General features: G+C 63.4%; 53 protein-coding genes and 2 pseudogenes (1 of these 55 running past the window's edge). 31 read left to right on the top strand and 24 right to left on the bottom strand.

Going from position 1 to position 55,631, the window contains the following annotated elements; genetic code table 11:
• Positions 1-156: the beginning of a hypothetical protein gene (locus ACV1FX_RS35140; RefSeq protein ID WP_473122120.1), read on the bottom strand. The gene continues 276 nt to the left of window position 1, outside the view; the window shows 156 of its 432 coding nt (coding positions 1-156); its start codon is at positions 154-156; its stop codon lies off the left edge, out of view.
• A gap of 160 nt (positions 157-316) precedes the next feature.
• Between ACV1FX_RS35140 and ACV1FX_RS35135 the strand changes: the two genes are divergently transcribed.
• Complete coding sequence (locus ACV1FX_RS35135; protein WP_473122119.1) at positions 317-496, top strand: RNA polymerase sigma factor region1.1 domain-containing protein; 180 nt, start codon at positions 317-319, stop codon at positions 494-496.
• 61 nt (positions 497-557) lie between these two features.
• Here the strand turns inward: ACV1FX_RS35135 and ACV1FX_RS35130 are convergent, their stop codons facing one another.
• Positions 558-791 carry a hypothetical protein gene (locus tag ACV1FX_RS35130; protein ID WP_473122118.1) on the bottom strand — a complete coding sequence of 78 codons (234 nt, stop codon included), beginning with the start codon at positions 789-791 and terminating at the stop codon, positions 558-560.
• A gap of 215 nt (positions 792-1,006) precedes the next feature.
• Here ACV1FX_RS35130 and ACV1FX_RS35125 point away from each other — a divergent pair, with 215 nt between their 5' ends.
• From ACV1FX_RS35125 to ACV1FX_RS35115, 3 genes are all read left to right on the top strand, one after another.
• Complete coding sequence (locus tag ACV1FX_RS35125) at positions 1,007-3,532, top strand: glycogen/starch/alpha-glucan phosphorylase (protein ID WP_473122117.1); 2,526 nt, start codon at positions 1,007-1,009, stop codon at positions 3,530-3,532.
• 229 nt (positions 3,533-3,761) lie between these two features.
• Positions 3,762-3,929 (top strand): hypothetical protein, encoded by a 168-nt coding sequence (locus tag ACV1FX_RS35120; protein WP_473122116.1) that lies wholly within the window; start codon positions 3,762-3,764, stop codon positions 3,927-3,929.
• 2 nt (positions 3,930-3,931) lie between these two features.
• Entirely contained in the window at positions 3,932-4,747 is an 816-nt protein-coding gene (locus tag ACV1FX_RS35115; protein WP_473122115.1) for an acyl-CoA thioesterase, read from the top strand.
• Positions 4,748-4,952: 205 nt separating this feature from the next.
• Here ACV1FX_RS35115 and ACV1FX_RS35110 read toward each other — a convergent pair whose 3' ends face one another.
• The 3 genes from ACV1FX_RS35110 to ACV1FX_RS35100 form a co-directional block, all read right to left on the bottom strand.
• Complete coding sequence (locus ACV1FX_RS35110) at positions 4,953-6,569, bottom strand: phosphoenolpyruvate carboxykinase (RefSeq protein WP_473122114.1); 1,617 nt, start codon at positions 6,567-6,569, stop codon at positions 4,953-4,955.
• 298 nt (positions 6,570-6,867) lie between these two features.
• Entirely contained in the window at positions 6,868-9,453 is a 2,586-nt protein-coding gene (locus ACV1FX_RS35105; protein WP_473122113.1) for a CHAT domain-containing tetratricopeptide repeat protein, read from the bottom strand.
• A 95-nt stretch (positions 9,454-9,548) separates the two neighbouring features.
• Positions 9,549-10,286, bottom strand: coding sequence for a HugZ family pyridoxamine 5'-phosphate oxidase (locus ACV1FX_RS35100; RefSeq protein WP_473122112.1), 738 nt, complete (start codon positions 10,284-10,286; stop codon positions 9,549-9,551).
• 243 nt (positions 10,287-10,529) lie between these two features.
• Between ACV1FX_RS35100 and ACV1FX_RS35095 the strand changes: the two genes are divergently transcribed.
• From ACV1FX_RS35095 to ACV1FX_RS35075, 5 genes are all read left to right on the top strand, one after another.
• Positions 10,530-11,231, top strand: a complete 702-nt coding sequence (locus ACV1FX_RS35095) for a response regulator transcription factor (protein WP_027520846.1) — start codon at positions 10,530-10,532, stop codon at positions 11,229-11,231.
• 104 nt (positions 11,232-11,335) lie between these two features.
• Positions 11,336-13,138, top strand: a complete 1,803-nt coding sequence (locus ACV1FX_RS35090) for a stimulus-sensing domain-containing protein (RefSeq protein ID WP_473122111.1) — start codon at positions 11,336-11,338, stop codon at positions 13,136-13,138.
• On the top strand, positions 13,135-13,584 hold the full coding sequence (locus ACV1FX_RS35085) for an HPr kinase/phosphorylase (RefSeq protein ID WP_473122110.1): 450 nt from the start codon (positions 13,135-13,137) through the stop codon (positions 13,582-13,584). The genes ACV1FX_RS35090 and ACV1FX_RS35085 overlap by 4 nt, the downstream gene beginning before the upstream one ends.
• A gap of 208 nt (positions 13,585-13,792) precedes the next feature.
• The gene (locus tag ACV1FX_RS35080) at positions 13,793-14,194 is read left to right on the top strand and encodes a PTS sugar transporter subunit IIA (protein WP_011090868.1); all 402 of its coding nucleotides are present in this window, start codon (positions 13,793-13,795) and stop codon (positions 14,192-14,194) included.
• Positions 14,191-14,529 (top strand): HPr family phosphocarrier protein, encoded by a 339-nt coding sequence (locus ACV1FX_RS35075; protein ID WP_473122109.1) that lies wholly within the window; start codon positions 14,191-14,193, stop codon positions 14,527-14,529. Before ACV1FX_RS35080 ends, ACV1FX_RS35075 begins: the two co-directional genes overlap by 4 nt.
• Positions 14,530-14,657: 128 nt before the next feature.
• On the opposite strand, the gene ACV1FX_RS35070 is transcribed toward ACV1FX_RS35075, so the two are convergent.
• Complete coding sequence (locus ACV1FX_RS35070) at positions 14,658-16,283, bottom strand: glycosyltransferase family 39 protein (protein WP_473122108.1); 1,626 nt, start codon at positions 16,281-16,283, stop codon at positions 14,658-14,660.
• A 115-nt stretch (positions 16,284-16,398) separates the two neighbouring features.
• Here ACV1FX_RS35070 and lepA point away from each other — a divergent pair, with 115 nt between their 5' ends.
• The 3 genes from lepA to ACV1FX_RS35055 all read left to right on the top strand — a co-directional run bounded on the left by lepA (position 16,399) and on the right by ACV1FX_RS35055 (position 20,217).
• Positions 16,399-18,210: a translation elongation factor 4 gene (gene lepA / locus ACV1FX_RS35065; RefSeq protein WP_473122107.1), complete on the top strand. Its 1,812-nt coding sequence runs from the start codon at positions 16,399-16,401 to the stop codon at positions 18,208-18,210.
• Positions 18,211-18,360: 150 nt separating this feature from the next.
• Positions 18,361-18,882, top strand: coding sequence for a hypothetical protein (locus tag ACV1FX_RS35060; protein WP_473122106.1), 522 nt, complete (start codon positions 18,361-18,363; stop codon positions 18,880-18,882).
• Positions 18,883-19,107: 225 nt separating this feature from the next.
• Positions 19,108-20,217: a hypothetical protein gene (locus ACV1FX_RS35055; protein ID WP_473122105.1), complete on the top strand. Its 1,110-nt coding sequence runs from the start codon at positions 19,108-19,110 to the stop codon at positions 20,215-20,217.
• A 109-nt stretch (positions 20,218-20,326) separates the two neighbouring features.
• Here the strand turns inward: ACV1FX_RS35055 and ACV1FX_RS35050 are convergent, their stop codons facing one another.
• Complete coding sequence (locus ACV1FX_RS35050; RefSeq protein ID WP_473122104.1) at positions 20,327-21,274, bottom strand: alpha/beta hydrolase family protein; 948 nt, start codon at positions 21,272-21,274, stop codon at positions 20,327-20,329.
• Positions 21,275-21,377: 103 nt separating this feature from the next.
• Here ACV1FX_RS35050 and ACV1FX_RS35045 point away from each other — a divergent pair, with 103 nt between their 5' ends.
• From ACV1FX_RS35045 to ACV1FX_RS35035, 3 genes are all read left to right on the top strand, one after another.
• The gene (locus tag ACV1FX_RS35045; RefSeq protein WP_473122103.1) at positions 21,378-22,487 is read left to right on the top strand and encodes a serine hydrolase domain-containing protein; all 1,110 of its coding nucleotides are present in this window, start codon (positions 21,378-21,380) and stop codon (positions 22,485-22,487) included.
• Positions 22,488-22,708: 221 nt separating this feature from the next.
• Positions 22,709-22,918, top strand: coding sequence for a hypothetical protein (locus tag ACV1FX_RS35040; protein WP_473122102.1), 210 nt, complete (start codon positions 22,709-22,711; stop codon positions 22,916-22,918).
• A 235-nt stretch (positions 22,919-23,153) separates the two neighbouring features.
• Positions 23,154-24,311 carry an acyl-CoA dehydrogenase family protein gene (locus ACV1FX_RS35035; RefSeq protein WP_473122101.1) on the top strand — a complete coding sequence of 386 codons (1,158 nt, stop codon included), beginning with the start codon at positions 23,154-23,156 and terminating at the stop codon, positions 24,309-24,311.
• 122 nt (positions 24,312-24,433) lie between these two features.
• Here the strand turns inward: ACV1FX_RS35035 and ACV1FX_RS35030 are convergent, their stop codons facing one another.
• Together ACV1FX_RS35030 and ACV1FX_RS35025 are read right to left on the bottom strand one after the other, a co-directional pair.
• Entirely contained in the window at positions 24,434-26,503 is a 2,070-nt protein-coding gene (locus ACV1FX_RS35030) for a putative bifunctional diguanylate cyclase/phosphodiesterase (RefSeq protein ID WP_473122100.1), read from the bottom strand.
• A gap of 493 nt (positions 26,504-26,996) precedes the next feature.
• A complete protein-coding gene (locus tag ACV1FX_RS35025) occupies positions 26,997-27,719 on the bottom strand; it encodes a hypothetical protein (RefSeq protein WP_473122099.1) in 723 nt (240 codons plus the stop codon).
• Positions 27,720-28,067: 348 nt separating this feature from the next.
• Here ACV1FX_RS35025 and mepA point away from each other — a divergent pair, with 348 nt between their 5' ends.
• The 5 genes from mepA (at position 28,068) to modC (ending at position 32,203) form a co-directional block, all read left to right on the top strand.
• Complete coding sequence (mepA, locus tag ACV1FX_RS35020) at positions 28,068-29,012, top strand: penicillin-insensitive murein endopeptidase (RefSeq protein WP_473122098.1); 945 nt, start codon at positions 28,068-28,070, stop codon at positions 29,010-29,012.
• A 318-nt stretch (positions 29,013-29,330) separates the two neighbouring features.
• A complete protein-coding gene (locus ACV1FX_RS35015) occupies positions 29,331-29,837 on the top strand; it encodes a hypothetical protein (protein ID WP_473122097.1) in 507 nt (168 codons plus the stop codon).
• Between the two features lie 192 nt (positions 29,838-30,029).
• Positions 30,030-30,815, top strand: a complete 786-nt coding sequence (gene modA / locus ACV1FX_RS35010) for a molybdate ABC transporter substrate-binding protein (RefSeq protein ID WP_473122096.1) — start codon at positions 30,030-30,032, stop codon at positions 30,813-30,815.
• A 27-nt stretch (positions 30,816-30,842) separates the two neighbouring features.
• Positions 30,843-31,538 (top strand): molybdate ABC transporter permease subunit, encoded by a 696-nt coding sequence (gene modB, locus ACV1FX_RS35005; RefSeq protein ID WP_473122095.1) that lies wholly within the window; start codon positions 30,843-30,845, stop codon positions 31,536-31,538.
• A 2-nt stretch (positions 31,539-31,540) separates the two neighbouring features.
• Entirely contained in the window at positions 31,541-32,203 is a 663-nt protein-coding gene (gene modC, locus ACV1FX_RS35000; protein WP_473122094.1) for a molybdenum ABC transporter ATP-binding protein, read from the top strand.
• A gap of 227 nt (positions 32,204-32,430) precedes the next feature.
• Here modC and ACV1FX_RS34995 read toward each other — a convergent pair whose 3' ends face one another.
• Positions 32,431-32,691 (bottom strand): PepSY domain-containing protein, encoded by a 261-nt coding sequence (locus ACV1FX_RS34995; protein ID WP_473122093.1) that lies wholly within the window; start codon positions 32,689-32,691, stop codon positions 32,431-32,433.
• A 203-nt stretch (positions 32,692-32,894) separates the two neighbouring features.
• Positions 32,895-34,688: a potassium/proton antiporter gene (locus ACV1FX_RS34990; RefSeq protein WP_473122092.1), complete on the bottom strand. Its 1,794-nt coding sequence runs from the start codon at positions 34,686-34,688 to the stop codon at positions 32,895-32,897.
• 241 nt (positions 34,689-34,929) lie between these two features.
• Here ACV1FX_RS34990 and ACV1FX_RS34985 point away from each other — a divergent pair, with 241 nt between their 5' ends.
• Both ACV1FX_RS34985 and map read left to right on the top strand, forming a co-directional pair.
• Positions 34,930-36,240 carry a mechanosensitive ion channel family protein gene (locus tag ACV1FX_RS34985; RefSeq protein ID WP_473122091.1) on the top strand — a complete coding sequence of 437 codons (1,311 nt, stop codon included), beginning with the start codon at positions 34,930-34,932 and terminating at the stop codon, positions 36,238-36,240.
• Positions 36,241-36,344: 104 nt separating this feature from the next.
• The gene (gene map / locus ACV1FX_RS34980) at positions 36,345-37,163 is read left to right on the top strand and encodes a type I methionyl aminopeptidase (protein WP_473122090.1); all 819 of its coding nucleotides are present in this window, start codon (positions 36,345-36,347) and stop codon (positions 37,161-37,163) included.
• Between the two features lie 73 nt (positions 37,164-37,236).
• Here the strand turns inward: map and ACV1FX_RS34975 are convergent, their stop codons facing one another.
• Complete coding sequence (locus ACV1FX_RS34975) at positions 37,237-38,370, bottom strand: helix-turn-helix transcriptional regulator (protein WP_473122089.1); 1,134 nt, start codon at positions 38,368-38,370, stop codon at positions 37,237-37,239.
• Between the two features lie 108 nt (positions 38,371-38,478).
• Positions 38,479-38,610: a hypothetical protein gene (locus ACV1FX_RS34970; RefSeq protein ID WP_473122088.1), complete on the bottom strand. Its 132-nt coding sequence runs from the start codon at positions 38,608-38,610 to the stop codon at positions 38,479-38,481.
• 69 nt (positions 38,611-38,679) lie between these two features.
• Here ACV1FX_RS34970 and ACV1FX_RS34965 point away from each other — a divergent pair, with 69 nt between their 5' ends.
• From ACV1FX_RS34965 to ACV1FX_RS34955, 3 genes are read left to right on the top strand one after another with little or no spacing between them, the layout of a single operon-like run.
• On the top strand, positions 38,680-39,534 hold the full coding sequence (locus tag ACV1FX_RS34965) for an intradiol ring-cleavage dioxygenase (RefSeq protein ID WP_473122087.1): 855 nt from the start codon (positions 38,680-38,682) through the stop codon (positions 39,532-39,534).
• Positions 39,535-39,590: 56 nt separating this feature from the next.
• Positions 39,591-40,319 carry a RadC family protein gene (gene radC / locus ACV1FX_RS34960; protein WP_473122086.1) on the top strand — a complete coding sequence of 243 codons (729 nt, stop codon included), beginning with the start codon at positions 39,591-39,593 and terminating at the stop codon, positions 40,317-40,319.
• Positions 40,320-40,347: 28 nt separating this feature from the next.
• On the top strand, positions 40,348-41,139 hold the full coding sequence (locus ACV1FX_RS34955; protein ID WP_473122085.1) for a bestrophin-like domain: 792 nt from the start codon (positions 40,348-40,350) through the stop codon (positions 41,137-41,139).
• A gap of 10 nt (positions 41,140-41,149) precedes the next feature.
• Here the strand turns inward: ACV1FX_RS34955 and ACV1FX_RS34950 are convergent, their stop codons facing one another.
• The 7 genes from ACV1FX_RS34950 to ACV1FX_RS34920 form a co-directional block, all read right to left on the bottom strand.
• The gene (locus ACV1FX_RS34950; protein WP_473122084.1) at positions 41,150-41,701 is read right to left on the bottom strand and encodes an inositol monophosphatase family protein; all 552 of its coding nucleotides are present in this window, start codon (positions 41,699-41,701) and stop codon (positions 41,150-41,152) included.
• A gap of 32 nt (positions 41,702-41,733) precedes the next feature.
• On the bottom strand, positions 41,734-42,309 hold the full coding sequence (locus ACV1FX_RS34945) for a TetR/AcrR family transcriptional regulator (RefSeq protein WP_473122083.1): 576 nt from the start codon (positions 42,307-42,309) through the stop codon (positions 41,734-41,736).
• A gap of 416 nt (positions 42,310-42,725) precedes the next feature.
• Complete coding sequence (locus tag ACV1FX_RS34940) at positions 42,726-43,805, bottom strand: M14 family metallopeptidase (protein ID WP_473122082.1); 1,080 nt, start codon at positions 43,803-43,805, stop codon at positions 42,726-42,728.
• Between the two features lie 4 nt (positions 43,806-43,809).
• Positions 43,810-43,989, bottom strand: coding sequence for a hypothetical protein (locus tag ACV1FX_RS34935; protein WP_473122081.1), 180 nt, complete (start codon positions 43,987-43,989; stop codon positions 43,810-43,812).
• Between the two features lie 16 nt (positions 43,990-44,005).
• Positions 44,006-44,875 carry an MBL fold metallo-hydrolase gene (locus tag ACV1FX_RS34930; protein ID WP_473122080.1) on the bottom strand — a complete coding sequence of 290 codons (870 nt, stop codon included), beginning with the start codon at positions 44,873-44,875 and terminating at the stop codon, positions 44,006-44,008.
• Between the two features lie 84 nt (positions 44,876-44,959).
• Positions 44,960-46,288: an MATE family efflux transporter gene (locus tag ACV1FX_RS34925; protein ID WP_473122079.1), complete on the bottom strand. Its 1,329-nt coding sequence runs from the start codon at positions 46,286-46,288 to the stop codon at positions 44,960-44,962.
• A gap of 392 nt (positions 46,289-46,680) precedes the next feature.
• Entirely contained in the window at positions 46,681-47,484 is an 804-nt protein-coding gene (locus tag ACV1FX_RS34920) for an SDR family NAD(P)-dependent oxidoreductase (protein WP_473122078.1), read from the bottom strand.
• 664 nt (positions 47,485-48,148) lie between these two features.
• Here ACV1FX_RS34920 and ACV1FX_RS34915 point away from each other — a divergent pair.
• Together ACV1FX_RS34915 and ACV1FX_RS34910 are read left to right on the top strand one after the other, a co-directional pair.
• Positions 48,149-48,417 (top strand): annotated as a pseudogene (locus ACV1FX_RS34915) (helix-turn-helix domain-containing protein).
• Positions 48,418-48,453: 36 nt separating this feature from the next.
• Positions 48,454-48,645, top strand: a pseudogene (locus ACV1FX_RS34910) (bestrophin-like domain); the annotation flags it as partial.
• A gap of 10 nt (positions 48,646-48,655) precedes the next feature.
• On the opposite strand, the gene ACV1FX_RS34905 reads toward ACV1FX_RS34910, so the two are convergent.
• Together ACV1FX_RS34905 and ACV1FX_RS34900 are read right to left on the bottom strand one after the other, a co-directional pair.
• Positions 48,656-49,438, bottom strand: coding sequence for an inositol monophosphatase family protein (locus ACV1FX_RS34905; RefSeq protein WP_473122077.1), 783 nt, complete (start codon positions 49,436-49,438; stop codon positions 48,656-48,658).
• Positions 49,435-49,590 carry a hypothetical protein gene (locus tag ACV1FX_RS34900; protein ID WP_473122076.1) on the bottom strand — a complete coding sequence of 52 codons (156 nt, stop codon included), beginning with the start codon at positions 49,588-49,590 and terminating at the stop codon, positions 49,435-49,437. Before ACV1FX_RS34900 ends, ACV1FX_RS34905 begins: the two co-directional genes overlap by 4 nt.
• 92 nt (positions 49,591-49,682) lie before the next feature.
• Here ACV1FX_RS34900 and ACV1FX_RS34895 point away from each other — a divergent pair, with 92 nt between their 5' ends.
• From ACV1FX_RS34895 to ACV1FX_RS34880, 4 genes are read left to right on the top strand one after another with little or no spacing between them, the layout of a single operon-like run.
• Positions 49,683-50,792, top strand: a complete 1,110-nt coding sequence (locus tag ACV1FX_RS34895; protein ID WP_473122075.1) for an ABC transporter ATP-binding protein — start codon at positions 49,683-49,685, stop codon at positions 50,790-50,792.
• 15 nt (positions 50,793-50,807) lie between these two features.
• Positions 50,808-51,938 carry an ABC transporter substrate-binding protein gene (locus tag ACV1FX_RS34890; protein ID WP_473122074.1) on the top strand — a complete coding sequence of 377 codons (1,131 nt, stop codon included), beginning with the start codon at positions 50,808-50,810 and terminating at the stop codon, positions 51,936-51,938.
• A gap of 48 nt (positions 51,939-51,986) precedes the next feature.
• Positions 51,987-52,817 (top strand): ABC transporter permease, encoded by an 831-nt coding sequence (locus ACV1FX_RS34885; RefSeq protein WP_473122136.1) that lies wholly within the window; start codon positions 51,987-51,989, stop codon positions 52,815-52,817.
• A complete protein-coding gene (locus ACV1FX_RS34880; RefSeq protein WP_473122073.1) occupies positions 52,814-53,629 on the top strand; it encodes an ABC transporter permease in 816 nt (271 codons plus the stop codon). Before ACV1FX_RS34885 ends, ACV1FX_RS34880 begins: the two co-directional genes overlap by 4 nt.
• Positions 53,630-53,706: 77 nt before the next feature.
• On the opposite strand, the gene ACV1FX_RS34875 is transcribed toward ACV1FX_RS34880, so the two are convergent.
• Together ACV1FX_RS34875 and ACV1FX_RS34870 are read right to left on the bottom strand one after the other, a co-directional pair.
• Positions 53,707-54,024 (bottom strand): glycine zipper domain-containing protein, encoded by a 318-nt coding sequence (locus ACV1FX_RS34875; protein ID WP_473122072.1) that lies wholly within the window; start codon positions 54,022-54,024, stop codon positions 53,707-53,709.
• A 207-nt stretch (positions 54,025-54,231) separates the two neighbouring features.
• Positions 54,232-55,170 carry a hypothetical protein gene (locus ACV1FX_RS34870; RefSeq protein ID WP_473122071.1) on the bottom strand — a complete coding sequence of 313 codons (939 nt, stop codon included), beginning with the start codon at positions 55,168-55,170 and terminating at the stop codon, positions 54,232-54,234.
• Positions 55,171-55,631 lie beyond the last annotated feature (461 nt).

The following is a 55,631-nucleotide window of genomic DNA, read 5'->3' as shown; positions in this document are numbered from 1 at the left end:
GTAGCCCCAGATCGACTGGCACACCGCGTTGAACTCGCGATCAATCTGATCGTCATCGACCGCATAGCGCCGCGCCGCCTGATGCAGCCGCGACAGCGAGCGTGCGAAGTCGCCAATTCGGGTGAGGGCGAATTGATCAAAGGCAATAGTGGACATGTAGTCCTCGCGAAATCGGACAGACGCTAGATATTGTGCCGGCGACACGCCGAATCACAATGATATATCAAAGACTTGCTAAAGTGTTCTTAATTTGTTCCGGCGAGCTGCATGGACTCCATCCATGGGTAGAGGCCCGAATTGCGAAGGATTGGACACGATGAGGCAACAGGAAATGATTCAGAAGGCCATCGAGCTTGGTCGTCGGACAGGATCGGTTACCTTCGGCCAACTCAATGAGCTCTTGCCCGCGTCGACTATTGAGCCGAAGGATGTTGAAGCCGTCATGCAGGCCTTGAGCGATGAAGGAATAAACGTCGTCGAAGACGACCAAGCTTAATTCGAAGGTGGCTTTCGCTAGGACGACCAAATTGAGAGAGCCCCCTCTCTTGGCTTCGCAGTCAATTCGCCGCCGACAGCATCCTGTCGCCGCAATAGTTCGCGTAGAACTTGCCGCCGCATTGGCGCTTGATGGCGGCGCAGCGCGCGGCTGGTGTGGCGTTTTGCGGCAGGGAGAACGCGCAGCTCAGGCCGTCGGCGCTACGGCCGCTTCTGGTGGCGGCAAAGGCCGCGCTGGAGGCGGTGATGCAGATGACGAGCAGGGCGGCGGTGGCGATTTCGATCAGCAGCCTCACAAGTGCCTCCTCTCCACACCAGGGGCGAAATCTGCCGCCAATCTAGCACGAAATCGGCGTCTCCCCGTGCCCAACCGGGTTCCCAAAGCGGCCCATTCCTTGCATAAATTTACGCCAGCGCAGTGCACGGTCGCGCTCGCGATGGTTCCGCTCTCGCGCCCATCCGCGTAAGATTGGTGCACAAGCTTTGTTCCCGAGACCAAGAAGAGACTGTTTTGCAAGAGCAATCGTTCCAGCCGAATTTTCCCGCACCCGGTCAGCCCACCGACGAATTGGCGCTGACGGAGATCAAGGGCGCGATCCTTGCAAAGCTGCGCCTTGCCATCGGCAAGGACGCCGGCATGGCGACGAAGCACGACTGGTACCAGGCCGCAGCTCTCGCGCTGCGCGACCGCATCGTGCACCGCTGGCTCAGCGCGGAGAAGCGCAGCTACGATGCCGGGCGCAAGCGCGTCTACTATCTCTCGCTCGAATTTTTGATCGGCCGTCTCTTCACCGACGCGCTGAACAACATGGGGCTGCTGAATATCTTCGAGGTCGCACTCGGCGATCTCGGCGTCTCGCTCCCTGAGCTGCGCAAGTGCGAGCCGGATGCCGCGCTCGGCAATGGCGGCCTGGGGCGGCTCGCGGCCTGTTTCATGGAGAGCATGGCGACGCTGTCGATTCCCGCGATCGGCTACGGCATCCGCTACGACTACGGCCTGTTCCGCCAGATCATCAATCAGGGCTGGCAGCAGGAATATCCGGACGAATGGCTAAGCTTCGGCAACCCCTGGGAGTTGCAGCGACCGGAAGTCGTCTATCACGTCCATTTCGGCGGCGCCGTCGAACATATCGACGACAAGGGCCGCGACCGCTCGATCTGGCATCCGGCCGAGACCGTGCAGGCGATCGCCTATGACACGCCGATCGTCGGCTGGCGCGGCCAACACGTCAACGCGCTGCGGCTGTGGTCGGCGCGCTCGCCCGATCCGCTGAAGCTCGACGTGTTCAATTCAGGCGATTATGTCAGCGCCTCGTCCGAGCAGGCGCGCGCGGAAGCGATCTGCAAGTTCCTCTATCCGAATGACGAGAGCCCGGCGGGCCGCGAGCTGCGCCTTCGCCAGGAGTATTTCTTCGTCTCGGCCTCGCTCCAGGATCTCGTCAAGCGGCATCTGTCCGCCGACGGACAGTTGCGCAGCCTGTCGATGAAGGTCGCGGTGCAGCTCAACGACACGCATCCGTCTCTTGCCGTCACCGAGCTGATGCGGATCCTGATCGACCTGCATAACTTCCGCTGGGACGAGGCGTGGAAGATCACGGTCGCCACGCTCTCCTACACCAACCACACGCTGCTTCCGGAAGCGCTGGAAACCTGGCCTGTCGAGCTGTTCGAGCGGCTGTTGCCGCGCCACCTCGAGATCATCTACCGCATCAACGTCCAGCATCTGGCGCTGGCCGAAGCGCGCTGCCCGGGCGACATCGATTTCCGCGCCTCGGTCTCGCTGATCGACGAGAAGAGCGGCCGCCGCGTGCGCATGGGCCAGCTCGCCTTCGTCGGCTCGCACCGCATCAACGGTGTGTCGGCGATGCATTCCGACCTGATGCGCGAGACCGTGTTCCACGATCTCAATCATCTCTATCCCGGCCGCATCACCAACAAGACCAACGGCATCACCTTCCGCCGCTGGCTGATGCTGGCGAACCCGAAGCTCACCGACCTTCTGCGCGAGGCTTGCGGCGAGGCCGTGCTCGACGATCCCACGCAGCTCTCCCTGCTGGAGGCGCGCGCCAGCGACGTCGCGTTCCAGCAAAAATTCCGCGCCGTCAAGCATCACAATAAGACGGCGCTCGCCCGCGTGATCGGCGAGCGGCTCGGCATCAAGGTTGACCCGAGCGCGCTGTTCGACGTGCAAATCAAGCGTATCCACGAATACAAGCGCCAGCTCCTCAACATCATCGAGACGGTGGCGCTCTATCAGGCCATCAAGGACAACCCCGACGGCAACTGGGTGCCGCGGGTGAAGATTTTTGCCGGCAAGGCGGCGGCGAGCTATCGCTACGCAAAGCTGATCATCAAGCTGATCAATGACGTCGCCGAGGTCGTCAACAACGATCCCGCGATCGGCGGCAAGCTCAAGGTGGCTTTCCTGCCGGACTACAATGTCAGCCTCGCCGAGGTTATCATTCCGGCGGCCGATCTCTCCGAGCAGATCTCGACCGCCGGCATGGAGGCCTCCGGCACCGGCAACATGAAGCTGGCGCTGAACGGCGCCATCACCATCGGAACCCTCGACGGCGCCAATATCGAGATCCGCGATCATGTCGGCGCCGAGAACATCGCGATCTTCGGCATGGAAGCCGGCGACGTGATGATCCGGCGCAAGCAGGGCCTGGATGCCGCCGACGTGATCCGCAGATCGCCGCAGCTCTCGCGCGCCATCAATTCGATCGCCGTCGGCGAGTTCTCGCCCGGCGATCCCGGCCGCTTCGAATCCATCGCGCATGCATTGCGCTATCTCGACCACTATATGGTCAGCGCCGACTTCGATTCCTATTACGAGGCGCAGCGCGGCATCGACGCGCGCTGGCAAGTGGCGCCGGCCTGGACACGAGCCTCGATCCTCAATGTCGCGCGCATGGCCTGGTTCTCCTCCGACCGCACGATCCGCGAATATGCCGAGGAGATCTGGGACGTGCCGGTGCACCCGACCACGCCCGCGTTTCAGGAAGCAGAGGACCAGCGCGGCGCGGCAGGCTGATATTTCCGTGCACCGGAATCCGTCAAGCGTGCACACTGCCGCCCACTCTCAGATGTCGTCCCGACGAAGGCCATAACCCCAGGGAGCGGTTATGGCGACAGGCGGCAACCAGGATCTCTCATAATCAACCACCGCCTGTGGCTATGGATTCCGGGCTCGCGCTTCGCGCGCTCCGGAATGACGAGAGTTTACCTGCGAGGTCATTGCATAATTTCTTGACCATGATGATATGACCGTCATCATCTCCAAGCGAGGGACGCCACTGATGGTCACTCTCGCCTCAACGTTCGTCATTGCGAGCGAAGCGAAGCAATCCAGAATCATTCCGCGGCCGCAGTCTGGATTGCTTCGTCGCTTCGCTCCTCGCAATGACGACTGGGTCGGTATCGAGGACTAGGAATGCACGCCAAACTTCCACACCTCTTCGACGAGGCGACCCACGTCACCGCCGGCGACAGTTGCTGGCAGGGACACACCAGTGACGACTATTGGGCCTTCGTCGGCCCGTTCGGCGGCGCTACCGCCGCGACGATTTTGCGCGCGCTGATCGATCATCCGGAACGCGCCGGCGATCCACTGGCGCTCACCATCAATTACTGCGCACCGATCGCGAAGGGCGCGTTCGATCTCGACGTCCGGCTCGTGAAGGCCAATCGCTCCAGCCAGCATTGGAGTGTCGAGCTGTCACAAGACGGCGGCGAGGTCGCAACGCTGGCGATCGCCGTGTTTGCCGAACGCCGTCCATCCTGGTCGCATCAGGTGGCACAGTGTCCCGACGCGACACCGTTTGAGCAGACACTGCCCTTTCCGAACATCAAGGCATCATGGGCTAACCAGTACGAATTCCGCTTCGTCGAGGGCGAAATGCGGATCGGCGCCGGCAACGAAGAACTGGCCAGTACCTTTTCGAAGGTCTGGATCAGCGACCGCACGCCGCGCAAGCTCGACATGCTGTCGCTGATGGCGATGTCGGACGCGTTCTTCGGCCGCATCTTCCACACGCGGCGCGAGCTGGTGCCGTTCGGCACGGTGTCGCTGACGACCTATTTCCACACCGACGCGGAGGAGCTTGCCGCCGAGGACCTCACGCGCGTGCTCGCGACGGCCGACGCCAAGATATTTCATCGCAGCTACGGCGATCAGACCGGCGAACTGTGGTCGCCAAACGGCCGCCTGCTCGCGACCACGACACAGATCGCGTATTTCAAGGTGTAGCTGTTTGTCTGACGCGACGCTCCTGCCGCAAAGGCAGTAGCAGAGGAGTTTTCGCATCTCAAACCAATGTCGTCCCGGCCTTCGCCGGGACGACACCGAGTGTGTGGCTTGCGGCCACAGCAATTGCTGCAGCGTATAGGCGTGCCAACGGGCACAACAAAAAGGGCGGCCTCGCGGCCGCCCTTTTGCATTTCTACCGACGAAGCTACTCCGCCGCGAGCTTCACATCCGGCGCGGCCGCACGCACCTCGGCGTCGACCTGGGCCTCGAACTTGGCGAAGTTCTTCTGGAACATGCCGACCAGCGCGCGGGCGGTCTTGTCGAACTCGTCCTTGTCCTTCCAGGTGTTGACCGGGTTGAGGATCTCACTCGGCACGCCCGGCAGCGCGGTCGGAACCGCGAAGCCGAAATATTTGTCGGTGCGGAATTCGACGTTGCGAAGCGATCCGTCGAGCGCGGCGGTGAGCAGCGCGCGCGTCACCTTGATCGGCATGCGGCTGCCGACGCCGTACTTGCCACCGGTCCACCCGGTGTTGACCAGCCAGCAGTCGACATTGTGCTGGGCGATCAGGTCGCGCAGCATGTTGCCGTAGACGCTTGGGTCGAGCGGCAGGAAGGGCGAGCCGAAGCAGGTCGAGAATTCCGGCTGCGGCTCATTGCCGAGACCACGCTCGGTACCGGCAACCTTCGCGGTGTAGCCGGACAGGAAGTGATACATCGCCTGCGCCGGCGAGAGCTTCGCGATCGGCGGCAGCACGCCGAAGGCATCGGCGGCGAGCATCACCACGTTCTTCGGCTGCGGCGCACGTCCAGTGCGCGAGGCGTTGGGAATGAATTCGAGCGGATAGGCCGAACGCGTGTTCTCGGTCTTGGAGCCGTCATCGAAATCCACCACGCGGGTGTCTTCGTCGAGCACGCAGTTCTCGAGCACCGCGCCGAAGCGCGTCGAGGCGGCATGGATCTCGGGCTCGGCTTCGCGGGACAGCTTGATGCACTTGGCATAGCAGCCGCCTTCGAAATTGAACACGCCATTCGGGCCCCAGCCGTGCTCGTCGTCGCCGATCAACGTACGGTTCGGATCTGCCGACAGCGTGGTCTTGCCGGTACCGGACAGGCCGAAGAAGATCGCGGTGTCGCCCTTGGCGCCGACATTGGCCGAACAGTGCATCGGCATCACGCCACGCTCGGGCAGGTAATAGTTCAGCGTGGTGAAGACCGACTTCTTCATCTCGCCGGCGTAGTAGGAGCCGCCGATCAGCACGATCTTGCGGGCGAAGTCGATCGCGACGACGTTCTCCGACTTGCAGCCATGGCGCTTCGGATCGGCGCGGAAGCTCGGCATGTCGATGATGGTGAGCTCCGGCACGAAGGTCGACAGCTCGATCGCCTCGGGACGGATCAGGAGCGTGCGGATGAACAGCGAGTGCCAGGCGAGCTCGGTGAAGACGCGCGTCTTGATCCGATAGGCCGGATCGGCGCCGCCATAGAGGTCCTGCGCGAACAGGCTCTTGCCTTCGGCATGCTTGAGGAAATCCTGATAGAGCGCTTCGAACTGCTCCGCGGTGATCGACTGGTTGCCAGCCCACCACATCTTCTTGTCGGTGGCGGCGTCGCGCACCGTGAACTTGTCCTTCGGGCTACGGCCGGTGAACTCACCAGTGTCCGCGCAGAGCGCACCATCAGCGGAGAGCACCGCTTCTCCCGCGGAGAGCGAGTACTGGTAAAGTTGTGGCGCGCCGAGATTCCAATGAACCCGCTTGAGATTCCTTAAGCCGAATTTGTCGGCGCCGAAGGCACCGTTGCGCACGCCCGTCTCTTGCACGAAAAATCCTCCTAGAACCCGCATAACTGGCGCGATCATCTTTGAGCGCCATCCATCGCGGCCACCGTGAATAATAGGCCGTCCGGCCTCGGCTGGACGACCTAATACTGATGAACGCTGGCGTTGCCAAGCTGATCCCGTACGATTTGGTTTATTCAAGGGCCGGGCCAAAAGCCGCGCATGCCTGCCCTGAAACGCGAACGCCGAAAACAAGCGATGATCGCGCAACCAAATAGGCAAATCAACGTTGTACAGGGTTTTGCAACGCACAATCCGCCACTGATATTCCAGCGCTGCTCTATCGTGCTGCACCTTCTCCGATCAGCGCGAAGGGTGCCCACATTGCGGGATTGGCATTGCGCGGTGACGAGGCGTCATCGAGAAAAGTTAACATCGCGCGTCGCAATGCTTCAGCTCGGCCGAGTCCCGGTTCGTTTTTGAGCAAATCGAAGGTCGATGTGGTCAGCCGGGTGGCAGCTTCGGAATCAACCGCCCAATGCGAGACCAGAAGTGCACGCGCGCCGGCATAGAAGAACGCGCGCGCCAGTCCCGACAGCGCTTCAGCGCCAGGCTTGTCGCCGGCAATGGTGTTGCACGCCGACAGCACGACCCAGTCCGCATTGATCTTGAGCTGCGCGACTTCGCTTGCCGTGAGCAGGCCGTCGTCGAAGTCGGTCGGCTGATCCGGCATCGAAAGCGCGAGCGAAGGCTCGCCCAAACCCTTGACGTCACCGGCGACGAGACCATGGGTGGCGAAGTAGATGATGCTGTATTGGGCAAGCGCTGCCCGCTTCAACGTCGTCTCGCTGGCGTCGCGGCCGAGATGGACATCGGTCTCGGCAGCCCCGACGTCCTTCGCCACGGCGCTCAGCTCGTCGGCCGTATCGGGCAGTTGCGGCAGCGCCCGGGCGAGCCGTGCGCGATCGACGCCGGCACCGCGCCAGAAATCGGTATAGGCAAGCGTCGCAATGCTGCGCGCTGCAGCCTTGGTCGCGCGCCGGCCCGCAGGCGCCTCCTGCGCGGGATTGAACACGGGATCGCCGAAGCCGGTCATCGGCTTGACGCTCTGATCCCTGCGCGCAAAGGCTCGCAGCGACTTCAGGCTGACCACCGAGGGCAACACCGAGACGGCGTGGCGCCGCAACAGCCACGCAGCGCCGCGATAGCCTTCGAGCGTCTCCGGTATCGCAGCTTGAGGCCTCTCGATGACGAGCAGATGAAACGGCAAGGCAGTCAGCGCGCCGGAGGGAACCACGAGCAGGCTTCGCTTGTCCTTTGTCAGCGTCTCGACCGGCCCGACCAGCGTCAGATAGAGCTCGTTGGCGAGCGCCAGATCGAACAGCCCCGATTTGCCCGAGGAATCGCCAGCCTTGCCGACATCGAGCCCCCTGCGGAACGCCGACACCTTTTGTGCAAGCGCGTCGGTACCGAGCGAAATCTGCTTCCAGTCGACGCCTTCGCGGGTGATGGCGACGACATAGCTCTCCCTTTCGACGATGGCATAGAGCACCATCGCTTCATCGGCCGACAAGAGCGCCTGGATCTCTTTTGCCGCCAGCGGCAGCGGATTTGAGAGCGAGGCATAGTCCGGGAATTCGACGGCAAGCGTTTTCTGCAAGCTCGCGCGCTCGCTTGCGATCGCCGCAAGGCGCTGCCGGTTGCGTTGCTCGGCGGCCGCATCACGCTGCGCGGATTGCTTCGAGACCGCGGTGACCATCGCCTTGTCGAGCGCGTCCGCCTCTGCGCCGAGATCCTGATCCCGCCGCACGAGCTCGGCGAGCCGGTCGCTGCCGGCGGCAAGCCGCACTGCGAGCTTGTTCACGGCCGTCGCGGCGGAGGATTGCGTGCCGCGCTGGATGGCCGCGAGCGCCTCGTCCAGCGCCTTCTCGTCAGTCAGCATTTGCTGCTGCCGCGCGGCAAACAGGACCGGCAGCACGACGCGGAGCTGCGAGCCATTGCGAGCAAGCGTCTTCTCTGCGAGCGGCAGCGCATCAGCGGTCTTTCCCGACGCCTGCAGGAAGAAAGCGAGATTGCCGGTGGAGGTCACGACATCAGGATGATCGGGCCCGAGCGCACGCTCGCGGATCGACAGCGCGCGACGATAGAGCGGCTCGGCTTCGGCAAAACGCCGCTCGTGCTCATAGAGCCCGGCAAGATTGTTGAGCGAGCGCGCTACATCGGGATGATCGGCGCCCAGCACCTTTTCGCGGATCGCGAGCGAGCGCTTGATCGGCGCCTCCGCATCCGCATCGCGGTTGAGGTCGCGATCGAGCTGGCCGATATTGTTCAGGAGCGTCGCCACGGCGGGATGCTCCGGGCCGCCTGCCTTCTGATAGATGGCCAGCGCGCGCTGAAACAGCGGTTCGGCGTCCGCAAAGCGCTCCTGCTTCACGTAGAGCGTGGCGAGATTATTGAGGGATTGGCCGACATCGGGATGTTCGCGTGACAGCGTCTTCTCGCGGATAGTCAACGCGCGCTTGAACAGCGGCTCTGCTTCAGCGAAGCGTTGTTGCCGTTGATAGAGCGCGGCAAGGTTGTTCAGCTCGGGCGCGATCTCCGGCGTGTCGAGGCCGAGAGATTTTTCCAGCAAAGCGACCGCGCGCCTGTAAAGCGGCTCGGCCTGATCGTCGTGGCCCTGCGCGGCGTAGACTTGCGCGAGATTATTCAGCGCGCCGGCGAGGTCGCGGCCGTTGTTACCCTTCTCGAGGCTTGCCACCATGGCCTGCGCCAGTGACAAGGCTTCCGCATATTTGCCGGCGCGGCTGAGCTCGTTGATCTCTGCGCTTTGCGCGGCGAGATTCTGGGCACTGGCGGATGTGGCAAGGGATGCGCCCAGCGCGAGCGCAAGGCAAGCTGCCAGCGCCAAACGTGCAAATCGTGTCATAAAAATTCTCGCTCCCGACCCGGGCCAAATTGCTTGACCATGGGTCGCAGCGATGGGCGCCGCCGTTCAAGCCGGCTGTCGCTAGCCGGCCCTTGTTAGCCGGCCCTGGCCCGCGCCTCGCCCGCCAGTCTGACCAGCATCTTGCGGAGCGCGTTGCCATCCATCACCCGCTCGGGGAATTCGAGCCGCAACACGGCCTGTTCCGACTGCATATCCAGGCCCTCGGGATCACAACCCGTGCAGCGCCAGTCGGCTTCGGCTGCGCCGAGCAACCTTGTCGCGTACAGACTCATGGTGTCGCGATGGTCGGCATTCATGTGCGCGACCGCGCCCTCCTCGGCTTCAAGCAGTTCGCCAGCGCCCGCGAGGTCCGTGAGGAACCGCTCGGGCTCGAGATCGAGGATACGGCCGAATCCCGCGACCAGATGGGTTCCGGACGGCTTGATTCGAAAGAAGGAGAAATCCTTAAACGAAACAAAGTCTTCTGCGGAGGGATGGGCGGCAAGGTAACGTCGGCGCAGGAGCTCCAGCTCGCCCTCCATCCCCTGCTCCGCGCGTCCCGACAGCATGATTCGGGCTCCTTCCAGGGGATCGCCGGGGCCGCGCTCGTCCAGCATCAACGAGACCCGACCGTCGGCGAGGATATTTTTGGTATGCACGGCAAGCCGCGAGATCAGCAGAATCGGCGAGCCGTCGGGGTGGCTCGCCAGATTGACCAGGGAGCAGTAGGGATCGCCGGTACCGGGCATCAGGGTCGCCAGCGCTCCCTGCCGACAGCGCCGCAGCAGCGATTTGGCGAGCTTTCCGGGGTCGAAATCGGAGGTCGGTTGCATCTGATTCTCTTCGGTTTTCCGGCTTTTACGGGTTGCAAGGCCGGCCTTTTCGGGGTTAAACGGGGCCTGGTTATGGGTCGGACCGCGGCTGTTTTGCCGCGTTTCGAGGAACTTTGGTCACACTTCAGCCCAGCTTGCATTGCTCGGTGACAAGGTTCGAACCCCGGGTTGGGGCCCATGTATACGGCGCATCACTGATTGCTCGCCGTTCTAGATCACGACCTCAACGGAAAGCAGAGGCTCATGCCCACAATCGCTTTGGTCGACGACGACCGCAACATTCTCACATCCGTCTCGATCGCGCTGGAAGCCGAAGGCTACCGCATCATGACGTACACCGACGGCGCCTCGGCGCTGGACGGCTTCCGCACCACGCAGCCCGATCTTGCCATCCTCGACATCAAGATGCCGCGCATGGATGGCATGGAGACGCTGCGTCGGCTGCGCCAGAAGTCCGACCTGCCGGTGATCTTCCTCACCTCCAAGGACGAGGAGATCGACGAGCTGTTCGGCCTCAAGATGGGTGCCGACGATTTCATTCGCAAACCGTTTTCGCAGCGGCTGCTGGTCGAGCGCGTCAAGGCGGTGCTGCGCCGCTCGGCGCCGAAGGACCCGACCGCCGCGCCGAAGGAGAACGACGCCAAGGCGCTCGATCGCGGCCTTCTGCGCATGGACCCCGAGCGCCACACCTGCACCTGGAAGAACGAGCCGGTGACGCTGACGGTCACCGAATTTCTCATTCTCCAGGCGCTCGCGACCCGGCCCGGCGTGGTGAAGAGCCGCAACGCACTGATGGACGCCGCCTATGACGACCAGGTCTATGTCGACGATCGCACCATCGACAGCCACATCAAGCGGCTGCGCAAGAAGTTCAAGGTCGTCGACAACGAGTTCGAGATGATCGAGACGCTTTACGGCGTCGGCTACCGTTTCAAGGAAGCCTGAGGCGAGCGCGCCTCTTTCGGGGACTTTGTGGACTGACGGGATTGTCGGTCTCGGCTAAGATGCGGGGACCAATCGCACGACCAGTCCTAACGCGGGCGTGAGCATTGCTTGACCGGACACAGCCTGATTCCAGCCTGAACGCCGAGGATGTCGCATCCGCGGGCGTTCAGGACCATTCGGCTGAGGAGAAGCAGGTCGCGCAGGGCTGGCGGCCGCTGAACTGGCTGAAGCGCGCCGGGCAGTTCTTCTTCGCGCTCTCCTTCTCGAGCCTCACCCGCCGCATCGTCTCGCTGAACCTCGCCGGCCTCGTCGCGCTGGTCGCGAGCATCCTCTACCTGTCGCAGTTCCGGGCCGGCCTGATCGACGCGCGCGCACAGAGCCTGTTGGTACAGGGCGAGATCATCGCGGGCGCGATCGCGGCCTCCGCGACGGTGCAGACCAACGCCATCACCATCGACCCGGACCGTCTGCTCGACCTCAAGCTCGGCGACAGCTATGGCGGGTCGGACGAATATTCGCCGCTGGACTTCCCGATCAATCCGGAGCGCGTGGCGCCGGTGCTGCGCACGCTGATCTCGCCAACCAAGACCCGCGCGCGGATCTACGACCCCAACGGCATCCTCCTGCTCGACAGCCGCAACCTCGAGAACGTGCTGCGCTACGACCTGCCGCCGCCATCCGAGAAGCCCGGCATCCTCGAACGCGGCATGACCTCGGTGCGCACCTGGCTCAACCGCGGCGACCTGCCGCTCTATCGCGAGCTCGGGCCCGAAAACGGCAATGGCTATGACGAGGTGGGTGACGCGCTGAAGGGCCAGAAGCGGTCGATGGTGCGGGTCAATTCGCGCGGCGAGGTGATCGTCTCGGTCGCGGTCCCCGTGCTGCGCTCGCGCGCCATCCATGGCGCCTTGATGCTGTCCACCCAGGGCGACGACATCGACCAGATGGTCACCGCCGAGCGGCTGGCGATCCTGAAGGTAGGCGGCGTTGCAGCCGCCGTCATGATCATGCTGTCGCTGCTGCTTGCAAGCACGATCGCAGGTCCCGTGCGGCGCCTCGCCGACAGCGCCGAACGCGTCCGCCGCCGCACCAAGTCCCGCATCGAGATCCCCGACTTCACCCGCCGCCGTGACGAGATCGGCCATCTCTCCGGCGCACTGCGCGACATGACCAACGCGCTCTATCGCCGCATCGAAGCGATCGAGATGTTCGCCGCCGACGTCGCGCACGAGCTGAAGAACCCGCTGACCTCGCTGCGCTCGGCAGTCGAGACCCTGCCATTGGCGCGCAACGAAACCAGCCGCGGGCGCCTGCTGGAAGTGATCGAGCACGACGTGAAGCGGCTCGACCGGCTGATCTCGGACATTTCGGATGCGAGCCGGCTCGACGCCGAATTGCAGCGGCAGGATGCGATCCCCGTCGATCTCAGGCGCCTGCTGACGACGCTCACCTCGGTCGCCAACGAGACCAAGCTCGGCCACGACGTCGCGGTCGAAACCCGCTTCGAGGGCCGCGGCCCGACCGACGGCCTGGCCGTAAACGGCCACGATTCGCGACTCGGTCAGGTGATCTCCAATCTCTTGTCGAACGCGCAGTCCTTTTCCGAGCCCGGCAACAAGGTGCGCATGACCTGCCGCCGCGTCCGCGCGGAGATCGAGATCGTGGTCGACGACGACGGCCCCGGCATCCGCGAGGACGCACTGGAGCGCATCTTCGAGCGCTTCTACACCGACCGCCCGCATCAGGGCTTCGGCCAGAACTCCGGTCTCGGCCTGTCGATCTCCAAGCAGATCATCGAGGCCCACGGCGGACGCATCTGGGCGGAGAATCGCACAGGTCCCCAGGACGCCGACGGCCTGCCCACGGTTGCCGGCGCGCGCTTCGTGGTGAGGCTGCCGGCGCTATGAGCGAGGACGGCGCCAGCGTCCACGCCTCTGCGGTCAGAATCGGGAATATGGCTGTGCTGATCCGGGGGCCCTCGGGCGCCGGCAAGTCGCGCCTTGCCTTCGATTTGATCATGGCAGGCCGCGCCGGGACGATCGGAGCTGCCGTTTTGGTGGGCGATGACCGTGTCCATCTGGCGACAGTCGGCAACGAAATTGTGGTCCGCCCTGCCCCCGTCCTGGCCGGCCTGATCGAGATCCGCGGGCTCGGCATCCGCCGCTGCGACTTCGTGGAGCATGCGACCGTCGGCCTCGTGGTCGATCTCGCCGCGCCCGACGCCGAGCGCCTGCCGCCGCTCGAGGCCCTGAAAACCATCATTTCCGGTGTTGAATTACCGCGAATCCCGGTCGGAGCCGGCTATCAGCCCCTCCCCCTGGTTGTCGCGGCCCTGACCACTACCAAGAGTTAATCCTCCCTTAAGCCTTGGGGCGATTGTTTGAAGGGAAATGGTAACCATATGAACCCCACTATCGCGACCGAATAGACCGGCGCACCTCCCCTCATCCATCCGTCTAGATTCAGGGAGATACGCAACATCCCCTCTTGCGCAGGGGCTCTGGATGGTCAAAGTGGCGCGTTCGTGCGGTGCACCAAAAGCGCCCGCGAGGAGTTTTCCGATGATTGGTCTAGTACTTGTGACCCACGGGCGCCTTGCCGACGAATTCAAGGCAGCGCTTGAGCATGTCATGGGCCCACAAAAGCAAATCGAAGCGATCACGATCGGCGCCGAGGATGATTCCGATCTCTGTCGAAGCGACATTATCGAGGCGGTTAATCGCGTCGATTCCGGCGACGGCGTTGCGATCCTCACCGACATGTTCGGCGGCACGCCGTCCAACCTTGCAATATCCTGCATGAGCCGACCGAAGGTCGAAGTGCTCGCGGGCATCAATCTTCCCATGCTGGTGAAGCTCGCCAAGGTGCGCGAGGAACGCGCGCTGCCCGACGCGATCGCGATGGCCCAGGAAGCGGGCCGCAAATACGTCACCATCGCCAGCCGCGTGCTCGCCGGCAAATGAGCGACGACGTGCCACTTGGAAGTGAGGCCAGTGCTCCTGCGGGAGCTGGCGTGCCCGACGGGGCGATCTCCAAAGAGTTGCTGATCATCAACAAGCGCGGCCTGCACGCGCGCGCGTCGGCGAAGTTCGTGCAGGCGGTGGAACGCTTCAGTGCGCAGGTCTGGGTAACACGGGGCGGCGAGACCGTCGGCGGCACCTCGATCATGGGATTGATGATGCTGGCCGCAGGCCCCGGCACGACGATCACCGTTTCAGCCAAAGGCGATGACGCCGAAGCCGCGCTCGCCGCGATCACCGAGCTCGTTGAAAGCAAGTTCAACGAGGAAGGGACTTAAAGCCGCAGCGGCGAATGAAGCTGCGCAGGGTGGCAGCGAAGCGTGCCCACCATTCTCTAATTCTCGACAGAAGTGGCGGGCACGGCGCAAGTGCGCCTTTGCTCACCCTTGTATTAGCGCGATCCGATTCACCCTCCCGGTGGCGCGATGTAGACGTTCCACGTCATCGCAGGGCCCGCCTTGCCATGGGTGAAGCGGCGTGTCGTCATCACGATCCGCTCCGCGTTCGGCGCGGTCTCCTTGACCCATTTGTCGAAATCGTTCGCGCGTCCGTCGGTCGGATCGAACACGCCGATGAAGCCGAGGCGCTTGACGTCCTCCGCTGCGGTCAGGCCGGAGCTCCAGGCTTCGTGCGGCGTGAACGGACTCGGATGATCCGGGCTGTAGAACGCCATCGGCTGGATGGTTTCCATGGTGCCGGCGACGATCGGCCAGCGTGAGCCGAAGCGCGTGCGCCAAGCTTGCGTCAATTCGCGTGCGAGCTCGGAACGCGCGCCATAGGTTGCGGTGTTGCCGGCATTGGCCGCCATCTCGCGTGCGGCGATCCAGGGCGATGCGGCGAGCGTCGCGAGCGACAGCACGAGCCAGATCGCTGTGACGTTGAACAGGCTCGCGCGCTGCACGCGCAGCGTCGGGATCGAGACCAGTGCCAGAGGCACCAGGAAGAACAGCGAGATGCCCCAGTCGGTCTTCATGTAGATGCCGAAGGCGAGCGCACCGAGCGGCGGCCCGACCGCGACGATGATCTGGATGATCCAGATGTTCAGCGCCTGTGACACGTCGACGCCGGGATTGCCGCCACGCGCCCAGGCGCGGGTGACGATCGCCAGGGGATCGCGCAGGAGCAATCTCCACCACGGCGGCACCAGCGCCATTGCCAGCGCCGCCAGCGCCACCGGGAGTGCAAGCAGCGCGACATTATGCAGGGCGTAGCCGCGCACGAGCTCGTCGATCTGGGCGCGATCGGTGAGACTGTAGGTGTCGCCGGCATAGGTCAGCGGCACGAAATGCGCATCCGCAAGCCAGATGCCATGCGGGATCATCGCGACAAGCAGCGTTGCGATCGCAACCCATGGCGCCGGCGAGGCCAGGAACCTGAGGCGATCCGGATGGATCAGCGCCGCAAGGCCGATGGCGCCGATCATGGTCAGGACCCAGTACTTCGTCATCAGCGCGAGCGCGCCGGCAAGCCCGAGCAGCACGCCGGACTGCCAGCTCCGTTTCTCGAATGCGTTGAGATAAGCGAGCACGAGGAGCGGCAGCGTGACGAGCTGCAACAAATCCGGATTGTACTTGAAGCCCTTGAAATTGAAGATCGGGTAGAGCGCGACCATCACCAGGACGAAAAACGCGCGCCTGGCGTCCACCACGCGCAGCGCAATCCGCCAGCAGATCACCATGCCGACGCTGACGGTCGCCATCGCGAGCGCATACGTCGCCCAATCCTTCGGCGGGAAGACCATGAACCAGAGCCCCGCGATCCAGCCCGACAGCGGCGGGTGCTTGCCATAGCCGAGCAGGAATTTCTGGCCCCAGGCATAGGCTTCTGCGACGTCCATATGAACGTCCTGCGCTGCCTTCAGATTGATCAGGATGAAGGTCCAGATCACCGCATGGAGGATGGCGAGCTGGATCACCAGCCACAGCCGGGTCCTGGGATCGGTGGCGCTGGCGATCAGCCAGGCGGCCAGTCGTTTGGGGCTCAAACGGCTTTTCGCGCGCGTTCCGGCGGGCAGGATCGAAGTCGTCGACATGGGGCGTTGCGTAGCGCGTTTTGAGCTGCCGTGGAATCAGCTTGGCGTGAAGAAAGGCCCTGAAAATACAGTAATATGGTTGCCGCACGGGGATGTGAGTGGTATCCCGCGCCCCATGACGACCGCCCCCATTTCCAACATCCGCAATTTCTCCATCGTCGCCCACATCGACCATGGCAAATCGACGCTGGCCGACCGCCTGATCCAGATGACGGGCGGCCTGTCCGAGCGCGAAATGGCCGGCAAGGAGCAGGTGCTCGATTCCATGGATATCGAGCGCGAGCGCGGCATCACCATCAAGGCGCAGACCGTTCGGCTCTCGTATCGCGCCAAGGACGGCAAGGATTACATCTTCAACCTGATGGACACGCCCGGCCATGTCGACTTCGCCTATGAAGTCTCGCGGTCGCTGGCGGCCTGCGAGGGTTCCCTGCTCGTCGTCGACGCCAGCCAGGGCGTCGAGGCGCAGACGCTCGCCAACGTCTACCAGGCGCTCGACAACAATCACGAGATCGTCCCGGTCCTGAACAAGGTCGACCTGCCGGCCGCCGAACCGGAGAAGATCAAGCAGCAGATCGAGGACGTCATCGGCATCGACGCGTCGGATGCGGTGATGATCTCGGCCAAGACCGGCCTCGGCGTGCCCCATGTGCTGGAGGCGATCGTCACCCGTCTGCCGCCGCCGAAGGGCGACCGCGATGCGACCTTGAAGGCGCTGCTGGTCGACAGCTGGTACGACGTCTATCTCGGCGTCGTCGTGCTGATCCGCGTCGTCGACGGCGTCATGAAGAAGGGCCAGCGCGTCCGGATGATGGGCACGGGCGCGGCCTATGACATCGAGCGCGTCGGTTTCTTCACCCCGAAGATGCAGCAGGTCGACGAGCTCGGCCCCGGCGAGATCGGCTTCATCACCGCGGCGATCAAGGAAGTCGCCGACACCCGCGTCGGCGACACCATCACCGACGACAAGAAGCCGGTCTCCGAGATGCTGCCGGGCTTCAAGCCGGCGATCCCGGTCGTGTTCTGCGGCCTGTTTCCGGTGGACGCCGACGACTTCGAGACGCTGCGCGCCGCGATGGGCAAGCTGCGCCTCAACGACGCCAGCTTCTCCTTCGAGATGGAGACCTCGGCCGCGCTCGGCTTCGGCTTCCGCTGCGGCTTCCTCGGGCTGCTGCACCTGGAGATCATCCAGGAGCGCTTGTCGCGCGAGTTCGATCTCAACCTGATCGCGACCGCGCCGAGCGTCATCTACAAGATGAAGCTCACCGACGGCCAGGAGATCGAGATTCACAATCCCGTCGACATGCCCGACGTGGTCAAGATCGCCGAAATCGACGAGCCCTGGATCGAAGCCACGATCCTGACGCCCGACGAATATCTCGGCAGCGTGCTGAAGCTGTGCCAGGACCGCCGCGGCTCGCAGAAGGAGCTCACCTATGTCGGCTCCCGCGCCATGGTGAAGTACGATTTGCCGCTCAACGAGGTCGTGTTCGACTTCTACGACCGCCTGAAATCGGTCTCCAAGGGCTACGCTTCGTTCGACTATCATCTGACCGACTACAAGCCAGCCGATCTCGTCAAGATGCAGATCCTGGTCAATGCCGAGCCGGTCGACGCGCTCTCGATGCTGGTGCATCGCACCCGCGCGGAGGGTCGCGGCCGCGCCATGGTCGAGAAGATGAAGGAGCTGATCCCGCCGCACATGTTCCAGATCCCGATCCAGGCAGCGATCGGCGGCAAGGTGATCGCCCGCGAGACGGTCCGCGCCCTGCGCAAGGACGTCACCGCAAAGTGCTATGGCGGCGACATCACGCGTAAGCGGAAACTTCTGGAGAAGCAGAAGGAAGGCAAGAAGAAGATGCGGCAGTTCGGCAAGGTCGACATCCCGCAGGAAGCCTTCATTGCCGCGCTCAAGGTGGATAGCTGAGGCGCGCCCTCAAGCCGCCACGGCAGCAGCCGGCGATGGTCGGCGCCCGACCTTTCGATTTTACGAAATTGATTTGACGCGTCAGGCAAATCATCGGCATGATGGCATCATTGTGGCCCGCGGGATTTAGCGTCCTCCCTGGGGGCGAAGATGCTTCGTTCGATCAACTTTGTCGCGGCTATGGGCCTCGCACTTGGTGGCACCCTGGGAATGGCGGGGGCCATGGTCACGCAACGGAACGTGCAGGCGATCCTGTGGGCGATCGACGGCTCGGCACTTGTGATGGCCGCAGCACTGCTCGCCACAAAATACTTTCGGGCAGGATATGACGTGGTCGCCGGCGGCTTTCTGGTTTTTGCCATCGGCGAGGGTGTCATCATGCTTTCAGGACCTGCGGCAGATCAGCCGGGCAGCATCGCTGCGTTTGCCGCCGGTGCCGCTCTTTGGGGGACGGCGCTTCTCCTCATCAGCGTCCCAAGGCTGTTCGCCATGCCGATCCGAATCCTCGGCAGCGCGAGCGCAGTCCTGTTCATCGTCACCGCGGCGAGAATTTTCTGGGGTGAGCGGCTGGAGCCAACGTCCACACCGTTGCCGACCTACGCCTATCCCGTGCTGGTCGCGACCTTCGCCGGCTGGATCTGGACACTCTGGCGCGAAACCGGCAGCGAATAGTGTTCCAGCGCTAATGGCCGCGCTGAAGGCGGATCGCTGAGCGAACACCTTTATCGTGCGTGCTGATCGAAAACGTCTGACGATCACGGCCTTGTCATCAACGTCATCGAACCAACAACGTTTCCGGCTGCTCAAATTATCGTATCGCCATTGATGCTGCTCACCCTCGGGGGGCGCATTCCGTGCGAAGGTCCCATTAAAAACTCCAGTTACCCGGAGAGCGGCATGGGCAAAGTTCCAGGGCGAACCGACTATATGCCGATCGCGGAATTTCAACGGCGCGCTCTCGCGGCGAAGGGACGAGGCGATCAACCCCAACCACGCAAGATACTCGTCCTCGACGTTCCCTACAGTCCCGATTTCGATATCTTTGCTGCGAGCGTGGCCCATGCAATTCGTGGCGAAGTGGTCTATCGCAGCGACGGTGGCGTGTTCGCGCGTGGTTTCGTCCGCGCCAGCGGGGATCTGAAAAACATTCACGACTTCTTCCGGCATCCGGCCAATCGGCCCGGGCCGACCGTAAGGATATTGGGGTTCCTTTGGCGTCGGCGGGACCCGACCGCGTCGATGCGATGGGTGATGAGCATTCGCTTCGAGCTTCCGACAATAGACTTCAGCCAAGAGGAAGGGGAACACATCCAGGCCCGCCAGGATGTGGTGACCGGCATGGAGAAGCATCTCGTCGAACAGATCCTGGATCAGGCCACCGCGGCCACCGACAGTTCGGCGTGGAATCCGCCGAACAAGTGGGGGATCGACCGCGTCAGACGGATTCGCGACTGGGTTCACCTTGCAACGTCCGCCGGATATCCTGCCTTACTGAATCTCTGGTACTATGATCGACGCGCTGTCTTTCTTTATGTGCAGTTGAAAGTGCGATTGGATGGACGCTTGGAAGACAGAACGCCCGAACGAAAGAACATGACGACCGCAACCTCGGGCAATCTGCCGTTCGATGGAGAGACTGGCCCGCCCGAACATTTGAAGTGGCGCCATTATCTTTTCCGGGAGATTTTGGAGCAATGTCGTGGAAAGGATGTCGACAGTTGCTATACGATCGTGGGACAGCAGATGTCGCACGCGGAGGATGAAATCTTCCGGACATTTTCAGAAGTGCAGCACGAAGTTCAGCGATCCGCACAATATCAGAACGCTACTCAGGGTCCGATGCCCATCGGTCCGAAAACCACATTGACCAGCAGCGATTCCGGCGCGCTCGGCAACGCGAACGCGTTTCTCAAGCACCTGCAGTCGCTGTTGAGAGATCCAAATACGCTTTATCACACCTACACGCGCTATTCGCAGGCATCGCCGGGTCTATGGGGGACCTTCTAGGAGCGGGGACCAAGGCGAAGATCCTGGCGGCCAGCGCCAAGTTATTCGCTTGGAATAAAGGCCCCGGTCCTTAAGGAGCCGCGTGCCAGTTGGCGCGAGCCCGACCTCATCAATTCGATACTCGGTCTGTCTGCACAGGCATCTCGTTCAGTCTCTCGATGATGGAGGCGGTCGTCGCGCCGCTCGCGCACATCCCCGTTGCGGTCTCGCCGAAATCAACGAGGCTATGATACTTTGGCTTGGGAGCTTTCTGCAGAGGCAACAACCAGGCATCAAGGCCCCGCTTCTTCAATGCATTGAAGTAAAGCTCCTGCGTTGAAAACGGAATGTTGGTATCGCGCGGGTCTGCGATCAGGAATATTCGTCGCCCAGGCTGGTTCGGTATCTTGTCTGTCGAGTCGTAGGGATCGAAAAAGACTTCGGTCTTGAGCCGGTGCACAAACCCTCTTTTCTCGAGCCTGGCACGATAGGCGGCCGCAGGAGAGGAAAGCACCGCACATTGGATATCGTTGCGCCGGGCGAGAAATTCGGCGGCAAGCGTTCCGCCGCCACTGTGCCCACCGAGCACCCATCGATCAATATGATAACGCGCCTTCAAGGCATCGATCTGAGCCTCGACGAGCTTCGCTTCGAGCGGCGTGTGCCTGATGTCATAATGTTTGCCGGCGCTGCCATAAGTACCGGGTCGGGCGAGAAAAATATAAGGCACGGCGTAGCGGTTGGACAATGTGGTGGACTGCTCAATCATCGAGGCGACCCCCAGCCCTTGCTGATGAGCGACGCCTTTCGGGCCGCCCATCACGTCGCCGGACATCCAGGCAGCGACAAGGGGATTCGGCCCATTGGATGTGAGGCCGGCGGCATAGTATCTCAGGCAGTAGCCTTGACCATCGACTCGGACCCAGACTGCCGTCTGGCGCCGCTCAATGTCTTCGCAGGCTGAAGACGTGATTTTGATTCCGTCGATGACGCCGACCGGATCGAACGTCGCGGGGTCCGGTAGAGATTGAGCCATAATTTTGCCCGATGCGCTGGACGAGATCGCGATGGCAAGCATGAAAGCTCGTGTGGCAGCCAATCGGCACCTCTCATGAGGTGTATGCACACGAACTAAACGCTCGCAGGTCGAGACATTGTCTGCGATGGGCTGGGGAATACAAATGCGCGCAGCAGCGATCCGCTTGGTTGTCATCTCGGCTACCTTGTCTCTAATTCTCTCCACGGTCGAGTTCGCAATCGGAGGCGAGTCAAACCCTGACTGTGGCAAGCCATCTGATATCCACGACGGATGGCGCATCAGTTCGCCGGAGCAACAGGGATTTGACGCCGCCTTGCTGTGCGCGATGGGAAAAGGGGTTATTGATGGCAAGCTCCCCAACGTCGACTCGATTGTCGTCGTTCGTCATGGCGCGCTTGTTTACGAACGTTACTTTGACTACCCGAACCATCTATCCTTCGACGCGACCATCAAGCATGTCGGCAATTCGATGACCAAGAGCGTGGTATCGCTTCTGGTCGGAATTGCAATGGATCGCGGCCTGATCAAGGACCTGGACGCTCCAATTTTTTCATATTTCCCTGAGTACGCCGATCTTCGTACGCCGGCAAAGGATCGCATCACGCTACGGAACCTTCTGACAATGTCGGCCGGACTGAGCCCGTCCGTCGCGCATCCGATACTACACCACGAACACGATCCCTATCGGCATACGCTCGAACAGAACCTCGCGCGAGATCCCGGCATTTCCTTCGAATACAACGGTGCAGAAACAGAACTCATCGGAGCGGTCCTGCAAAAGGTCTTTGGGAAAACCGTCGATGTTCTGGCACGTGAGAATATCTTCGTGCCTCTCGGTATCCAGGACATCGACTGGTATGGGCGCCTCAGCAATGGCGTTCCGACGTCCAGCACAGGGCTTAGCCTGCGCCCCCGCGACTGGGCGAAAATCGGCCAGCTCGTTCTGAACCGCGGGGCCTGGGAGGGGAAGCAGATCGTCCCTGCGCCCTGGATTGCTCAATCGACGGCGGAGCAAATCAAGGCTCAAAAGCGCTTGTCATATGGTTTCCAGTGGTGGCGAGGTCAATCGCTGATCGAGAGCCGCGTCGTTGAGTGGACGGCCGCGATGGGCTTCAATGCGCAAAAGGTTGTCATTATCCCCGAGCTTGACACGATCGTTGTCTTCAACGCGTCGCTCCAGTCCGTCCAGATGATCGCACCCGAAATCCAACTACTCGATAAGTACGTTTTGCCCGCGGTTTTGAAATATTGAGGAGAGCGTGTCGCAGAGCACGGCGATCGTGGCTGCGGGTCATTTTCGGCGCAATTGGCGGGTGCCGTCGGCCGGTCGACGTTCGCTGCTGCCGCTGAAGTTCGGCGCATGGCACACGTTTATTCGTCGGCTGATCGAACCCGCACGGAAATCGACGACACTATTCCTCTGCTGAATGATCTGCCGCGTCCGCCCAGGACCGGTACAGGGGAGAGTCTGTCATGCGGAAGCGAAACTGGCGATTGATTGCCGTAGGCGTCGTGCTCCTGGCTTTGGCCGCCCTGTTTTTCTTTTCCATGCGGGACATGACGCCCTGGTCCAACGATCCCGTCGCCCTGATGCGTACGGTGGGCGAAGTCTCCGGCGCTGTCGGCGGCATCAGTATCGTCATGATCGTGTTCGGACTGATCGGACGGAAAGTGCCGGCCTGAGCAGACCGTGTAGCCAGGAGCCCGTTAGCGTGACGCGGCGATGGTTCCGTCCGCTTTGCTCCGTTTGCGATCAAGCTCGCGCGGCCAACGCAATATGTCCCGAAGAACCAACGAGATGCCAGACTCGACACTGATGCATCCCCGGGAACGAGAGCCCTCACCTTGATCCTCCGCGCCAAATAGACCACCATCCCCGTCCTCACAGCTCACGACAAGAATGGGCGAGGAAACGCGGATGACTGAGCTTCCCGGATTTGGCCTGGTCGAGCGGGCGCGGGCGCTTGGCGCCTTGATTGCGGGCGAGGCGGACGAGATCGAGCGGACGCGGCGATTGACGGAACCTGTTGTCTCGGCCCTGATCGAGAACGGGCTTTACCGCACGCTGCTGCCGCAAAGCCTTGGCGGTGCCGAGGCCGCGCCTGAAGTCTTCATGCAGATGCTGGAGGAGATCGCGAAGCTCGACGCCTCTACGGCCTGGTGCCTCGGCCAGTGCAGCGTCTGCGGGATGATCGCGGCCTCGCTCGATCACGACGTGGCGCATGAGATCTTCAACACCCCACCCGGCATCCTCGCCTGGGGCGCGGTTGCCCATGAGGCGCGGGCGGTCGAGGGCGGCTATCGCGTCACTGCGCGCTGGGATTTTGCCTCCGGCTCGCGGCAGGCAAGCTGGCTGGGCGCGCATGTCCGCATCGTCAGTGCTGACGGAGCGCCACGCAAAAATGCCGATGGCTCGCCTGAGGTGCGCACCCTGCTGTTTCCGGCCACCAGCGCCGTTCTGCACGATGTCTGGCACGCGATCGGGCTCGCCGGCACCGGCACCGATTCCTACGAGGTCAGCGACCTCTTCATTCCCGAGCGTTTCGCGACATTTCGTGATGTGCCCCAAGCTTTGCGGGAAAAGGGGCCGCTCTACAAGCTCGGCACCGGTTCGGCATTCAGCCTCGGCTTTGCCGCGATCTCGCTCGGCGTCGCGCGGGCGACGCTGGATGCGGCCATCGCGCTCGCGCGCGGCAAGCACCAGTCACTTGCGGCGAAGGCGATGCGCGACAATGCCGCCGTACAGGGGCTGATCGGCCGCACCGAAGGCGATCTGCGCGCCGCGCGCGCCTATCTCCATGCGACGGCAAACGCGATGTGGCGCGAGCTGACCGTGTCTGGCGAATTCAGCGAGCCGCATCGCATCGCCGTGCGGCTGGCGTCAACCTGGACCATCCAACAGTCGGCGAAGGTGGTCGATACCGCCTATCACATGGCGGGCGCGACCGCGGTGTTCCGCAGCAATCCGTTCGAACGGCGCTTGCGCGACATGCACGCGATCGCCCAGCAGATCCAGGCGCGCGATACGCATTTTGAGGATGTCGGCAGGGCGATTCTGTCGGCGCAACCGAGCTAGGTTGAATCGACAGGAGCCGGCATGCACCTCGTAACCGGCCTCGTTCATCGTGGCTGGGGCAGTGAGACTCGTCGGGCGCCGATTCCGTCATCCGATCCACCGGGACGGAGGCGGAGGTTCAATCAGGCCACCAGCGCGTCCGCGCCGCGCTGCGCCGCGAGCAGGCTGACGATCTCTGCATTGGGGCGTGCCTTGGAGAACAGGAAACCCTGCCCCTCGTGGCAGCCCTCGGCGCGCAGGCAGCTCAGCTCGGCCTCGGTCTCGACACCCTCGGCGGTGATGGTGACGCCCAAGCCTTTGCCGAGGCTGACGATCGAACGGATGATCGCCTGCGATTCGCGGTTGGCGCCGAGATCGCGCACGAAGGACTGGTCGATCTTGATCTTGTCGAAGGGGAAGCTGCGTAAGTAGCTGAGGCTGGAATAGCCGGTGCCGAAATCGTCCATGGAGATCCGCACCCCGAGCGCGCGCAAGGCATGCAGCGTCGCCAGCACCTGGGCGCTCTTCTCGAGCAGCAGCGTCTCGGTGATCTCGAGCTCGAGCCGGTGCGGCGGCAGGTCGGAATGCTTCAGCGCCTCGGTGATCATCGAGAGCAGATTGCCGCCGCGGAATTGCAGCGGCGACAGGTTGACGGCGACGCGGACGTCGTCCGGCCAGGTTGCGGCATCCATGCAGGCCCGGCGCAGCATGAGCCCGCCTAGCGGGTTGATCAGTCCGGTGTCCTCGGCGACCGGAATGAACTCGGCCGGCGAGACCATGCCGCGCTCGGCATGCGGCCAGCGCACCAGCGCCTCGAAGCCGCTGATGCGGCCGGTCGAAAGATCGATCAGCGGCTGATAGAACGGCCGCAGCACATCGTTCTGGATCGCATCGCGCAGCTCGACCTCGATCTTGCGGCGACTCTGCGCCTTCGCATGCAGCGCCGCCTCGAAGAACGCGAACGTGCCGCGCGCATCGCTCTTGGCGCGCGACAGCGCCATGTCGGCGCTCTTGAGCAGCTTCTCGGATTCATCGCCGTCGCCGGGCGCCATGGCAATGCCGATGGAAGCGCCGATCACCACGGAATGGCCGTCGAGCAGATAGGGATCGGCGATCGCCTCCAGCAGGCGCTTTGCCAGCCCCACCGCATCCTCGGGCCGGGTCAGGCCGCTCTGGACGATGACGAATTCATCCGAATTCAGCCGCGCCAGCGCGTCCTCATCGCGCAGGGTGGAGCGCAGGCGCTTGGCGACGCCGCGCAGCAGCTTGTCGCCGATCGCGTGGCCGAGCGTGTCGTTGACCGCCTTGAAATTGTCGAGGCCCAGCATCAGCACCGCGACCTTCTCGGCGTTGCGGCGCGTATGCAGCAGCATCTCGTCGATCTGCTGACGCAGCAGGTTGCGGTTCGGCAGCCCGGTCAGGCCGTCGTGCTGGGCCATGAAGGCAAGCCGCGCCTCGGCACGCTTGCGCTCGGTGATGTCCATCAGCGCCAGCAGCACCGCCGGGCGGCCCGCGTAGGTCAGTTCGCGCGAGTAGATTGCGAGATCGATCAGCGCGCCGTCGGCCTTCACATGCGTCCAGGTGCGCGCGGCCTGCTCCTCGCTGCTCCGTCCGCTCGTCCAGGGCGGCTCGCTGTCGAAGGCCTGCAGCGAGCGGATCGTCAGCTTCTCGAATTCGGCACGACTGTGGCCGTAATGCGCGACCGCAGCGTCGTTGACGCCGAGGATGCGTTCGTCGTCCAGCGCGCAGACGATCATCGGCACCGGATTGCCATCGAACAACAGGCGGAACGAGGCCTCGCGCTGCTTCAATTCGGTGATGTCGACGCGCAGGCCGACGACGCCGCCGTCATCGGTGAGGCGCTCCTCGATCAGGATGACGCGGCCATCGGCAAGCTGCTGCTCGTGACGCGCGCCGGGCTGATAGAGCTTTTGCAGCCGCTCGGCGATCCATTCCTCTTCACGGCCGGCAGCTTCAGGATATTCGCCGCGCGCGACGCCGATGCGCAGCGTATCCTCCAGCCGCGTACCTTCCACGAACAGGTCGGCCGTCCTGTTGTAGATCTCGGCGTATTGCCTGTTCCAGAGAACGTAGCGGCCCTCAGGATCGAGAAACACGATACCCTGCGGCAGGATGTCGATCGCCTGGCGCAGCCGCTCATGCGATTTCCGCGCCTCCGCGACCGCAGCTTCCGCCTCCGCCCGGCTCTGCACGAGCGCATCGGTCTCGACCGGCGCACCATGAGGCCTCGCACGCTTCGACGCGGGCTTGCGCGATCGTCCGGCTGTCCAGGTGAGCGCCGTCCGCTTTCGCTTTCCTGCTTTTCGAGACCCCAACCTCAACTTCAACCGCCCCATTCGCACTTGGCAAACGCGAGTTGTCGGACAAGTGTCTGAAAAAAAAGTAATCCTGGTACACCGGTCCGCCGGGCGCGCGGCTCGGCGCCCCCTGCGCATTGTTGCCTTCGTGCCCGTTTGCAGGGCGACCGCGCGTTGACCGTCGCGACAGGCGAATGCGGTGGTCGCGATTGGAGGGAGGGGTGGCGCAAAAACGCGCACTCCCTATGAATCGATTCCGAATACGTGTCCGTTTGTATACGGGCACCGCTATTCCTCGCGTCACAGCGCGAATTTTGATCAGTTCCACATAGGGTTATCGCGGTGTTAAGAGAGACCGCCGCCGGGGCCATTTTTCGGGTCCAGAACCCTAATCAGCACCTGGCGACTTCGGCGCGACAGCTTTCGCATTGTGGTCGGACAAAACAGCGGGCACGTCGAACTTGCCGGTCTGCAGATCATATCTGCAGCTCCAGCCGCTCACCACGCCGGTCTGCATGGGCTTGCGGCCCTTGACGTCGGCATCCCCCGACAGGCTGATCAGGATATAGCGGTTGGCCGGCCAATCGACGCCGAGCCAGCGATAGTTCTCTTCGAGCCCCCTCACCAGATTCGCCGACATGTGATACTCCGGCGCCTTCCTGATCCTTCGCCAGTCGGGACGAGTTTTCAGATAGTCCCACGCCAGATCGCCGAGCGGCTTCTTGCTCGCGGAAGCGTAGCGATCGGAAGCGAGGCGATACAGATGGAGCGTCGCCTCACCCGAGCCGGTCTTTTGCAGGCGAACGATCCATTTCAGGTCGTTGGTGAAGAGAAAATCGGCGGGATAGTCGGCCGGCTCCGGATCAAGCAGCGTGAATGTCCCCGGCCGGCGCGCCCAGAATTGCCATTTCCAGTCGTCCGTGTCCTGGTTGAGATATTGCTCGATCGTTGTCGCGCCGTCCGGCGATGTCTTGGTGTATTTCTCCTCGATCCTGTAGCCCGGCGCCGGAGCCGCAGGCTGCGCGGCAAGCGCTCCCGAGCAGACGCCGATGCTGCAGGCAACGAACAGGCCGATCCAAGATCGCCTGATCCAAGATGTTTTGCCCTGCATTTTCTCGCTCCCTTGATCCGGTCATGCGATTAGTCGCGCAGGTCCCGATCAAGTTCGTTGTGGACACCACTCGCAGCAGCTTTCACCACCGCAAGCGGTCGGTCGGCAGTGAACCTTTGCGGCGCGGCCCGCGACAAACAACCGCCATCGCCGCGACAGCGGCACGCGTCGATCCAGGTTGCTCATGCCGATCGTCAGAAGCGTTCTCATCCCGGGTGAAGTGATCCGACGTCCTGCAGACTGTCGCGCGGTCTTTCGTGCGTCCCTGTAAAGACGCTGTGAGTTCGGGCCCGCTCGAAAGCCTGGTTCTTAACCCTGCGGCGGCGTTGGGGTATAAAAGGCCTCAGCATGAGTCCCTGCCGCCTCGCCCCCCTCCTACTTCTGCTTGCCCTCCTGAACGCCGGCGGCGCGCTGGCCCAGGACAAGGGCAGCGTTAACCCCAAACCGCTGCCGCCGCTCGCCAATCCGAACGACCCCAAGCTCGGCGCGAAGGAGCTGTTCGCGCGAAAGCTGCTGCCCTCCATGGGGCCGGCGCATGTCATCGGCTCCTACGTCAAGGGTTGCATCGGCGGCGCGGTGCAGATGCCGCTCAACGGCGAGAACTGGCAGGTGATGCGGCTGTCGCGCAATCGCAACTGGGGCCATCCGGACATGATCGCGCTGATCAAGCGCCTTGCGGCCAAGGCACACAAGGATGCCGGCTGGCCGGGCATCCTGGTCGGCGACATCGGCCAGCCGCGCGGCGGACCTGCGCTGTCGGGCCATGCCAGCCACCAGATTGGTCTGGATGCCGACATCTGGCTGACGCCGATGCCGGACCATCGTCTCTCGCGCGAGGAGCGCGAGGAGACGTCCGCGGTGATGATGGTGCGCGAGGACCGGCTCGATATCGATCCAAAAGTGTTCACCCCTGGCCACGTCCTGGTGCTGCGCGATGCGGCACAGGAGCCGGCGGTACAGCGCATCTTCGTCAATCCCGCAATCAAGAAGGCGCTCTGCCGCGAGGCCGAGGGCGACCGCTCCTGGCTATCGAAAATCCGGCCGTGGTGGGGCCACGACTATCACTTCCACATCCGCATGCGCTGCCCGCTCGGCGCGAGCGAATGCGAGAGCCAGAAGTCGCAGTCCGATGACGAAGGATGCAAGCCGTCCGATCTAGCCTACTGGTTCAGCGAAGGCGTGCTGCATCCCAAGCCACCGCCGGAGCCGCCCAAGCCGAAGCCGCCGATGACGCTGGCGCAAATGCCTGCTGCCTGCAAAGCCGTGCTGCACGCACCGGACGCGAAGCCGTAGCATCGGCTTGCACGCTGCCGCCTCACACTCAAACGTCGTCCTGGCGAAAGCCAGGCCCCATTACCCCAGGGAGGAGACGTGGCGCGAACTGCCAACCGCGAATCTTCGCCAAACTACTCCCTGGGGTAGTGGGTCCTGGATCTGCGCTCGCTCGTCCAGGACGACACGGACGGTTGGCTCGTACCACACGAATGCGCTAGGATCGGCCCGCCGTTGTGCCGTAAGCACGCGACATCTCGGGATGCGCGTCCCGTTCTTCGACAACAAACCTGACTGCACGCGCGCGGCACCACCGCGCCGCCAACGATGAGATTTGACATGCGCGCCCTCACCCTCCTTGCCGTGCTCTTCGTCAGCACGACCTCCGCCCTTGCAGCCGAAGAGCCGAGCGGCTGCGACAAGTTCAAATGGCCGATCGAACGGGACCGCGCTGCGCTCACCGCGCCGGATCGCGCCAAGCTTGCCACAGGCAGCGAACAGGCGGCCGTGCCGCCATCGGCCATCGCACTGACGCTGGTCGCGCCCGCCGACGCCAAACTGCCCTCCCCGCCGGAGCGCGCACCGAAGGACGGCACTTTTGCCGGCTTCCTGAGCTTCAAGTCCGCGCCCAAGGCGGGCGTCTATACGATCAGCCTGTCGGCGGGCGCCTGGGTCGACCTGGTCCAGGACGGGCACTTCCTCAAGCCCGTCGCCTTCAGCGGCGCGACCGACTGTGACGGCATTCGCAAGACCATGAAATACGAGCTTTCAGCCAAGCCGTTCATGCTCCAGGTCAGTGGTGCCCGGGAGAATTCGGTCTCGATCGCGATCCTGCCCGCCGAATAGCCGTCATCCGTTAGACAAACGGTCGCCTTTACCATAAGCCCCAGCCTGCTATGTTTGCAGTGCGATACCCTTGCCGGCCGTAAGCCGTTGCGGGGACTAGCGGAACAGCGCCTTCCGTCCGTCGCACCCAACCCACCTCACGCCAGATCTGCGCGTGCGTTTGTGCGCGCGACCTCGCACGGAGCGCTATCCATGTTTCGTTTTGCCGGACTTTTCACCGCTTTTGTGATCCTCCTTGGTGCGGCCCTCTCGCCCGCGGTCGCCGAGGACAAGACCATCACCGTCTTCGCCGCCGCCTCGATGAAGAACGCGCTCGACGAGATCGACGCGGCCTACACCGCCAAGACCGGCGTCAAGTTCACGGTCAGCTATGCCGCGAGCTCCGTATTGGCAAAACAGATCGAGCAGGGCGCGCCGGCCGACGTGTTCGTCTCCGCCGACACCGACTGGATGGATTACGCTACAGCCAAAAAGACCATCAACGAACCGACCCGCGTCAACCTGCTTGGCAACAGCATCGTGCTGATCGCACCGAAGGATTCCAAGATCGACAACGTCACGATCGCCCAGGGCTTTGACCTCGCAAAGCTCGCCGGCGACGGCAAGATCGCGACCGGCGACGTAAAGTCTGTGCCGGTCGGCAAATACGCCAAGGCCGCTCTGGAGAAGCTCGGCGCGTGGCAGGCGGCCGAGCCGAAATTCGCCATGGCCGAGAGCGTGCGCGCTGCGCTGACGCTGGTGGCGCGTGGTGAGGCCGCGCTCGGGATCGTCTATTCGACCGACGCCAAGATCGAACCCGGCGTGAAGATCGTCGGCACCTTCCCGGCAGATTCGCATCCCGCGATCATCTATCCGGTCGCCGCGACCACGACCGCGAAGGGCGAGACGAACGACTATCTCGCCTTCCTGCGCTCGACGACGGCCAAGACGATCCTCGAGAAATATGGCTTCAAGTTCCTGATCAGCCCCACAACCTAATGCCTGCAGCTTGATGCTTACGATCTGATGTCCGCGATCACATCGGCCGAATGGACCGCGATCCTGCTTTCCTTGCGGGTCGCGGTCATCGCGACGCTGGTGGCGACGCCGTTCGGCATCGCGCTGGCCTGGCTGCTCGCGCGACGTGATTTCTGGGGCAAATCGCTGCTCGACGCGCTGGTGCACTTGCCTTTGGTGCTGCCGCCGGTCGTCACCGGCTATCTGCTGTTGCTGACGTTTGGCCGGCGCGGCCTCGTCGGCGGCTTTCTCGCCGACTATCTCGGCATCGTCTTCGCGTTTCGCTGGACCGGCGCTGCGCTCGCCTGCGGTATCATGTCGTTTCCGCTGCTGGTGCGTCCGATGCGGCTCTCGATCGAGGCGATCGACCGCAGGCTCGAGCAGGCCGCGGAGACGCTGGGTGCTGCACCATGGAAGGTGTTCTTGACGGTCACCTTGCCACTCGCGCTGCCCGGCGTGCTTGCCGGCATGGTGCTCGGCTTTGCCAAGGCCATCGGCGAGTTCGGCGCGACCATCACCTTCGTCTCCAACATTCCCGGCGAGACACAGACGATCTCCTCCGCCATCTATTCGCTGATCCAGACGCCGGACGGCGATGCCGCGGCGGGACGGCTCGTGATCATCTCGATCGTGATCGCGCTCGGCGCGCTGATGGCGGCCGAATGGTTCGCGCGGCGCGCGACCGCACGGCTGCACGGGAATTGACCATGCTGCGCGTCGACGTCGAGAAACAGCTCGGTGAATTCTCGCTCTACGCCTCCTTCGTGAGCGAAGGGCGCGTGACCGGCCTGTTCGGCGCGTCCGGCGCCGGCAAGACTTCGCTGGTGAACATGATCGCGGGCTTGCTACGGCCTGACCGTGGTACGATCATCATCGATGGCGAGACGGTCGACGACACCGCGGCCGGTATTCACGTGCCGGCCTACCGCCGGCGCATCGGTTACGTGTTTCAGGATGCGCGGCTGTTTCCGCATATGAACGTCGCTGAGAATCTCGACTATGGCCGGCGGATGAACCACCTGGCGCATGATCCGGCACAGGAGAGACGCATCGTCGATCTGCTCGACATCGGCGCCCTGCAGGGTCGCCGCCCCGGAAAGCTCTCCGGTGGCGAGCGCCAGCGCGTCGCGCTCGGGCGCGCACTACTGTCCAAGCCGCGGCTGCTTTTGCTCGACGAGCCGCTCGGCGCGCTGGACGAGGGCCGCAAGCTCGAGATCCTGCCCTACCTCGTGCGGCTGCGCGACGAGGCCAACGTGCCCATGGTCTATGTCAGCCACGACGCCGCCGAGCTGCGCCAGCTCGCAACGCAAATCGTGATGCTGCGCGAGGGCCGTGTGACGTCATTCGGCGGGGTGAAGGTGCTGACGTGACTTGGTGATGCGGCGCAGTCGCGCAGGACCCTCCGCAGTCGTCATGGCGAAAGCCAAAACCCATTACCACAGAATTTTGCGGTTAAGAAACTCCGTCACAACGAATCTTCGCCAAACCCGATCCTGTGGCTATGGATCCCGGGCTCGCGCTTCGCGCGCCCCGGGACGACAGTTGAGGATGACGCGATGTCACCACGCTGTCGCGAGCACAGTGACATCGGAGCTATCTACCACCCTCTCTCGACATTCCGCACGTCGCCGGTGTTGGCGTCGACATAGACTTCCATCCAGCGGCCGGCGCGATCGCGGCCTTCGATCTGCCATTCGTCGCCGAGGAACTGGGTGTGCGAGACGGTCCTGATGCCGATATCGGTAGCGATGCCGAGCGCGGTCTCCATCGAGACCTGGTCGCCGGAATCATAGGCCATGGCAGGCGCCGATGCGCCGAGCGCAAGGACCGTGACGATCGGGATGATGAACTTTCGCATGGAACCGCTCCTATTGATTTGTTACGCGGCTAACAAGGGACACAAGCGAGTGTTCCGGGTTCCGATCACGATGCGGTGCGCGAATGTTCGGCAGAACGCGGGATAACAGTTCCGCTGCCGCGCTCTCCATCGTCATCGTCGTCCTGGCGAAAGCCAGGACGACACCGGAGAGGCATCACGCAGCATCGTGCGCAGGTGGGCGGCTAAACCCCCGCCACCGAAATCCACAAATCCGCGAGCTTGCGGCGCAGCGCCTTCATCCGCGTCTGCGGCTCTGGCTTCTCCTCATCCTCCGGCAGGCGCAGGCCGACCACGTTGACGCGGCCGCCGGAGATGCTGCGTGCGACCAGCACGATCTCGTCGAGCGCGAGCTCGGCGCCTTCCTTCGGCGCCCGGTCGAGATGGATGTCGAAATAATCGGCGAGCGTCAGCTTGCCCTCGTCCTCACTCACCTTGACGCCATAGATCTCGGCGAGCTCGGCCAGCGTATGCTCGCCGGAGACCATGAAGTCGCCGAGCAAATGCGGGTCGGGCGCGGTGCTCGGCTGCATGTCGACGAAGAAGCGGTCGAGCGATTCGGCCTTTTCCGGCGGCGCCAGCAGATAGATGTAGTCGCCGGGCGCGATCGGGTCGGCCTCCGTCGGCGTCAGGATGTTCTCGTTGCGGATAACCAGCGTCGGCTTCGACCAGGACGGGATCAGGCCGCGGCGGAAATACAGGCTCTTGGGCCGCACGGCATAGCCGACGAGCTGCTGCTCGAGTTGCCCGGGCAGGTCCAATTCCACGCGGCGCGGGCCGCGCTCGCTGCGTGGCAGTGCGACATGCAGCTTGCGCGCCGCAGGCGCCAGCGTCCAGCCTTGCAAGAGCAGCGAGATGATGACGACCACGAAGGCGACGTCGAAATAGAGATAGGCCTTCGACAGCCCGACCAGCATCGGGATCGAGGCCAGGAAGATCGCAACGGCACCGCGCAGGCCGGTCCAGGCGATGAACACCTTTTCGCGCCAGTTGAAGCGGAATGGCGCAAGGCACAGGAACACCGCGAGGGGACGCGCGACCAGCATCAGGACCAGCGCGACGCCGATCGCCGGCACGGCGCTGGAGCCGAGCCGCTGCGGCGAGACGAGCAGGCCGAGCAGCACGAACATCACGATCTGCGCGAGCCAGGTCGCGGCGTCCAGGAACGTCACCACCGAATTATGCGCGCGGGTCGGCCTGTTGCCGATGATGATGCCGGCGAGATAGACCGCGAGGAACCCCGAGGCATGCATGATCTGCGAGCCGCCGAAGATGACGAGCGCTGCCGTCGTCACGAACGGCGCGTGCAGCCCTTGCGGCAGCGCCACCTGATTGAGCGCGATCACCACCAGCCGGCCGCCGATCACGCCAACGATCGCGCCGAGCACGGCCTCCTGGATGAACTCCATGATGACGTGGCCCGGCGAACTCGACCCCAGCGAGATGTATTCGACCAGCATCAGGGTGAGGAAGATCGCGAAGGGATCGTTGGTGCCGGATTCCGCCTCCAGCGTCGCGCCGACGCGCGGACGCAGCCGCAGGCCCTGCGTATGCACCAGCAGGAACACCGCAGCCGCATCGGTCGAGGCGACCACGGCGCCGACCAGCAGCGACTCGGCCCAGTTGAGATCCAGCGCGTATTTTGCGAACGGCGCCGTGATCAGCGCGGTCAGCAGCACGCCCACGGTCGCGAGCACCACGGATGGGGCCAGCACCGTGCGGATGCTCTGGAAGCGCGTGCGCAGGCCGCCGTCGAACAGAATCAGCGCCAGCGCCACCGAGCCGACCAGATAGGTCGTCCGCACGTCGTCGAACTGCAACTGCCCGGGGCCGGAATCGCCGGCCAGCATGCCGATGGCGAGAAAGACCAGCAGCAGGGGCGCGCCGAAGCGCAATGCAAGCAGGCTCGACAGGATGCCCGCCATCACCAGGACGGCGCCGAGCAGGATCGCGATGCTGACCGAGTCGAGAGACGCCATCCGTCGTCACGTGGGAGAGGAAATCATTGTAAAACCATCCTTATCGTCGCCACACTTGCCCGCCAACCCATTTCTGCCGCTCGCGGCAATCTGCCCGCATTTTACGGCCTTAACTCGCATCAACTGCCGGTGTATCGATGGCCCGGCCGCGCCCTTTGTGGGATTCTGCCGCTGCCTCGAATCAAATCCTCCCGATCTGCCTCCAACGAACCCTCGCGATAGACACAGAGCTCAAAGAGACATGGACCTCAAAGACCTCATGGAGTTCTTGCAGACGACGGCGCGCAGCGTCGGCGCCGAGATCGCCTCGCCCTGGTTCTACCTGCAATTCGGCCTGGTGCTGGCGGCGGCCGGGATCGCCTATGCCTCCCAGGCCGCCATTCGCAACCGCATCGACATGACCTCGCTGGCGATGCGCTGGCCGCTGCCGCTTCGGCACTTCATCCGCGTGCTGGTCGGCAGCACCTCCACGGCGGTCTTCACTTTCATCGTCATCGTCGAACGCATAGTGATGTACCACGCGACCTGGCCGAGCCGCAGCTATCTCCTGATGGTCGCCGCCAAGCTCGGCCTCGCCTGGCTCGTCATCCGTCTCCTCACTTCGGTGCTGCGCAACGCCTTCATCGTCAGTCTGGTGTCGATCACGGCATGGTTCGTCGCGGCCCTCTCCATCATCGGGCAACTCGATGCAACCGTCGATCTGCTCGATTCCTTCGGGATCGTGCTCGGCGGATTACGGCTGACGCCGCTTTTGCTGATCAAGGCCGGCGCGCTCCTGATCATCGCACTCTGGCTCACCAACATCGCCAGCAATTTCGCCGAGAGCCGGATCAACTCGACAGCCGACCTCACCCCGTCGGTGCAGGTGCTCCTGATCAAGATCATCCGCATCGGGCTCTTGACGGTGGCGGTCATCATCGCGCTCGACGCGGTCGGCATCAACCTCTCGGCGCTCGCGGTGTTCTCCGGCGCGGTCGGCGTCGGTATCGGTATCGGCCTCCAGAAGATCGTCGCGAACTTCATCTCCGGCATCATCCTGCTCGCGGACAAGTCGGTGAAGCCCGGCGACCTCGTCACCATCGGCGACAATACCGGGCGGATCAGCGCGATGAAGACACGCTACATTTCCGTCGCCGCCGGCGACGGCCGCGAGTTCCTGGTGCCGAACGAGGATCTGGTGACGCAGAAGGTCGTCAACTGGACCTATACCGACAAGAATACGCTGGTGAAGATCGCCTTCGGCACCAATTACGACGCTGATCCACGGCTCGTCTGCAGGCTCGCCGCCGAAACCGCTGCCGCCCATCCGCGCGCGCAGAAAGGCAAGCCGCCGAACTGCATCCTGACCGAGTTCGCGGAAGCCGGGATGAAGTTCTCGCTGACCTTCTGGATCGCGGACCCCGACGGCATGGACAACGTCAAGAGCGACGTGATGCTGGCGCTGTGGGACGCCTTCAAGCGCGAGGGCGTCCGGGTTCCCTACCCCGTGCGCGAAATCCGCGTCCGCGGCGGCGCTCTGCCGGTCGAAACCACCGTAGAAGTCCCGAGTTGAGGCAGCTTTTGGCCGCAAGGCGGCCAAGCTTGACTTGCATGAAGGCCCGCGATCATTAAATTAGGGCCAGAAATCAAACGCTTCCGCCGCAAAGATTACCTTCCATGAGCTACGTCGAAGCCACCGATACTTCCTTGCGCAAGACCGGACAGATCAAGCTGCATGGCCCGAACGCGTTTGTCGGCATGCGCAAGGCAGGCGCGCTGGTCGCCAAGTGTCTCGACGAGCTGACTGACATCGTCGGCCCGGGCGTGCCGACCTCGCGCATCGACGAGTTCGTCCGCGAGTTCGCGTTCAGCCATGGCGCCTATCCCGCGACGCTGATGTATCGCGGCTATCGCTACTCGACCTGCACCTCGCTCAACCATGTGGTCTGCCACGGCATGCCCGGCGACCGGCCGCTGAAGGAAGGCGACATCGTCAACATCGACGTCACCTTCATCGTCGACGGCTGGTATGGCGACTCGAGCCGGATGTATGCGATCGGCCCGATCGCGCGGAAGGCCGAGCGGCTGATCGAAGTGACCTATGAGGCGATGATGCGCGGCATCGCCGCCGTGAAGCCCGGCGCCACCACCGGCGACATCGGCCACGCCATCCAGAGCTTCGTCGAGCCGCAGGGCATGAGCGTGGTGCGCGACTTCTGCGGCCATGGCCTGGGCCGCATGTTCCACGACGAGCCGAACATCATCCATATTGGCCGGCCCGGCGAGGGCGTGCAGCTCAAGCCCGGCATGTTCTTCACCATCGAGCCGATGATCAATCTCGGCAAGCCACACGTGAAGATCCTGTCCGACGGCTGGACCGCGGTGACCCGCGACCGCTCGCTGTCCGCGCAGTTCGAGCACTCCGTCGGCGTCACCGCAACGGGCGTCGAGATCTTCACGCTGTCGGCGCGGCACGGCGAGAAGCAGATCGGCTGATTTCGGCCTCCGGCTCGAACGCTTGCCGATGCGGCGAGCTCGCCGTTGAACAGCTCCGGCGAGCCCTCACGATTCAGGAGCGAAACGGGTCCGCATGCGCCGCGACCAGCTTGATCAGATCGGTCTGGCGGCGCACGCCGGTCTTGGCGAACAGATGCTGCAGGTGGGTTTTGACCGTGGCTTCAGCGAGCCCGAGCGCCGCGGCGATTTTCGACACGCCACTGACGTTCAGCATGGCCTGAAGAACACGAACCTCGCCGGGTGACAGCTTGTAGAGCTTGGCGACCGTTTCGATCGGCGGCGGGGCGTAGGCCGACGCCTTGCGGACGAAGACAGCTGCCACCGCCGAATGAACCCTGCCCTTCTGGAGACGTGCGCCCGAGGTGAGCGGCAGCACGTGGGCAAACCAGTTATGGCCGGGTTGCTTCAACAGCGGCACCGCGATCCCACCGGCGCCGATCGCGCTGTCGCCGTCGCTCGCAGCGGCCATGACATCCCGCAGGGTGCGCGCCGCGAGCGGATCGACGGCGGTCAGAACGTTCTGCGGGCGGGTCAGAACCGTTCCGTTGCCGAGCAGCGCCTGGCCGGCATCGTTGACAAACACAATCCGGCCGAAGCGATCGACGAGAAAGACGCCGGAATCGATGGCATCGAAGGCGTCCGACAGCGCTGACGATCCGGCCTTGTGAACGTCGATCACGTTGCCGATCAGCACGGCGCGACGCATATGGGGGACCAGCAGCCGCATCCGATGGCGCATGCCGTCGTCGACCAGCCCCTGACTTTCGTTTCGAAACACGCCGAAGAGTGCGAAGCCGTTGGCCGATTTGTCCAGCGTCGCGGCAAGATGATCGACCCAGCCGTTGGGTTTCGCCCATTGCTGGTAGACTGGCGTGGCGACGAATTCCTCGTAGGGCATGAGATCGGCGATGCTGTAGATGTCCCCGACCTCGAAGAAGAACTGGCTGACGGTGACGGGATCGAACCGCACATAGTCGTCGAAGTACGCGGCGAGCGATTCTGCCGGCATGTTCCAGTTGTATCGCGCCGCCCCCTTCCGCACGACGACGTCCTTGGAATAGAGCGAGGCAGCCGATCCGCCGACGAACTGACACGCCTGCTCGAGGACGTCGGTCCACAACGCCGAGTCGAGGGCAGCATCGTAGATGTCCCCGATCAGGTGGGATACCAGATCCACGTCAACCATCGTGCGGCAGCTCCATCATCCAGCAGATGATAACGGTATCCGGGGAGCATGACATCAACCGAAAGGTGTATGGGTCGGTGACCGGCCTGCGCGACCGCAACGACGACATCAGGCGACGGCTTGCTCCGCGAACGCAATCTCCGCCAAATTCATGTCGGCCTGGTCGATCAGGCGCTTGGCTTCCTGCACGCGGCGCGCCGCCGCGAAACAGCCGGAAACCTCCGGGCTGATTGTCGCCATCTTCAAAGCCCGATCTTGCCATTCCGTTCGCCGATGACAATCTCTGGTCAGATGGACAGGAGAGACAAAGTGAGCACGTCGACGCGTCGCGGTTTTCTCGGATTTGTATCGGCGACCGCCGCGGGCCTGCTGCAAACCTCGGCGCGGGCGGCATCCGAGCCCGCAGCGGTCTCGGATGAGCCCGCTTGCATCCTGACGCCGCAGGCCGAGGAAGGGCCGTTCTATTCCGATCCAAAGCTCGTGCGGACAGACATCACCGAGGGCAGGCAAGGCATTCCCCTGACGCTGCGGCTGCGCGTGATCGAGGCGGGGCCCTGCACCGCCATCAGGGGCGCGCGGGTCGATATCTGGCATTGCGACGCGCAAGGTCTCTATTCGGCGTTTCCGGGCCAGAGCGATAGCCACAACGTGGATGCGACCGGCAAGACATTTTTGCGGGGCACCCAGTTGACCGACGAATTCGGCTGGGTCACGTTCAACACGATCTATCCGGGCTGGTATGACGGCCGCACCACGCACATCCATTTCAAGGTTTTCCTCGATGAGAGGAATGTGCTGACCGGGCAGACCTACCTGCCCGACGCGCTGAACGAATTCATCTACACCAACGTTCCCGCCTACAAGGATCGCGCGCGGCAACGCACGATCATCAACGCCAACGACATGGTGATCGAGCACTCCGACCCAGAGCATCGCGCCTTTAGCGCGGTGAAGGAGGAGCGTGACCGCTACGTGGCGAGCTTGACGCTCGGCGTCGACCGCCGCGTCAACGCGACGGTGGGTCGCGCCGGCCCGCCGCCGCCTCCACCCGGCACGCGTGGCGGACCTCCGCCGGGGCCACCGCCATCAGGCGGGCCGACGTTCGGCCGGCAGATCAAGGACCGGCTTGCGGCGCTGGTGCCGGGACTGAAGCCGAGCCGCTGAACGCGATCGCAATTGGCGGTTGCAAAAACGATGGTCCGCGGCAATGCTGGCGCGCAATGCCCGCCAGACCCAGCGACCCCAAATCCAGCGATCCAAAGCCTGAACCATTAGAGCCGCCGCACTATCTCGGCCATCGCGAGCGGCTGCGTGAGCGTTTCTACAGCGCCGGCGCGGATGCGCTGAGCGATTATGAGCTGCTGGAGATGGCGCTGTTTCCGGCGCTGCCGCGGCGCGACACCAAGCCGCTGGCCAAGACGCTGATCAAGACCTTCGGCTCGTTCGCCGAGGTCATCCACGCGCCGGTGGCGCGGCTGCGCGAGGTCGAGGGCGTGGGCGACTCCACCATCAACCAGCTCAAGCTGATCGCGGCAGCCGCAAGCCGCGTCACCAGGGGCGAGGTCAAGAGCCGCAATGCGCTGTCGTCCTGGAATGAGGTGATCGACTATTGCCGTTCCAGCATGGCATTCGCCGACAAGGAGCAGTTTCGGCTGCTATTTCTCGACAAGCGCAACCAGCTCATCGCGGATGAAGTGCAGCAGACCGGCACCGTCGACCACACCCCGGTCTATCCGCGCGAGGTGATCAAGCGCGCGCTCGAGCTTTCCGCGACCGCGCTGATCCTGGTGCACAACCATCCCTCCGGCGATCCCTCGCCGTCGCAGGCCGACATTCAGATGACCAAGGCGATCATCGAGATCGCAAAGCCGCTGGGGATTGCGGTGCATGACCATATCATCGTAGGCAAAGGCGGGCATGCGAGTCTACGCGGCTTGCGGCTGATCTGAAGAGCTCCCGAGCAATTGACGAGATGAAATGAGCGACTGGCTGCACACCCTGCCGGTGCCGTGGATGGCGCTGGTGATTTTCGGCTTCACCTATTTTCTTGCCGCGGCCGTGTTCGCCGCCGTCATGACGTTCGCGACGGATGCCCGGCAGAAATCGCTCAAGACGATCTCGCCGGGCATGCTGCCGGTGCTCGGCATCATTTTCGGCCTGTTCGTCGCCTTCACCGCGGCGCAGGTGTGGGGTGACAGCGATCGCGCCAGCGCTGCGGTGAGCCGCGAGGCCAGCGCCCTGAGGAGCGTCGAGCTGCTCGCCGCCGGCCTTCCGGCGGAGCAGGGGGCCCGTCTGCGGGGGCTGGTGCGCGACTATGTCGCGCAGGCCGCCACCGTGGAGTGGCCAATGATGGCGCAGCGGGAGGTCTCCCTGAAAGCGACGCCGTCGGCGCTTGCCGAGGCGTTGCAGCTCGTCGTCGCGATGACGCCGCAGGGCACCGGCCAGGCGACCGTGCAGCGCGAGCTCATCAACGCGCTGGAGCAGGCGCTGGATGCGCGGCGGCAGCGCATCATCATCAGCCTTGCCGCGGTGAATGCCGTCAAATGGTGGTGCCTGTACTTGCAGGCGACGTGCGCGCTTGCGGTGATCGGCCTCGTCCATTGCGACAACCGCCTCGCGGCGGCAATCGCGATGGGCCTATTCGCCACCGGCGTTTCGGCATCCGTGCTCCTGATCGCCGCGCACGACCGGCCCTTCGCCGGCCAGATCTCGATCGGACCGCAGCCGCTGCTTCAGATCATGCCGGAGAAGCCGGACAAAGAGCCCTGAGGGCCTCCAGCTACGAGATACCCACGATTTCGCGGAGCTGCGGAGCAAGGGCGGGCGTGGAGCAGAGAATCGGATTTCCTTTGCTGATGCCGTCGCCAGCGAAGAAATCATTGATTGATGCGCCCGCCTCGCCGGCGATGACGATGCCCGCTGCGACGTCCCATGCATTGATGTGCAGCTCGAGATAGGCGTCGGTGCGCGCATTGGCGACATGGCAGAGCCCGAGCGCGCCCGAGCCGGAGCGCTTCACCGCGCAGCCTGCGGCGTAGCCGCGCTCGAGGACAGCGAGGTAGCGCTCGAAGGGAACGCGGGGCGACCAGCCGAGCTCGACATAGGCGCGCTTGAGGTCCTCGGTGGCCGAGACGCGGATCGGCCGCCCGTTCAGCGTTGCGCCCTGTCCGCGCTGGGCGACATAGAGCTCGTCCAGTGCCGGCGCGGCCACGATTCCGATGGTGGGGACGCGATTGTGCAGGAAGCCGATCGAGATGCACCAGTTGCGGTCACCATGGACGAAGTTCATGGTGCCATCGATCGGATCGATGATCCAGACCGCTGAGACCATCTCCTCTCGGACTGGAGCTGTGCCGCGAAACTTTACGGCGCTCGAGCGAGCACCAGTGCTGCCTCGACACCACTTTCCAAAATCTGATCTGCTACTGCGGCGTCCGTCACGGTGCGCGCGTATTGAAGAGTGCCTGCCATCAGCGCAAAGATCGCCGTCGCGCGACGAGCGGCGACGGCAGGGTCGGCCTTCGGCAGGAGTGCGGAAACGACCGATAGATAGCTTTGTATTCCCTCCTCATAGACTTGCCGGGTCGCCATCGGTTCACGCGCGACTTCCGGCAACAGAGCAGCCGACGGGCAGCCGCATGATGGCGTTTTGAGATGCTCACGGCTCAGATAGGTCCGAACGATGTCCTCAAGCCCGCCGCCCGCCCGCAGAATGTCTTCAACGCGATGTTGCCGCTCGCTGATCGCGGACGACACCGCCTCGCGAACAAGTTCCTCCTTGGATTCGAAGTGGGGATAGAACGCACCATTGGTCAGACCGGCTTCCCCCATGATCCCGGCGATTCCTGTCGCCGAGATTCCCTCTTGGCGAAAACGTTTGGACGCCACGCTCAGAATGTGCCGCCGTGTCTCCGCCTTATGTCCCTTCTCGAAACGCATGTTCTCTTCCCTATCTTCCCTTCAATTGAACTGGCCAGGCCAAGCGCTCTCGATCCGGCGCGCGAGGTCGAGCAGTGCCCGATCACTCTGTAGGGGCGCATCCAGTTCGATGCCGATCGGCAGGCCGCCCTGCGAGACACGATCGAGGGAGACCGGATTTCACCTGCCCGTGGGGCACGTTGTGGCCGGTGAGTGTGTGATGGTGAACGTGTCGGTCATAATTCCTCCATTGATTGCGACCCGCCCGTTCAGGGACACCAGGGAAAATCGCACCTCACCTGATTATGTTCATAATATATAATTATGCCCATAATTCGAATAGATTTGCCGCGCTTTTCACGTGGGTGGGCACGACACTGCCGCCTTAGGTTTCAGGCAATCTCTTCTCGGTGGAGCGCTGGCGTGGTCCGCACGCTTCAGCTCTGGCTCAATTCGCCGACCGCAGCACGAATGGCAGCAAGGGCCTGTCCTGCTGCCATGCCGCGCCATTCTGCGCTAGGGTCGTCGAACGAGGCCCTGATCTGGGATTTGATCGCGCGTCCCTGCGGCGACAACGGATCGCCGAAGCGATGCAACCAAGCATCTGCACGAAGTGCTGTGCCAACCTCGTCAATCGCGCGGATTCCGCACTCCAGCGTTACGGCGTCCACGGTTGCGTGCGGCAATAGTCTAGGGATCGCGCTGAAACCATCACCGGAGATTTCAGAAGCCACCGAATTGCCTCCAAGATAAGAGGTGGAGCCCTTGCCGATCCATGCCTGCGTTCTGGTGAACGCTGGATCGTCCAGTCGACGATGGATGATCAGCTCTGCAAAGCCATAGGCGCCAAGGCCGGTATGAAAATCAAGCAGCAGAACGCGACCGGCCTCCTTCGCTTGACGCCTGAGGATGTCGGTCAGCGCTCGACGCGCCCAGACGGGTTCGCTTCCGCCATAGAAGATACCGCGCGGATAATGCCACTGACCACCGGTGACCGCTTGCTGTAGTGCGGCCATGCCGTTCCGCGCGACCCACGCGCCAATGTCCGCGCCTGTGGAGCGTTGCGTTTCCGGCGACCAGTCTGCCGGGCACAAAGCGTCGGCGAGTTCGGCGTAACCTTCGTTCACCGGCAAGGGCCGCGAGAAATCCAGCCAGTTGCGGTTGAGATCGACATTGTTTTCGTCGACGCGGCGCTGCCACGCGAAGCCGTAGGGATTGATCGCATGAATCAGTAATGCGGCCGTGTCCTTCGGCAGGCTGCTCGCACCGCCTCGCGCCAACCACTCTACCTGTACGCCCGAGCCGTAGAAGCCCTCCACGCCATGCGTGCCGGAAATCATCACGAAGAGTTTCTCCGCCGAGGCCGGGCCGAACCGCGCAAAGTCGGTCGAAAGTGTGCCACCATCGGGGCCACGCTCAGGATTTTCGATCCGCTCAAGAGCACCACCTGCCTGAGTTGCTCCGGCGACGAATTTGCGACGCGCCTCCTCATAGGTGTCGGAGAAGCTTTCGATCATTGGTTCATCCTTTTGACGATGTGGAGGCCGCGAGCGCGAGCGGTGCTACGGTCATGGGCCAAACGGTGTTCGCGGCGACCAGCGGCGTCAGCAGTGCAGCCGCGCCAACGCCACTCAGGAAGGCAAAGAGCAGGGTGGTGACCGATGATATCGGGCACAGAGGCGCTGCGGCTTCTTGCGCCATGCGGCAGGCCTCCCCTTCACTGATGCGTGGCCTCGCGCGCGTCTTCGGGCGCAAAGGAAAAGCCGTTCGTATGGCTATGGATGCGTCCGGCGTGAGGGACGCCGAAGTGTGCCGGGAACAAGAGGCTGTTGTGCTCCGCGCAGTGACCAAGCACCCGCAGGCGCGATTGCACGGCCTGCGCAGGGTCCATGCAGAACCGGCTGCTCCATGTAGGCTGATAGACCTGGATCGGGTTATGCATCACGTCGCCGGTGAAGAGTCCCTCATCCTCCCCGCCCAGCAGCCGAAGTATGATCTGACCGGGCGAGTGCCCCGGCGCCGGCTCGATAAGGAGGTTGTCGCCAAGCTGGTCGGTCATGCTGACGACCTGATCTTGCTTTGCGGCGATCACCGGCAGAACCGAGTCGGCGAAGACATCGCGTGGCTCCTCGGGCAGATGAGGATTGTTCGCGGGGTTCCAGAAGTTCAGTTCGTTGCGCGAGAAGACATATTTCGCGTTCGGGAAGGTCGGCACCCAGCGGCCGTCGAGCAGGCGCGTATTCCAGCCAACATGATCGACGTGAAGGTGTGTGCAAAGGACATAGTCGATATCCTCGGGCTCCACGCCAGCGCATCTCAGCCGGTCGAGGTACGGGATATCAAGCTGATGGAAATGGGGCGAGCCCGGCCTTTGCTTGGCGTTGCCGCAACAAGTATCTACGAGAATATTGTGGCGCGGTGTGCGGATCAGCCAGGAATGCACTGACATGATGAATTGATCGGTCGCCGAGACGTAGTAGTTCGGTGCCATCCAATGTAGGTGCTCTTCGAGGACGGTTGGATCGAAGGTCGCGAGCAGCTCATGCGGTCGGAAAGCCGGCCCCAGAAGCTCCTCGATCCGCGTCACGGTCGCCTCGCCGATCCGCCAAGTGGCAGGGATGTACTGTGTCATTGTGTTTTCCTTGGATGCTCGGGTTGAGTGGAACGGCAGTCACGACGGTTTCGCCGGCGCGCCCGCGTTTTCGTTCGAGGGCGGCCACATGGCGCCAGACATCGCCGCAGCGGCGCAAATTACCGCGGCGGCGACCAGGGCGAGCGCGATAAGCGCGAACAGCCCCGCCTCAGGCACACCGAAGGCAGCGACGGCGAGCCAACCGCCGCCCGCCGCGATTACGAGCCGGACCGCGCCGGCAATGAAGACCCACCCCATGCGGCCAGCGCCCTGTGCCGCGAAGCTCAGCGCGAAGATGATCCCATTGGCGGCATAGGCGGGTGCGACGATCCGGAAATACAGGGAGCCTGTTTCGAGCACGGCGCCGTCATGTGAAAACAAATCGATCCACAGCCAAGGAAAGAGCGCGACCAGGAAGCCCACCGACTCCGTGAAAGCCACGCTGACGGCCGTCCCGAACCAAGCAATTTTTTTCGCCCGCTCGAGGTCGCCCGCGCCAACGTTGGTGCCGACCATGGTGAGGATCGCCGTCCCGAGGCCGAATAAGATGGGGATGAGCACGTAGTCGAGCCGCGAGGCCGTGCCGTAGCCTCCGATCGCATCGACGCCGAACCGGCCGACTGCGGCGGTCACGAGCAGGACCATCAGGTTCAACTGAATGGTGTTGAGCGCGGCAAGCAGGCCAACCCTGAGAATATCGTGGAACAACGGCCAGCGAAGCCGAGCGAACGAGAGGCGTAGCCCCGATCGTCCGCTCGCCATGTAGCGCAGCATCACAACAGCGGCGCCGCAGTAGAAGAGCGTGACGGCTATGCCGGCGCCGGCGACGCCGAAGCCGTGGAAGGGCCCGAGCCCGAAGATGAACAGCGGCGAGAGAGGGACAAGCACAGCCGCGCCGACAAGCGTCACTAGTGCAGGAACCCGCACATTGCCTATCCCGCGGAGCACAGCGGACAGCAGATTGACGACCCAGATCGGTACTGCGGCAAGGAAGATAAAATTCGAATAGATAAGAGCTGAGTGCAGGGCTTCGCCAGTTCCGCCCAAGGCTTCGTAGAGAGGGCCACCAAACCCGATAGCGAGGATTGAGAACAAGAGCCCGAAGGCGACGGATATCACGAGTGTATGAAGGACAAGCGCGCTCGCGTCCCCATGGCGGCCGGCGCCGGCCGCGCGCGCCACAGCCGAGGCGACGCCGCCGCCGATCCCGCCGGCGGCCATCATGGTCATGAGCATCCAGACGGGAAACACGAGGGCGACGCCGACTAGGGCTTCGGTGCCCAGACGCGAGACGTAGAAGGTCTCGGCGACGTTCACGAGAGTCTGCGCGATGAGGACGCCGATCGTCGGAAGCGCCAGCCGCATCATCGTCTTGAAGATCGGGCCATGCAGCATGGCCTCGCGTGCCCGGAGCTTGGCGGCCTGACGGCTATGCTCGGCCGCTCTGCCCGGAATTTCCGCATCAGCAGGATTTGCAGCAGTGTCCGATAGCGAAGCGGCCGCGTTCTTCATTCCAATCTCCTTCAACGCGCTAGGAATCGCGTGAGCGCAAGTGTTCGTGACTCATCTCGCGGTTACGGCCGCCCTGAGTTCTGATATTTCTCTGGTAAGGTGTGCCGCTTCCTACGAATCGCCGACCACGGGCTTGATCCGGATTGAGCCGCATGGTGAGCCGGCAGGAAGAACAGATCACCGTCGCCGGCCTGCCGAGACGCGCTAGAACTTCTCGCGCCCGACAAACGACGCGTGCCGTTTCAGGCTCATTCGGCGGGTTGACGATAGCGCTGCGCAGGCTCACCAGCCGCCAACGAGGACCTGAGAGCCCGACGTGAAGCCTCGTAAGCAGTCCACAAGCTTTCATCTGCCACGGTCGGCAGCGTAAGAATCTCGCCCCGGTCGAGACCGACAAGCGCCGCCTCGACGAGATCTTCAGGGCTCATGATCATCGACCGTGGGATGACGCTCTCCGGCACCTGGCCACGCGCCCACATGTCCGTATCGGTCGGGCCGGGCAGAACTGCTTGGAAGCGCACGCCGGCGTCCTTGACCTTGCCGGCGAGAGAGACGGTAAGGTTGATGAGGTAATTTTTCGAGCCGCTATAGGCGCCGTCAAACATTTCAGGGGCGAAAGCTGTAACGGAACTGATGTTGACGACAGCGCCGCCTCTCCGCTCCTCAAAAGCTTTGGCGGCCGCGATCGAGAGGAGTGTCGGGGCGGTAATGTTGACGGCGATCAGCGCCTCGGCGTCCGCCAGACCGCCCTGCAGCGCACCGCCTTGCGTCGAAATTCCGGCGTTATTGACCAACAATGCGATGGTCGCATCCTCACCAATGCGCGCGGCGAGCTTCAAAAGCTCAGATGATTTGGCGAGATCGGCCACAACGACCTCCACCGCTCTGCCGGTTTCCTCTCTGATCCGGCTCGCATTCGCCTCAAGCCGCTCAGCATTGCGAGCTACCGCTATCAGGTCATATCCGCGCTCGGCCAACTTTCGAGCGTAAACCGCCCCTATCCCCGCTGAAGCGCCGGTAACAATTGCCTTCCGAACTGCCGTCTCGGTCATGGATTCCTCGCAGAAAGAGCTGTGACACGGCATTTGGGATTCGACGCAGAGGCCCATCATGCCATTACGGTCATAATATATAATTACGATCGTAATGCAATAGATTTTTCGACGCCGATAGCGTTACTTTTTCGAGTTCGTTGGATTCGAAGGATGTCGGCTACAGCACGCTTTTCGGTGGGTGCGAACGACAAAGCCAAGACGGAATGCCGGGCGCTGCCGAAGTGAGGGGCCAGCGAATGGGTCGAAAGGCTTTAGCGTAGGGCAATTCGAAGACCCGGTGCGGTCGGACTCGGATTGTCATCTATCGCTACGGTGGATCTTGAAGGCGTTGCACCTTTTCCTCGCCTCCCGGGCTTCACAAACTTGTCGCCAATCGCGAGTTCTGATCGATCGCACAACGCCAATCCGGCACGTGGCTGCACGACTCGAAACACCACGGCCAGCCCGCTTTTGTGCCCCCTACCGCCGCCGTTTCTACGACACCGGCCTGCGACGTTTTTCACGACCGCGTATTGCGCAGCATGTATGTCCGTGCAGAAGCGTGAGGCGGCGGGCTCGTGCGTCCTAGAACGAGATCCAATCGACCTTCGACGACCTGCCGCGATGATCAACCTGAAAAGGCAACTACACAGCTACGATTGTGCTGCCGAAGGAGGCCGTAATGGCAGACAGCAAATTTCTTACGCCGGAAGAGGCCGCTGAGCGCTACCGCGGCGGTATCTTGGTTGGGACTTTTCGAAATTGGCGCGCGATGCGTCTTGGCCCGTCCTTTGTAAAAATTGGTAAGGCCGTGCTCTATCCCTTAGACGAGCTCGATGCATGGGATGAAAGAATAAGGTGCATTGTCATGCATCCAAAGGAGTGATCAGGCGTGATGGTCACTGTGAGGCACGATCAAGCGATCCCTGTCCCTGGCATCACTCGTGGTAATCTTGCCGTTTATGGCCGTCGCAGGCGACGTGCGCGCTTGCGGTGATCGGCCTCGTCCATTGCGACAACCGCCTCGCGGCGGCAATCGCGATGGGCCTGTTCGCCACCGGCGTTTCGGCATCCGTGCTCCTGATCGCCGCGCACGACCGGCCCTTCGCCGGCCAGATCTCGATCGGACCGCAGCCGCTGCTCCAGATCATGCCGGAGAAGCCGGACAAAGAGCCCTGAGGGCCTCTAGCTACGAGATACCCACGATTTCGCGGAGCTGCGGAGCAAGGGCGGGCGTGGAGCAGAGAATCGGATTTCCTTTGCTGATGCCGTCGCCAGCGAAGAAATCATTGATTGATGCGCCCGCCTCGCCGGCGATGACGATGCCCGCTGCGACGTCCCATGCATTGATGTGCAGCTCGAGATAGGCGTCGGTGCGCGCATTGGCGACATGGCAGAGCCCGAGCGCGCCCGAGCCGGAGCGCTTCACCGCGCAGCCTGCGGCGTAGCCGCGCTCGAGAACGGCGAGGTAGCGCTCGAAGGGAACGCGGGGCGACCAGCCGAGCTCGACATAGGCGCGCTTGAGGTCCTCGGTGGCCGAGACGCGGATCGGCCGCCCGTTCAGCGTTGCGCCCTGTCCGCGCTGGGCGACATAGAGCTCGTCCAGTGCCGGTGCGGCCACGATTCCGATGGTGGGGACGCGATTGTGCAGGAAGCCGATCGAGATGCACCAGTTGCGGTCGCCATGGGCGAAATTCATGGTGCCATCGATCGGATCGATGATCCAGACCGCATCGCTTGCTGCGCCGCCGCCCTCCTCGCCGATCACAGTGTCAGTCGGGAAGAGCACGGCCAGTCGCTGCCTGAGGAAATCCTCCACGGCTCCATCGGCAACCGTCAGCCAGTCCTGAGCGCCCTTCATGGTGACGCCGAGGCTTTCCTGCCGGCCGAAATAGTCCAGCGCCAGGCGCCCGGCCTCGGCGACAAGGCCCTGGACGGCATAGCGCCGCGTTGCGAGCTCAGCCGGCGTCATCGTTCAGCAACCTCGATGGCCACCGGATTGCCGAGGCGCTCCGCAAGATCAGGGGTCAACCACGCCGGCAAGGCTTCGTGGTTGCTGTTTGGCATCAGCCAGGTCAATTGCTCGTCGGCAGGCATGGTTTCACAAATCTGTTGCATCAGCACGCTACGGATCGCTACGTTTATTCCAAGCCGGTCGCGGAATGGAAGGACAATTCCATTCTGGCAGAATGACATCGGCGTGGAGGGAACGAGTAGTGCAGGCGGAAACGCATGGCGTGCCCTGCGCCGGCGCGGCTATCCAGGTGCGCGACCTGCATGTCGCCTATGGCGGAACGCCAGTCCTGCACGGCGTCAGCCTCGACTTTGCCCCCGGCACCTTCACTGCTCTCCTTGGCTCTTCCGGCTGCGGCAAGACCACCCTGCTGCGCTCATTGTGCGGCTTCGTACCGGTGCACTCCGGCTCGATCGTGGTCGGTGACCGCGACGTCGCCCTGCTGCCACCGGAGAAGCGTGGCATGGCGATGGTGTTCCAGTCCTACGCGCTGTGGCCGCATATGACCGTGCTGCAGAACATCGGCTACGGGCTGAAGCTGCAAGGCACCCCCAAAGCCGAGATCGCCGCCAAGGTGGCTTCGCTGCTCACGACGCTGGGCCTTGCCGGCTACGAGCAGCGGAAGGTCACGGCGCTGTCGGGCGGCCAGCGGCAGCGCGTCGCGCTCGGCCGGGCGCTCGCGATCGACCCCCGCATCCTGCTGCTCGACGAGCCGCTGTCCAATCTCGACGCCAAGATCCGGATGACAATGCGCCACGAGATCCGCGCGATCCAGCAGCGGCTCGGCGTCACGGCCATCCATGTCACGCATGATCGCGAGGAAGCCATGACCATGGCGGACCGGCTCGTCATCATGCAGGCAGGCCGGATCGCCCAGGTCGGCACACCGGAAGAGGTCTACGATCGGCCGGCGAGCGCCTTTATCGCTAATTTCATGGGTGCAGAAAACGTCCTGCCCGTGCACATCGCGCGCAACGAGGACGGGACGACGGTCAGTGCCGGCCCCGCGGTCGCCCGGCTCGCGTACAACGCAGCGACGCTGCCGACGGGCGCGGCCCTGGCCTATTTCCGCGACGACGTGGCAAGCCTCGATGCGCCCGACGCGACGCCGCAGGGCGACCTCCTCGTGCCCGGGCGCATCGTCGCGCGCAGCTATCCCGGCGGCCTTTATCGCTATCGCGTCGAGGCGGCCGGACGGCAGATCACGGTCGACGACGCAGCTCGCGTTGAACCGGGCGCCGCCGTCGGCCTGCGCATCCCGTTACGACGCCTTCACATCTTTCCCGCGGCCGAAGCCGCCACCGCCGCCTGACCAGGAGCCAGACCCATGCGCATTCTCAACTTAGCCTGCTCCCTCGTGGCGCTGCTGTCAGCGTCGCCTCTCGCCGCACAGACCCTCAATGTCGCCTCGGCCGGCGACCAGAACATGGTCGACTACGTCAAGGACTATCTCGGCCCGATGTTCGAGAAGAGCCATCCCGGCGTGAAGGTCGTCTCCGTCGGCACCGGTCCGGGCGATGCCGGCTCGCAGAAGATATTTGAGAAGCTCGACGCCCAGAAAAGCGCAGCGACCACCGATTTCGACGTGGTGGTGATCCACCAGAAGGCCGCCGGGACGATGGTGAAGGAGGGGCTGCTGGCCAAATACACCGACAAGGTCGACACCGCGAAACTGGTGTCCACCGAGACCGCCAAGAACTCGCTCGGCGCCGACGTCTCGGGCTACGTCATCCCGATGTTCCAGTCGCAGACGGCACTCGCCTACAATGCCGACATGCTCAAGAACCCGCCCGACAACTTCACCGAGCTGAAGGAGTGGGTGAAAAAGAACCCGAAGCAATTCGGCTATAATGGCATCAAGGGCGGCATGTCCGGCGTGGCTTTCGTCGCCGGCTGGATCTACGCCTTCGGCGGCGATGCCGGCAAGCTGATCGAGGGGCCGTATGACCCGGCCGAGAAGGCCAAGTGGGACACAGCCTTCAGCGAGCTGAAGGACTTCAACAAGAACATCGTCATCACGCCCGGCAATGCCGGCACGCTCGACATGCTCAACCGCGGCGAGATCGCGATGGGCCCGGTCTGGGTCGACATGTTCTATTCCTGGCAGGCTGACGGCAAGCTGCCGCCCAACATGAAGCTCAAGCTCGCCTCGCCCGGCATGCCCGGCCAGCCGATGTACTACGCCGTGCCGGAAAAGGCGGCGCAGCGGAAGCTCGCGGAGGAGTTCATCGCGCTCGCCACCAGCCCGCAGGTCCAGGCGGAGGGCATCGTCAAGAAGTTCAACTGGTATCCGGGCATCGACGCCAGGAATCTCGAAGGCAAGCTCGACAAGGCGGCGTGGGACAAGCTCTTCACCGACATCACCCCGGCGGACCTGTCCAAGAACGCGAAGCCCTTCCCGATCGCGCCCTATTTCAACGACATTCTCGAGGGCTACGAGAAGAAGGTCGCGAACTGAGGGGCGCGCTTTGCGGAAAGCTTCGGAACGCCGCGCCATATCATGAGCCTGTCCCAGCGCCAGCTCGCCTTGCTGCTGATCGCGCCCGGCCTCGCTCTCGTCGCGGCGCTGTTCCTCTACCCGCTCTGCTTCTCTCTCCTCTCGGCCTTTACCGGTCCCGACGGCGGGTTCTCCTTGCAGGCCTTCGGCAAGGCCTTCGAGCTCTATTCCGGCGACATCCTCTTCACGATCGTCATCGTGGTGACCTCCTGCGCGCTGACGGCGATGGCGGCGGTCGCCATCGCCGGCACGCTGACGCTCGGCGAGGCCCCCTGGGTCGTCGGAACGCTCCGCACCCTCTACCGCTGGCCCCTGTTCATTCCCTTCATCGTGGCCGCGCAGTGCATGCGCACCTTCCTCGCCAAGAACGGGCTGATGAACAACACCTTCGTCTCGCTCGGCCTGCTGGAGCCGTTGCAGGCGGTGAGCTATCTCGACTGGCGCGGGATCATCATCACCTTCGTGTGGAAGCAGACCCCGTTCGTCGCCCTGCTGCTCGCCGGCGCGCTGGCCTCGCTCGACCGCGCGACCCTCGAGGCCGGGCGCAATCTCGGCGCTTCGCGGCTCAGGGTTCTGATCGAGCTGGCGCTGCCGCAGGTGATGCCGACGCTGCTCGTCGCGCTCGTCCTGTCCTTCGTGACGATGCTCTCGGTGCTCTCCGTGCCGATGATGGTGGCCGGTTCGCAACCGACCATGCTGACCGTCGACATGGCGTTCCGCATCAACGCCTATGGCGACTATGCCACGGCAAATGCGCTCGGCGTCATCACCTACCTGATCAGCGCCGGTGCCGCGATCCTCTATCTCCGGCACGGCATGGCGAAGGAGGGCGCGCCATGAGCCACGTCGTATCCTTGCTGCGCGCCGCGCTGGCGGGCACTGTTCTTGCGGCCTTCGCCTTTGCGCTGATCGGTCCGCTCGCCAATCTGGCGCTGTGGTCGGTGGCCGAGCGGTGGTACACGCCCTACAAGCTGCCGGTCACCTACGGCACCCGTTATTGGGAGCAGGTCTTCCGCCCAACCGGCGACGCCATGGCCTCGCTCGCAACCTCGGTCTCGATTGCGGTGTTGACCGTCGTCGTCGCACTCGCGCTCTCCGTTCCGGCCGGCTACGCGCTCGCACGCCTGAAGCTGCCGATGCGCGCGTTGTTCATGATCGTCTTCCTGCTGCCCCAGGCCTTTCCCTCGGTGGCGATCTACATCAACGTGGCGCGGATCTTCTATCGTCTCGGCATCAACGGCACGGTGCTGGGCGTCGTGCTGGTCCACGCCGCCCACGGCCTGGTCTATTCCGTGTGGATCGCGGCCGCGGCTTTCGCGGCAGTCGACAGGGATCTCGAGCTCGCGGCCCGCAACATCGGCGCCTCGCCGCTGCGCACCTTCTTCACGGTGACGCTTCCCCTGGCCGCGCCCGGTGTGATCGCCAGCGGCATCTTCGTCTTCCTGGAATCACTGGACGAGTTCACCGGTACGTTCTTCGTCGGCGTTCCGCAGGTCACGACGCTGCCGCTTCTGCTCTACAATGCGGCGATGGGCGGAAACTACCAGGTCGCCTCGATCACGGCACTGATCCTTCTGGTGCCGTCCGTGCTGTTCATGCTGTTCATCGAGCGTTTTCTGCGCGCGGACGTTCTGGCGAAGGTGGGGGCGTAGCGCCCTGGCGAAGCAAATGTTGAAGCCGGCGTCACCGGACGCCGGCTTCAAATCGCGCGACCGTTCGTTCGTGACGCTCAGTAGCAATACCGCCGATCGACCCGCACATAGGCGCCGTCGGGGCGCTGCATGTAGCAGCCGCGCTGATAGGCGTAATAGCCGGAGCGGCGGCGCTCGCCTTCCGCGGCGATGGCCGCGCCCGTGCCGGCGCCGACGATGGCCCCGACCGCGGCCCCGCGGCTGCCGCCAATCGCGCCACCGAGAATGGCACCGCCGACGCCGCCGACGATCGCGCCGCCAATGGCGTCCTGCGCCGCAACCTCATGTATCGGGGCGAGAATCGCAACCCCCAGGCAGGCCATCCCAAGTCCTGCCATCCCAAGTCCTCGAAACATCTCAATCCTCCAGTGTGACGCGGCCATTCATATCGGCGGCGGCGGATTCGGGCCAGAACAATCGCGGCGCTTCAGGCGCGAGACGCCATGCGGTGTCGCCAGGGTCTTTGAGATCGGGCAGCAACGGTCGTGCCGCTGCGACGGGCCTATGTGGCCGGGCGGCACCCGCCTGTCGTCACGACGCGATGCGGCGCCGCGACGTACCCGTCAACCGATCATGTCCCGCTCGACCTTTCGCAGCCGCACGAAGGCCGCCCACGCCTTCGGATATTCCTTATCCTTGGGATCGATGGTGAGGAGCGCGCGGCACGCCTCCTGGATGTCCTCTGATGATGGCCGCATCCTCGCGTTTCCGGACGACCGCGATTTCTCCCAGCGCTCCTCGACATCTCTCGCCAAGGCAAGAACCTCGGCCGGCGTTCGCTTCCGCGTCAACTTGGAGAGCGGATGATCAGGCGGGAATGTCGGCCAAGCGGCCGGCGGCTGATCGACCCGCCACGCGGATCCATTGGAGCGAGCTCCCTCGCCTGCACCCTGCTGTCCGTTACTTTGTGCTTCCTCCTGGACGGACACGCCATTTGTCGTCTGTCCCACAAACTGTCGGAGCTGCTGCTCCATCGTGCCGCCGGACGAGCCCTGTGCTGCCGAGGGCGCAAGCTTTGTCAACGTCGACGCCGACCGGAGACCCACATTGGGAACGACCTTCTGCGCGGTCTTTGCCATCGACAAGACGCCGGCAGGTATCGCCATGTCTTGTTGCGCGACTGTTTCCTCGTCCGGGCAGGACTTGAACACGGTGGGCTGCTGCGTGATCCGGCCATCCTTGTCGTCGATGCGGGCAAAATCGATGGCCACGGCGTAGACGAATGCTGCTTCAGCGGCCTCGCCGGACTTGTCCCTTGCCTTGACTGCGCCGCAGACATATCGCGACGCGTCCGCTTCGACCGAGCGCAATGTGCTGAATTGCGCCGAAGCCGGATCGGTCAGCACGCGCCGAACCGCTGCACGGGCTTTCATGTGATCGATCGAGAAGAAATTGAGGACGAGGTCCGAATTGATCAATTGGGGCTGGTAGTACCAGACATATTCGGCGGCGAGAAATGCGACACCAATGCTGGCGGCGATCAGAAGGGCGGGTACATTCACAGGGCATGCTCCCAGCGTATCGCGCTGGTACTTTTTAGTTGCAGAAATGGTTCCGATGCCATCTATGCGAGCATTGCCTAACGATTGGTAAACGGTTGAATCTGGAACCGATATCCACCAGAAGACGAGTACGGGCAGTTTCGGCCTGTTTTGGTGTCATCTCCGCAGCGACGCACGCCGGATGCCGGCTACGCCGACTGACCTGATGCGGGACTCGCCGTCACGGCGCGGTCCAGCGCTGCACGGCCTCGGCCGTGTCGCCCGGATTGGTGTTGAAGCAGATCGCAGCGTTCGGCACGAGCTGGTGCACGAGGTTGAGCACCCTTTCAAACAATAAAGCGTGATGGCATTAAGTTCGATAGCCTGAATTTTTGAGGTAGTTGGCGCATTCCTCGGAGGTGAAGGCATCGAGTGCGCGGCTGATTGCGGCGCAGACCGCGTCGACGGTTCGCGCGGCAGCT

It is taken from the genome of Bradyrhizobium ingae (genome assembly GCF_055791185.1).
Note: the sequence above shows the minus strand (reverse complement) of the source record. Positions and strands in the feature narration are given on the sequence as shown.

Excerpts from the sequence above, each read along its gene's own strand:
- ACV1FX_RS35035 (WP_473122101.1), top strand. The coding sequence starts at position 23,154 with ATGACTGAGCTTCCCGGATTTGGCCTGGTCGAGCGGGCGCGGGCGCTT.
- ACV1FX_RS35055 (WP_473122105.1), top strand. The coding sequence starts at position 19,108 with ATGGGCAAAGTTCCAGGGCGAACCGACTATATGCCGATCGCGGAATTT.
- modC (WP_473122094.1), top strand. The coding sequence starts at position 31,541 with ATGCTGCGCGTCGACGTCGAGAAACAGCTCGGTGAATTCTCGCTCTAC.
- ACV1FX_RS35070 (WP_473122108.1), bottom strand. The coding sequence starts at position 16,283 with ATGTCGACGACTTCGATCCTGCCCGCCGGAACGCGCGCGAAAAGCCGT.
- ACV1FX_RS35135 (WP_473122119.1), top strand. The coding sequence starts at position 317 with ATGAGGCAACAGGAAATGATTCAGAAGGCCATCGAGCTTGGTCGTCGG.
- ACV1FX_RS34925 (WP_473122079.1), bottom strand. The coding sequence starts at position 46,288 with ATGATGCGGCTGGCGCTTCCGACGATCGGCGTCCTCATCGCGCAGACT.
- ACV1FX_RS34995 (WP_473122093.1), bottom strand. The coding sequence starts at position 32,691 with ATGCGAAAGTTCATCATCCCGATCGTCACGGTCCTTGCGCTCGGCGCA.
- ACV1FX_RS35105 (WP_473122113.1), bottom strand. The coding sequence starts at position 9,453 with ATGACACGATTTGCACGTTTGGCGCTGGCAGCTTGCCTTGCGCTCGCG.
- lepA (WP_473122107.1), top strand. The coding sequence starts at position 16,399 with ATGACGACCGCCCCCATTTCCAACATCCGCAATTTCTCCATCGTCGCC.
- ACV1FX_RS35015 (WP_473122097.1), top strand. The coding sequence starts at position 29,331 with ATGCGCGCCCTCACCCTCCTTGCCGTGCTCTTCGTCAGCACGACCTCC.
- ACV1FX_RS34985 (WP_473122091.1), top strand. The coding sequence starts at position 34,930 with ATGGACCTCAAAGACCTCATGGAGTTCTTGCAGACGACGGCGCGCAGC.
- ACV1FX_RS34920 (WP_473122078.1), bottom strand. The coding sequence starts at position 47,484 with ATGACCGAGACGGCAGTTCGGAAGGCAATTGTTACCGGCGCTTCAGCG.
- ACV1FX_RS35050 (WP_473122104.1), bottom strand. The coding sequence starts at position 21,274 with ATGCTTGCCATCGCGATCTCGTCCAGCGCATCGGGCAAAATTATGGCT.
- ACV1FX_RS35095 (WP_027520846.1), top strand. The coding sequence starts at position 10,530 with ATGCCCACAATCGCTTTGGTCGACGACGACCGCAACATTCTCACATCC.
- ACV1FX_RS34875 (WP_473122072.1), bottom strand. The coding sequence starts at position 54,024 with ATGTTTCGAGGACTTGGGATGGCAGGACTTGGGATGGCCTGCCTGGGG.
- ACV1FX_RS34880 (WP_473122073.1), top strand. The coding sequence starts at position 52,814 with ATGAGCCACGTCGTATCCTTGCTGCGCGCCGCGCTGGCGGGCACTGTT.
- ACV1FX_RS34990 (WP_473122092.1), bottom strand. The coding sequence starts at position 34,688 with ATGGCGTCTCTCGACTCGGTCAGCATCGCGATCCTGCTCGGCGCCGTC.
- ACV1FX_RS35085 (WP_473122110.1), top strand. The coding sequence starts at position 13,135 with ATGAGCGAGGACGGCGCCAGCGTCCACGCCTCTGCGGTCAGAATCGGG.
- ACV1FX_RS35045 (WP_473122103.1), top strand. The coding sequence starts at position 21,378 with ATGCGCGCAGCAGCGATCCGCTTGGTTGTCATCTCGGCTACCTTGTCT.
- ACV1FX_RS34950 (WP_473122084.1), bottom strand. The coding sequence starts at position 41,701 with ATGGTCTCAGCGGTCTGGATCATCGATCCGATCGATGGCACCATGAAC.
- modA (WP_473122096.1), top strand. The coding sequence starts at position 30,030 with ATGTTTCGTTTTGCCGGACTTTTCACCGCTTTTGTGATCCTCCTTGGT.
- ACV1FX_RS34945 (WP_473122083.1), bottom strand. The coding sequence starts at position 42,309 with ATGCGTTTCGAGAAGGGACATAAGGCGGAGACACGGCGGCACATTCTG.
- ACV1FX_RS34890 (WP_473122074.1), top strand. The coding sequence starts at position 50,808 with ATGCGCATTCTCAACTTAGCCTGCTCCCTCGTGGCGCTGCTGTCAGCG.
- ACV1FX_RS35075 (WP_473122109.1), top strand. The coding sequence starts at position 14,191 with ATGAGCGACGACGTGCCACTTGGAAGTGAGGCCAGTGCTCCTGCGGGA.
- mepA (WP_473122098.1), top strand. The coding sequence starts at position 28,068 with ATGAGTCCCTGCCGCCTCGCCCCCCTCCTACTTCTGCTTGCCCTCCTG.
- ACV1FX_RS34935 (WP_473122081.1), bottom strand. The coding sequence starts at position 43,989 with ATGGCGCAAGAAGCCGCAGCGCCTCTGTGCCCGATATCATCGGTCACC.
- ACV1FX_RS35100 (WP_473122112.1), bottom strand. The coding sequence starts at position 10,286 with ATGCAACCGACCTCCGATTTCGACCCCGGAAAGCTCGCCAAATCGCTG.
- ACV1FX_RS34940 (WP_473122082.1), bottom strand. The coding sequence starts at position 43,805 with ATGATCGAAAGCTTCTCCGACACCTATGAGGAGGCGCGTCGCAAATTC.
- ACV1FX_RS35115 (WP_473122115.1), top strand. The coding sequence starts at position 3,932 with ATGCACGCCAAACTTCCACACCTCTTCGACGAGGCGACCCACGTCACC.
- ACV1FX_RS34975 (WP_473122089.1), bottom strand. The coding sequence starts at position 38,370 with ATGGTTGACGTGGATCTGGTATCCCACCTGATCGGGGACATCTACGAT.
- ACV1FX_RS35025 (WP_473122099.1), bottom strand. The coding sequence starts at position 27,719 with ATGCAGGGCAAAACATCTTGGATCAGGCGATCTTGGATCGGCCTGTTC.
- modB (WP_473122095.1), top strand. The coding sequence starts at position 30,843 with ATGTCCGCGATCACATCGGCCGAATGGACCGCGATCCTGCTTTCCTTG.
- radC (WP_473122086.1), top strand. The coding sequence starts at position 39,591 with ATGCCCGCCAGACCCAGCGACCCCAAATCCAGCGATCCAAAGCCTGAA.
- map (WP_473122090.1), top strand. The coding sequence starts at position 36,345 with ATGAGCTACGTCGAAGCCACCGATACTTCCTTGCGCAAGACCGGACAG.
- ACV1FX_RS34905 (WP_473122077.1), bottom strand. The coding sequence starts at position 49,438 with ATGACGCCGGCTGAGCTCGCAACGCGGCGCTATGCCGTCCAGGGCCTT.
- ACV1FX_RS34970 (WP_473122088.1), bottom strand. The coding sequence starts at position 38,610 with ATGGCGACAATCAGCCCGGAGGTTTCCGGCTGTTTCGCGGCGGCGCGC.
- ACV1FX_RS34955 (WP_473122085.1), top strand. The coding sequence starts at position 40,348 with ATGAGCGACTGGCTGCACACCCTGCCGGTGCCGTGGATGGCGCTGGTG.
- ACV1FX_RS35080 (WP_011090868.1), top strand. The coding sequence starts at position 13,793 with ATGATTGGTCTAGTACTTGTGACCCACGGGCGCCTTGCCGACGAATTC.
- ACV1FX_RS35040 (WP_473122102.1), top strand. The coding sequence starts at position 22,709 with ATGCGGAAGCGAAACTGGCGATTGATTGCCGTAGGCGTCGTGCTCCTG.
- ACV1FX_RS35060 (WP_473122106.1), top strand. The coding sequence starts at position 18,361 with ATGCTTCGTTCGATCAACTTTGTCGCGGCTATGGGCCTCGCACTTGGT.
- ACV1FX_RS35120 (WP_473122116.1), top strand. The coding sequence starts at position 3,762 with ATGACCGTCATCATCTCCAAGCGAGGGACGCCACTGATGGTCACTCTC.